Origin of the sequence: Nostoc sp. (genome assembly GCF_036916655.1) — a bacterium.
GTDB lineage: Bacteria > Cyanobacteriota > Cyanobacteriia > Cyanobacteriales > Nostocaceae > Nostoc.
Genome location: NZ_JBALFY010000061.1, coordinates 1 through 57,671, shown reverse-complemented (window position 1 = coordinate 57,671; position 57,671 = coordinate 1). Strand labels below are relative to the sequence as shown.

The window sequence follows — 57,671 nt, the reverse complement described above, 5'->3', positions numbered from 1 at the left end:
CCATTAGTATTACCTGTTAAAGCTTTATTGGGTTGTTTTGATTCTTCATAAATACCAGCATAGTAACCACCATCATCAGGACTGCGGAGATCCTTGACTGCATCAAAAACTTTTTGGGCATAAGCATTATCTGGAAACAGATAGCGCCAGCCAAAAGCAGCTTTTGTGCTAATGCTGCGAAACTGTGGATAAGGTTGATTGCCATCAGTAATAGTTGCCCAGTTGACACCGTTAGCGTAGACGGTGTTGTAGAGAAAATAAGGTGCTTGGTCGATATTATCTTCTGTGACGGCAGTTAACTGACCTGTGGTATCAAAACGCCGTTTTTGCACATCTAAAACCCTGGCAGCAAAATCGGCTAATTCACCTTGCAAGCCAAATTCAATCCCATCCAGGATATAAGACTCACTCACAACATAATTATTAGCATTGGTGCTTTGAAAGTCACGGCTATCAACAGGAATTTGGACACCATTAATTTCGACTAACTTAAACGGTTCTAAAGCAATGGCCTTGGATGCAGAAAAACCCCAAAGTTGATAACCCCTAGCGCCGTATTCTTCGTAACCGAGTCGTCCTTCCTGCACCAGTAACGTTTTCTTGTCAGGAAGAACAGTAGCGCCAAATAGTTCTCCATCTTTGAGCGATCGCGCCACCTGCCACTTTGCTACAATCCCTTTGAGCCACTCATTATATTGAGGGTGACAGGTACGGATGACATCAAAAGCCGCCAGTATTCGCCCAACATCCAAAGCCGACCAACCAATACCCCGCTCTATTGGATTGTTACCATAATCAACCATCTGTGCAGTGGCCGCGTTATAAACTTTATTTGGCAGCGCATCTTCAAATAACTTCAGGCTGTTGAGGGTCGTCAAAAACTTATTGAGGCGGGAATCAAAGTCTGCTTGGTCAGTCAGATTCAACCAGCGTGCAGCATTCAATGCCATCAGGTAGTTACCCATATCCCAGAGTGTACCCGAAGGATAACCCCCAGTAGAATTGGTAAATCCCGTCGCTGGCTGATAATTTTTGACAAAATATTGCCAAGCCGCACGAGCATAAGTTTGTTCTTCAGATGTGAGCGGGGCTGTAATATTGCTACAGCTATTGGGATTTTGGGATAAGACTGGTGTCGGAATGTAAAACAACAATTGCAGAAATGTTCCAATTAGGAACAATGCAATCCATCTCAACAGCTTTTGTTGAGGGAGTTTGTATATCATAATGTAAAGAAGGAATTAGGAGCGTCATAGCCCGTCTGTACAGTTATAATTCATAAATTGAGCTTTTATCAGGTCTATTCTTTTAGTAATGGCTTTATCGATTCAGTCGAGTAGCCTCAGCTGTTATATAGCAGTCCTAAATCATTCGTGAACAATAAGATCCCCGACTTCTTTGAGAAGTCGGGGATCTTAGTCTCTCGATTTTTACAACTCATTTAGGATTACTATATGCTGGGGGCGATCGCCTCTATGTGATCACAGGCAATACATGATCGCCAGACAAACTTAGACAGCTACCTCAATCTGCTTGGTTCCCAAAATCAACGCCTCAATTTCAGCTTCAATTTCTTGCCGCTTACGTTCTGCTGCTGCGCGTTCATAGAAAATAGCTTTTTTTCCTTGCTCTACTCGTTTTACTAGGTATTTCTGTATATCTAGAGATGGAATAGGAATTGGATAGTTTGCAATCATATCAGCATTAAGATTGGGCTGATTGTTACCGCTTGCTAGTTCACGGAGTCTATCATACTCACTTATTAAATAAATCCAAACAAAATCAGGATCTACGTCTTCAGAAAAGTTAGTTAGAACAGCACAAGCTTGATTCGTTGCAGCTTCTATTCCGAGTTTTCCCGTTCTTCCACGAGTTGCCCCTTGACCGTACATCGCAATAATGATGCTTCCCACAGGATAGACTTTTGCGCTACTGTTATCTAATCCTAATTTAGTAATTGATTCTTCTGTCCGAAAAATCATTTCATTGCGTACTTCAGTAGTTTTAACCCAGGGAATATCTCCACCAAAATAAGATGCATTTTTCCTAGAAGGGGTTCCACCGCTTCCAATCTGACATATTTCATTTATTTTTACGGTAGGATACTGCGACTCTTGAGGTTGATTTCTTTCTCTCCAGCACATATCAACACCCCATCTTTGTATCTCTGACCACCAAAGAGCAAAAGCTTTAGGCTTAATCAAAATATTTTTTCTTTCACGACCAAGTATTTGCTGAAGATTAAGCCAAGTTTCTTTTTCTTGATTCACTATCCGCTCAGTAATTGCTTTGATTTCTTCTTGTGTGGTTTGCCAGCGATCGACAATGGCTTGCTGAATACCGATCGGCGGTAATGGTATTTCAATTTGCTCTAATTGCTCAGGTTGAACTCGCTTTCGCCCACTTGTTCCACTGATCATGCTATTGATAAGTTGTAAAAATTGTTGACTTCTGAAGACAAGCTGAATGTAATCAGGGAGGGCGACATCAGGTAAAACTGCATAAACTGGAAATTCACTACTAACTGCTGCAAGCGGCATATCGTCAGGAATAACGCCAATTGCACCATTCCTAACATCTATTTTGGAGTAAATAACATCACCTGGAGAAGCAGAAAATAATTTTCCTTTAAATTCGCTTTTGCCTTTTAAGTTTCGTAGCTCAATTGAACCATCAAAGTGTAAAGTAATTAGCTGAAGCGTTTCAAGGGGAGATTCTTTTCTATTAATCTCTACTTGTTTTCTCTGTAAAGCAGTGTGCAGAGGTTGGATAAATTCTTTGAGCCATTGCCAGCCAACCTTAAAAAACGAATTGACACTCCAAGACTGTAAGTCCTTAAACCAAACTCCAAAAACTTTTGGCAATTCTTGATTTGCTGTTGTCATGCTGCGGATTCCTCCAGATTTAGCATGAATTTCTCAGGATTAGTGCGAAACTCACGATAGAAATCTAGACAACTGACATTAGAATTTGGTGGTTGGTTGTCGTTGGGGTAAAGTTCGTTTTGGTCTTCTTCTCCCGTTGCTGTAATACCTACCTTTTCGGCATTATAGAGAAAAATTGGATAAGGAACTCGTTCTTTTAACAAACCGCGAGTTTCTGCTTGCTTGATGGTTTCCATCTGTTTTAGATAGGCTTTTAATTCTTTTTGTAGGGCCTGTCTCAATTGAGTTTTTTTCTCAGCTTTTGCAGTAGCGATCGCTTCATTCAGGCTATGGGTTTGGGCTGCAATTTCTTCAGCATATTTTTCATCAATTTCTGCCTTTGCTTCAGCTTTATTAGCATCAAAATCTAGTTGCTCTGCCTCAGTAAATTTCTGCATGAATAACAGTGATGCTTTAACACTAGCTCCAGACGAATAAAACGTTTCTTGAGGTAAGCTTACTACGGCTCGAATAAAAGCCCGATCTTCGCAAAACTCACGCACATAAGCCAGTGAAGGATTATTAAAAATACCCTCTGGTAAAACAATTCCTAAACGTCCTCCTGGTTTGAGCAAAGATAGACACCGTTCAATGAACAAAATTTCAGTTTTAGTTTTACTACTTGCATTTTTAGGTAAATCAAAGAGAGAAGCGATAGAATTTCCTACTGCGGCTCGTACCCTTTTCATTGCTTCTTTGTAGAGATCGCCAAAATCCTTTGTATACTGCTCCTCTACTTTTTCGGGAACAGTGACGCTGGCTTCTTCAATTACATCAGTCTCTTCCACATTTGCCCCAAAAGGTGGATTGGTCAGCACAATGTCAAAGCGACCTTCAAAAATGCCATTGATGTTGATAAATCCATCATGATGATGTACTCCACCATGACCATCTCCGTGCATAATCATATTCATCTTGCTAGTACGTGCCATACGATCATTTGCATCAGTGCCATAAATACAACGATTTGCTAGCTTCCACAAACGAGAATTTTCTTTTTTTTGATCGATTGTTTCTTGAATTACAGCGTACTTTTCGCGGCGTAACCTAGCTTTTTCAATGTCATTTAGGTCAGTCCGTTCCGCGACTTCTGCTTTAAATTCCTCGTACTCTCTATCTGCATTCGCCAAAATTTGCTGCCGCACAATTTCAAAAAAACGAATCAGGAATCCACCCGAACCACTGGCGGGATCACAAATTACATCTCCTTCCTGTGGTTCCACCATTCGGATCATGAACTCTACAATGGTACGAGGTGTAAAAAACTGCCCAATTTCGCCCCGAAAGGTGCGCCCTAAAAACCGCTCAAAAGCAATGCCTTTAATGTCTTCGCTGGTATCTGAAAGATTATATTTCTCAAGCAGCTTTACAATTGCTTTAGCCGTATTGAATTTGAGATCAATTCGATCATCCTCATCAAAGATGCGATCAACTTCATAATCTCGCTTAGTTTGGGCAAATAACACGTTCATTGGATCATCATGAATCTGCTTCTGTTCATCTAGAAAATCAGCCGTGAACAGATTTTTTCGCGATCGCCCTTCTCGCAATCGGCGTTCAATTCCAGTTTTAACAAATAAAATCTTGGCAATCTCATCAAATGCCGCTGCGGGGTCTTTCTTCTCTCGATTGCGAATTACGTTATGGCACTGGTGCAGCAAATCAGCAAACTCATCTTCCTTAAAGACCTTCAGCTTTGAAACCAGTTCTTCAATATCTTTATCACTGGCATCAGCATGAGGAATATTTTCAATCTCAGCATAGTTGGGAGCTAACCGCTCTAAATCAACCTGCCAGTATGATGTTAGACACCTTCGACCATAAAAGATGTCTATGTTGCTACAAGAAGAAGGAGTAGGTCTTCAAGTTACCACCCAGCGTCACCGAACAGCCCGTCGTAGACATCGCCTGGCACTGGTGAGCGCCATTATTTATCCCCACAGTTGACCATATTTTTTGCAATTCTTCCGATTATGAGTTGATGCACATCTTGGACATTGCATAGTGATGTCTACAACGGGATACCCACGCATTAACTCATAAGTTTTTCGGTAGTATGGAGGTAGTTTCAGAGGGGCATTGAGATATGACTCTGGCATCAAATGGGCAAACAACTATTATTCGCACAGAACGCGGACTGACGATCGCAGGCACTCGTATCACTCTATATGATGTGATGGACTATGTAACAGAACAGTACCCACCGAAGTTTATCCGTGCCATGCTTAGTCTCACGGATGAGCAAGTCGATTCTGCGCTATCTTACATTGATGCACACCGTACAGAGGTTGAAGCAGAGTATCATCTTGTCCTCCAGGAAACCGAAGAACTACGGCAGTATTACGAAGAAGAAAATCGAGAGCGAACTGCCCGTATTGCTGCTAAACCTCCAAAGCCTGGTACAGAAGCTATTCGGGCAAAGCTTCAAGCAGAACGAGCCAAGCTTGAATCACAAGCATGAACTTTCTGGTCGATCATAATCTTCGAGGACATTCCGTTCTTCTAGCAGGTAGCCTTGCGGCAAGCGGCTGGCTTGACTTAATTTCGATTCGCTTTATCCTCTTTGAAGAAGTGGGGTTAGCAGTCACAAGCGACGATCGCGTTGTTTGGCGGTATGCTCAAGCTAATCAGATGATTCTGATCACTGCCAACCGAAGCATGAAGGGCAAAGATTCCTTGGAGCAAGTGATGCGTGAGGAAAATACTCTGACATCACTACCTGTTGTTACAATAGGCAATATTGATCGGCTACTTGCTGAACCAGATTATCGGGAACGTTGCGTTAATCGATTAGTTGATATCGTGCTTGATATTGAAGATTATCAAGGCGCAAGGCGAATTTTCATTCCATGATGCGCCTGACCTTAGAGTAATTGTATGTCTAGAATTTTATATTGAGCTTCTCAACCAAGAAGCCATAAAATTGAACTAGGTTTATCACAGGAATGTGAGCAGTTATGCTATGAAAACCCTGGCTAAATGGTCTGTAGACGACTATCATCGCATGGTTGAGGCGGGCATTCTGCGCGATCGCCATCTGGAATTGCTAGCAGGCGAAATTGTTGAGATGAGTCCAGAAACCCCAATTCACTACACCACCGCAAAACGAGGTGCAAAATATTTAGAAGAATTGCTCTCAGGTAAAGCTGATGTTCGTTTCAATGGGCCGATTACACTATCCGACTCGGAACCCGAACCTGATATTGCAATTGTTCGACTTCCTGAGTCATCTTACTGCGATCGCCATCCTGCTCCTCAAGATATATTCTGGATTATAGAAGTTGCCAAGACTAGCTTAAACAATAGCTTGGAGATCAAGGCTGCGATTTACGCGACGGCTGAGATTCAAGAATATTGGGTTTTAAATTTATCTGCTAAACAGATGATTGTGTTCAGAAACCCTCAAAGTGGTAAGTATGTTGAAGAATCTACTCTTACCCAAGGAACAATTACACCATTAGCATTTACAAATATTTCAGTGTCCATTCAGAGACTTTTGCCATAAAGTGGCGTTACTGAATAGACTTATGTGGGTAAAATATGGACATTGCACAGTAGATGACATCTATTATGCAACGCCAATTTTTTCATGGTCTGAGAATTTTAGCTGTAACTTGCCGTGTTCTGATAGCCCTTTTGGTTGACTTATAGCTTTTGACTCCTGCCCAAACGGTGAGCGGTTGCCCAACTTGTTTATACAGCAAACTCTCTAAAATTACGCCATTATTATTAGCGGTAAGAGTTTTATTCGGCTGACGCAGAGATTCATAAAAACCGTTGTACCAGCCATCTTTTGATTTGAGGTTGCTTTGAACGAAATTAAATAACTGCTGCGTGTATGCGGTGTTATAAAGTACATGCCAGCCGATCGCAGCTTTGGCACTGAGGAATCGCAAATCGTTGTGTTTTTCTCCGGTATCTGCAATGGTTGCCCAAGGTTCTCCGTTGACAAACAGGCTGCTGTAAACAAAGTATGGAGGGCGATCTAAGTTGTCTTCGGTGACGGCGGTTAATTGTTTTGTCGCTTCATAACGTGCTGCTTGAGCAGCTAAAATCCGATCGGCATAGACTTTCGGCAAAGCTTGAAACCCAGTTTCGATGCCATCTAAGATATAGGGTTCGCTCAGAACGTAATTATTGGCTCCAGAGTTTTTATAGTCGCGTTTATCGTAAGGAATTCCCTGTCCGTAAAGGTCAACAAAGGCTGTATGAGACTGATAATCTAAGGCTTGCTTAACATCCAAGCCCCATAATTTCAGACCATAGGCGGCATAATTCTCATAGCCCAAGCGACCTTCTTGGTTATACTGTTCTTTACCTTTGACGACAGCAGTACCGTACATTTGGCCATTTTTAGTTAGACGCTTAACTTGCCAATGTTTCCAAACTGCTGCTATTTGCGATCGCATTTCTGGATACTTGGCCTCGACAATCTTCAGCCAGATTGCCATTCTCCCCAAATCGATGGCTGACCAACCAATTTCTTCGCGTTTTTCTAGTTGACCATAATTAACGGGTACAAGAGTCTTAGCGTTGTAGACCTTGTTAGGTAGTTCTCCTTTATACAAGGGGATAGACGCTAATGTATTCAACATTTTGGTCATTTTGGCATCAAATTCAGCAGCAGGTACGATATTGAGTTCTCTAGCGCTGACTAAGGCTGCGATCGCTGCTGTCTGATCCCACATACTTATTGAGGCAAAACCATCCACAGAATTGATCAAGCCAGTTTCATCATTCCAATTGTGCTGGAAGTATGACCAAGCCTGACGCGCAGTTGTTATCTCCTCTGAGGTCAGTTTTCCAACTCCCGGAGCAGTATATGGGATTATAGCTACTGTTAATTGATTTTTAGGAATGGCTTGACCTGGCAAAACTACAGATTTCGCATCCAGGCTGGCAACTATTTCCGCTGCTTTAACATCAGAAACAGGGCTTTGGGTTTGGGGTTTCCTTGGTTGTAGCAATTGGCGGGAAGCAGTTTCGGATGTTGATATTTCCGGTTTTTCTATAGAAGTCTTGGAAAGTTGCTTAGACCAACCATTTAAAATTGCGATCGCGATTACAGCGGTAACTACTCCTCCTACAGAAGCTAGTATGGACAAGCTCTTAGGTGGTGGTTGAAAATCAGAACTCATATTGTAAGTTAGCGTTGCTTGCGTAGTTTCACTAAATACATTCTTCCCAACTTTAAAATCTAACTAACATAGAACTTACGCACTCATAACCAAAAACCTAAGCCTTTGCGATTACTTCTCTACGAGACGCTCCGCGATCGCTTTGCTCGTAATGACCTAAAATCGTAGTCCATGCGTAAGTCCTGATTATTAACTGTAAGTTTTGTGTAAATAATTACAGCATTACTTAAGTAGCGATCCAATGGTTAAATATTGGGGACTTGAGCTTATTTAGGCAAAGGTGTTAGCCCAGACAGATAAGCGAGCGCAATTATCCTATAATTGTTAGCTAATCTAATTGTTCGTAGACCATATTAAAATTCCTCCTAATGAAAATTTGGAATGGACAAGTAGGCGATCGCATAAGTAAAACCCTTTACCACCATTTACCCGCCTTTCGTTGGCGTAATTTTCGCCTGTTTTTTGGGGGACAGTTACTATCAATGTCTGGGACATTTATGACCCAGCAGTTGACTATTCCTTGGCTGGTATACGATTTGACTAAATCGGCTTGGTTATTGGGAGTTGCAGGGTTTGTACAATTTTTACCGACATTATTACTGATTCCCTTTTCGGGCGTATTATCCGATCGCTGGAGTCGGCGGGATTTGTTAATGGTGGTGCAGATATTGGGAATCAGCGTTTCCCTGACTTTAACGATTCTGACTTTTCAGAATTGGATTACATTTCCCATCCTACTGGTACTGAGTGTTCTCAATGGTTTGCTCAAGGGCTTAGATATGCCCGTGCGCCATACAATTGTCACCGAAACCGTAGGCGATCGCGCCGATTGGAGTAATGCGATCGCCTTGAATTCAGTGATGTTAAGTTCCTCGCTGGTATTGGGGCCAGCTATGGGCGGAATTTTGATTGCGACGCTAGGGGTGAAATATTGTTTTCTCTACGATACTCTCAGCTATATCCCCGCCATCTTTACCCTGCTAGCGATGCGGCTGAAAGCCAGACCCACGCTGAACCTGACGAACCTTAGCGATACTTTACAGAAATTGCGAGAGGGCTTTGAATATGTCTCCAGATTCCAGCCCATTAGAGCAATTTTATTAATGCTGGCATTACAAGGTTTAGTCGGAATGTCTCATGTTGCGCTCATGCCCATTTTCGCCGCTAAGATTTTAAATGGGGATGCAGCTACAATGGCTCATCTAAGTACCTCAGCGCCGATTGGATCGTTGTTTGCTTGTTTGTATCTGAGTATCAGGCGAGGGATTAAGGGTTTAGAGCGTTTGATTGTAGTTTCTCAAGCCTTTATTGGGATGAGTCTGATCTCCTTTTCACTATCGCGTCAAGTTTGGCTGTCGATCGTCATACTGGTGTTTACAGGTTGCTTTACCATCCTCATGATTACCAGTAGTAATATGATTATCCAAACCCTAGTGGCCGAAGATAAGCGCGGACGGGTGATGAGTTTTTATGCTTTAGCAATGGTGGGTATGATGCCCTTTGGGAACCTGTTAGCTGGAACTTTAGCGCATAATTTTGGTGCGACTAATGCCTTGATTGTCTGTGGCAGTTTGAGTATGTTAGGTGCGCTATGCTTCTCTACACAATTGCCAGCAGTGAGCCGTTGGATCGATCGGTGAAGAAGGTAGAAGGCAGAAGGCAGTCCTGAATGAAAGAATAACTGGGGACTGGGGACTGGGGACTGGTATTTTTACTCATTACTCATTACTCATTACTCATTACTCATTACTCATTACTCAGCATTCCTGAACACTCTCACTGCCTGAGTTGGTATCCATACAGTAAAAATTGAGCCAATACTGACAGTTGATTCTACTTCAATTCGACCCCGATGGAGTTGTACAAGTTGTTTCGTTAAAGCTAGTCCAACTCCGGTGCCTTCGTAGCGGCGGCGATAGGGTGTATCGAGTTGCTGAAATTTCTCAAACAGTAATGGTAATTGTTCTTCAGGAATACCAATTCCGGTGTCTTCCACTTGAAAAATAGCGGTGTCGTCTTCCACCCAAAGACGTAAGGTAACGCTGCCACTTTGAGGGGTAAATTTAATTGCATTAGTTAACAGATTCAAAAGAATTTGTTCTACTCGTTTTGCATCGGCGGTAAAGCGATCGCGCTTGGGATCGATTTGCAAATCCAGTATGAGATTAATTTGTTCGCTTGTTGCTTTTTTTCGCAGTGACTCTACAGCATTTTGAGCAACATTCACCAAAGAAAATTCCGAAATATTTAAAGCTGTCTTCCCAGCCTCGATTTGCGATAAATCGAGGATGTCATTAATCATTTCTAATAAATGTTCTCCACTATCATGGATTGTTTGCAGATAACCCCGTTGTCGTTGACTCAATTCACCCAAAGGCCAGCGTAATAAAGTCGAAGACATCCCAATCACATAAGTTAAAGGCGTGAGCAGTTCATGACTGATAGTAGCAAGAAACTCACTTCTGAGACGGTTAGCGGCTTCAGCTGCGAGGAGAGCATCACGGAGAGCCATTGTACGCTCAATCACTCGTTGTTCGAGATTTTGTTTTTCTTGGGTGAGGGTTTGCATTAACTCAGCTTGGTGAATAGCGATCGCGAATTGTTCGGCGATCGCAATTAGCAAGTTTTTTTCGCTATCATTCCACTGATGGGGTTCATCGCACTGATGAGCAATCAGCAATCCCCACAGTTTGTCTTCAAAGATAATCGGTGCAGCGAACTTAGCCTTAACTTGGCATTCCCTTAAAAAATTCAACAAACACTCTTCCAGAGCATAAGTTTTTTCGACATCATCCACAGCTAAGGTAAAGCCTTGGCAATACTTCTCCCAACATTGAGAGGTTCGGATAAAGCAATGTTTTTCTGTGTAATTCAATACCGAGCTAATCGCATCTGTAGCACGGGCTTCATAGACAATATAACCTCCATATTGTTGGTAGTCTTCTAAGAGGGTTTTATTATTAACTGATACAAAAGGCGAGTGTTCACCGTTGTTTTCATGTATAAAAAAATAGATTTCGCAAGGTTCTCTAACTGATAGTTCCATACCTGTTGCCAGTGCCGTTTCATTTAAGGGAATAGTGTCAGACTGGTATGGTTGAGTACTAACTTGGGAACCTGCAAATTTATAAATTACTAATCTGTCTAATTCTAGAAACTCACGCACCTGTGTAATCGCCGTTGCCATAATGACAGGCAAATCTAGGCTTTTGCGGATCTGTGTTGTTACCTGATTCAACAACCGCTCTTGGGAAATCTGTTTTTTTAAAGCATCTTCCACTAGCTGACAGATATAAACTGCTGGTCCAACGGGGCTTGGAGATGCTATTATTTCTTGGTTTGGCTGAGTTAGGAGATATTCTAATAGCAACAGCGTGAATTGACTTTGGAGTGTGGCATCATTGGGTCTAATAATTTGCTGATAGCGTTCGAGATTTTGGTGAGTATCAGAATCGCACTCAAATAAATCTCTCAATTCGGAGATAAATGTTGCGATCGCCTCCAAATTAAACGTCAACTGAGCATTGATTTCTGAGTAAGTTTCTTGCCCCTCTGTTTCTCTGCTTCCTTGCTCAAAGGTTCCTACCAAAAGGACGCTAAACTGCTCAGAAACCACTAATGTAAACCTTTGCTTTTGCCAGTCCACAGGTATGTAAATCCGCACCAACACAGCTTCCTTCAGTATCAAAACGGCACTTCCCACCGTTTGAGCCATCTGTTCTAACAACTCCCCAAGCTGATTAAATACAACAATAGGCAAGGTTCGAGAAAAGCTCAAATCAGGAGAACTAAGCATTTTCAATCATTTTGGTAAGAGAGGGCTGAATCCAGGGAGAAAAGTTTGTTTTGATTATGTACTAACCAATAACTTAAAACGGTAACACAGGATTATGCATCGTATAAGTAGCACATCGGGTGGATGGAATCAGTCAGAGGGTTTAATTTTTTTAGAACAAACTCCCGCGCCTTTCGTGTTAATTACGGCTGCTGATACTGACATTCAAACCTTAGCAGCTGCGGTGACAAAGTTACCCCCAAGCTTTCCGGCATTAAGAGTCGCCAACCTATTGCAGTTGCAGCAACAATTAAGCATAGATACTTATGGAGAGCAAGTTTTGGAACTTGCCCAAGTAATTATTTTGCGCCTATTAGGAGGACGTTCTTACTGGGGTTATGGCTTAGAAGTAGTGCAAGAAATTGTGCAACGAAATGGTAGAACCCTCATTGTAATGCCAGGGGATGACGCTTTTGATCCCGATTTAATTTCCCAGTCTACCGTGCCCTTGGCTATTGTTAACCAAATATGGCAGTATTTTAGCGAAGGGGGCGTGGAAAATTTCGTGAATGCTCTGCAATTTATCTCCGATAGTTGCTTATTAACTGCATATAATCCTGCACCACCTCAGCCAATTCCGCGTGTGGGATTGTATGAGTGGGGAGTGGGGGAGCAGGGGAGCAGGGGGGCAGGGGAGCAGAGGGGCAGGGGAGAGTTAGAACTCCGTTCATCCACCTTTGAACTGGATGAATCCACCTCAGATACTCGTTCATCCATCTCAGAACTCCGTTCATCCACCTCAGAATCTCAAATCTCTCAATCCCCAGTCCCCAGTCCCCAATCCCCAATCCCCAAAATCGGCATCCTTTTCTACCGCGCTCATTATTTAGCGGGAAATACTAAAGTAATTGATGCTTTATGCGAAGCTTTGGTACAGAAAAATTTACAACCAGTGCCAGTATTTGTTTCTTCATTACGTGAACTAGATGTACAAGTTGAGTTGAGTGAATTTTTCCAACCCAAAGAAGCCGAATCAATCGCTGTGCTGCTAAATACTACCAGTTTTTCTCTAGCACGCTTGGAAAGTGAAACACCCCAAACCGAACTGTGGCAAAAATTAGATGTGCCTGTGTTGCAGGTAATCCTCAGTGGCGGATCGATTGAACAGTGGGAGTCACAGTTTCAAGGGCTTTCTCCCCGCGATATTGGGATGAATGTGGCGCTACCAGAAGTAGATGGGCGGATTATTACTCGTGCTGTGTCTTTTAAAGCATTGCAAACTCGTAATCCCCATTTAGAAACAGATGTGGTAATTTATGAACCAGTGAGCGATCGCATCGAGTTCGTTGCTAAACTAGCAGCAAACTGGGCGCGTCTACGTTCCAAACCACCCCAAGAGCGGCGAATCGCCCTGATTCTCGCAAACTACCCCAACCGCAATGGCCGCCTCGCCAATGGTGTGGGACTCGACACCCCAGCTAGTTGTGTAGAAATCCTGCAAGCTTTACATCAGGCTGGATATGAAGTAGAAAATCCACCCACTCAAGGAGACGAGTTGATTCAACGGCTGACAGATGGTGTAACCAACGATCCAGAAGGTAGAGAATGGCTTCCAGTACACCAAAGCGTCTCTTGGGAAGAATATCAAGAATATTTCGCTTCATTACCACCAGCAGTTCAGCAAGGTATTACTGAAAGGTGGGGAAATTTAGAGCAGGGAAGCAATCAAGAATTATTCCCCCCTGCCCCCCTGCCCCTCTGCCCCTCTGCCTCCATCCCCGTTCCCGGAATCCAACTCGGCAACATCTTTGTGGGAATTCAGCCAGCAAGGGGTTATGATAATGACCCCAGTTTGAATTATCATGCGCCGGATTTAGAACCAACCCATGATTATTTAGCTTTCTACTATTGGGTTAGAGAAACTTTTGGTGCTGATGCTGTAGTTCATGTGGGAAAACACGGAAATCTAGAATGGCTACCGGGTAAAAGTGTGGCTTTATCGAGTAATTGTTATCCAGAAGTAGCTTTCGGCGCACTTCCCCACCTGTACCCGTTTATTGTCAACGATCCTGGTGAAGGTTCGCAAGCCAAACGTCGCGCTCAAGCGGTGATTATAGATCACCTCACGCCACCGATGACTCGTGCGGAACTCTACGGTTCTTTGCAGCAGTTAGAAAATTTAATTGATGAGTATTATGAAGCCGACAGTTTAGATCCTTCACGTTTGCCAGTGATTCGCGATCGCATCCACGAACTGGTAATCAAAGAAAATCTCCATCTAGATTTAGGAATCCAAAATGAAACAGAAATTTTTAAGTCTGAATCCTTAATTTTGAATTCCATCGGTGGCTACCTTTGTGAATTGAAAGAAGCCCAAATCCGTGATGGCTTGCACATTTTTGGGCAATGTCCCCAAGGAAGGCAGCTACGGGATTTAATAGTAGCGATCGCTCGCATCCCCAATCGCCATTCTCCAGGTATTACTCGTGCGATCGCTCAAGATTGGGGACTAGATTTCGATCCCCTCACAGCCGATTTGTCAATGAGTAGTGGTGAATACTCAATAGTCAATGGCACACAATGCCGTACCCTCGGCGATATCGTCGAAGTCCTAGAAGAACACGCCGCCCTTCTAGTAGAAAAACTAATAAATCAGGACTCAGAATTCAGAATTCAGAATTCAGAATTCAGAACTCCTAACTCCTCACTCCTAACTCCTAACTCCCCACTCCCCATTGTCCTTAACTGGATACACGATCGCCTCCTCCCAGCCTTACAAAAAACCCCCGAAGAAATCACCCATTTATTACACGGACTCGATGGCGGATATGTCCCCAGCGCTCCATCTGGCGCACCCACACGCGGCCGCCCGGAAGTTCTACCAACAGGGAGAAACTTTTATTCTGTCGATATTCGTGCCATTCCCACAGAAACAGCTTGGGATATCGGCAGAAAAGCCGCCGAAACTCTCGTTGAATATTACACTCAAGAACATGGTGAGTATCCCAAAACACTAGGCTTATCATTGTGGGGAACAGCCACCATGCGAACAGGCGGTGATGATATAGCCGAAGCCTTGGCTTTACTCGGAGTCCAACCAGTATGGGATGGTGCAGCACGGCGAGTAGTAGATTTTGAAATTTTGCCCCTAGCGATTTTGGGGCGTCCGCGTGTAGATGTCACCTTGCGAATTTCGGGATTCTTCCGCGATGCTTTTCCCAACTTAATTGACTTATTCGATCAAGCAGTATCAGCAGTAGCAGATTTAGATGAACCGCCAGAACAAAATCCTCTAGCGGATGCAGTTCGCCAAGAAACTGATTTGTGGACAAGCCAAGGATTAACTATACAAGAAGCTGTGGTGCGATCGCGCTATCGCATCTTTGGTTCTCGTCCAGGTGCTTACGGCGCCGGACTCCAAGGTTTAATCGAATCGCAAAACTGGACAGATGACGAAGATTTAGCCCGCGCCTACATTAACTGGAGTTCTTACGCCTATTCTTCGGGAGCAGGGGAGCAGGGGAGCAGGGGAGCAGAGGAGCAGGGGAGCAGAGGAGCAGGGGAGCAGAGGAGCAGGGGAGTAGGGGAGCAGAGGAGCAAAGGGGGAGAAATTCTTCCTAATTCCCAATCCCCAATGCCCACTCCTAACTCCTCACTCCTAACTCCTAACTCCCCACTTCCCTCTCCCGAAGCCTTCAAACAACGGTTGGCACAAATGCAAGTCGTCCTGCACAATCAAGATAATCGTGAACACGACCTACTCGATTCTGATGATTATTACCAATTTCAGGGTGGCTTAACAGCAGCGGTGCGTTCTCTACAGGGAAAAAATCCTCAAACTTATTTTGGAGATAATTCTATACCCGCCCAACCACGCGTTCGCCAACTGAAAGAAGAAATTGCGCGGGTGTATCGTTCTCGCGTAGTTAATCCCAAATGGATTGCAGGAGTAATGCGTCACGGATACAAGGGAGCCTTTGAAATGGCGGCGACAGTAGATTATCTCTTCGCCTACGATGCAACAGCTAAATGTGTTGAAGATTACATGTATCAAGGTATAGTGGACGCTTATTTACTCGATCCAGTTGTTGTAGAATTTATTCAGCAAAAGAACCCTTATGCTCTGCGTGATATTGCTGAAAAATTATTAGAAGCACATCAGCGCAATTTGTGGGAGGATGTAAATATAGGAACATTAGAAGCTTTGAGGAACCTAGTACATCAAGCTGAAGCAGTTATCGAAGAAAAATCAATGGTGTAGGAAACAAATATGGAAAATCTTGCGTATTTGCACCTAGCTTTCGCCTACGAAGACAGCACACCCAGTGAATTGGTATCCCTCAGTTCTTTGTTTAACAAAGCAGCTGCGCCAGACTGGAAAAGGCTTTCTGGTAGGGCTTGGAAGTATATGTTGCCCCTTGCTCTGTCTTTATCTATTCTTGGTGCTGTGAGCAGCGTCATGGCACTAGAAAAAGGCGATCAAGGCCCTTCTGTCAGAAATCTACAACAAAAGTTAAAAACAGCAGGTTTTTACCAAGCTTCTGTTAGCCAAGTATATGACGTATCCACACAAGAAGCTGTGCGGCGCTTCCAAAAGGCCGCTGGTTTACCAGTGGATGGCATTGTTGGAGCCAGCACCCTGCAAAAATTAGAAAGTTGGCAAGCCAAAAAGTCCACAGTTGTAGCAACTACACAAACTAAAAAAACTACTGCTGTAAGTGAACAGGCTAAAAAGCCTAGTACTACTAGTTCAGCTAGTTCAGCTAGTTCAGCCACCAGCAAACGCCGCAATCCCAACTACCTTGCTAAGGGGGATGAAGGTGAAGATGTCAGAGCTTTGCAAGAACGGTTAAGAGTTGCCGGCTTTTATTACGGAAACGCCACAGGAATATTTGGCCCAATTACCGAAGAATCTGTTAAACGATTCCAAGATTCTTACAAATTAAGCGTTGATGGCATTGCAGGCCCAGCAACATTACGTAAACTGCCAGGAGTTGGCATTGGTGATGGAGAAGAGGCTCCTAAAAAGGTAGTCAATCGAGACAAGCTTCGTGTAGGCGATCGCGGTGAGCCTGTTAGAATCCTTCAAGAACAATTGATCCAAGCAGGATATTTAGAGGGAGAGCCAAATGGCTACTATGGCCCCTTTACTGCTGATGCTGTAAAGAGATTTCAGGCAGCTAATTTCTTAACAGCAAGTGGTGTTGCTGGCCCAACTACGCGAGCTAAGTTATATAGCTCAGTTAATACTACTAGCAAAAGCGAATTTAATACCCTAGAAATCCAAACGCGACTACGGGAGCGGGGTTTTTATAAAGGCAAACTGAATGGTGTGATGGCAGATGACACCAAAAAAGCGATTAAACAAGCCCAGGAATTCTATGGCATCAGTCTCAAGGATCTTAAGAGCGGACGCTTTTAACATCCGCTTTGGTGTCGTTAGTATCAGTTCCCAACTGGTTGCTTTCCTCCAGTAACAGCAAATTACGAACTGCTCAGATTCCAATTCTTTGGTAAATTTGAGTAGTTTCGTCTTATTTATCCACCCAAGTGCTAAAGCGGCATCAGCGCTCGTTGGCACTTGGGACACACTGCATGAATAGTCATTTGACAGTCTAAAAGGTGAAAACCTTCTTTTTGAGCGGTTTTTGACCCAATTTTTAAAATCGAATCATTTTTAAACTCAATAGTAGAGTTGCATCGAACACAAATTAAGTGATGGTGATGATGAGGATAGGGCTGGTTGATCTCATAATGCTTATGTCCCTCGCCCAATTCTAATTCCCGTAAAATTCCCATCCTGGCCATCAACTTCAAAGTCCGATAAATAGTTGACAGACTGATCCCTTCACCATCAGTTTCGAGCCGATGATAAAGATCCTCCGCACTCAGATGTTCTCCTTGCGGAAGTTCTTGAAAAATGTGTAAAATTGTTTCGCGCTGGGGAGTTAAACGCCAGCCTCGTTCGTTCAGTTCTGCCTTGAGTGAAGTAGTTGTGTAGACCGTCATACTAATAGTTCTCAACAAAGCTTGTTAGTTGAGAATATAACAAATCTTGGGAGCAATTTGCAACAATCATTGCCTATTGAGAATTTTTACTAAATATTTAATAACAATTCATCAAATCTTGAGCAAAATTCAAGTAAGAAGCTGTAGTGCATTTAATTTGCATACAGCTAATAGTTAGGATACTTGTAACGATTGCATCCCTTGACTTTGAATTTTGCATAAGTTAAATTTGAATTCTTAGTTGCTCCCCACCTTTAAGATATCTGAGCAAAGTTCTGGGGCAACTTTTGTACAATTTAATGCTAATTATTTGCTGTAAGCCTATAAATAGCTTTTAAACTGGGAATTAAATCACCCTTTTGTCCCTAGTCATTTGTCAAGTGTAATTTTCTAATGACAAATGACTAATGACAAATGACTAACTTAGAGATTCCAAATAGTCGCGGATCAGGTTGCGGCGCTTGGGTTGACGTAGCTTTTGCAAAGCCTTGGATTCAATTTGGCGGACTCGTTCGCGCGATAAGTCAAGAGCGCGGCCAATTTCCGCTAAAGAATAAGGATGACCATCTGCCAAACCAAACCGCATTAGAATTACATCGCGCTCCCGGCTAGTCAAATCTGACAGAAGATGATGCAAATCTCTTTGTAAAGATTCTCGCATTAACATCTCTTCTGGAGTTACACTATCAGTCTCGAGTAATTCGCCTAACTCAGTGTCTTTATCTTTTCCTACTTTGGTTTCCAAAGAAACGGAGCGAGGAACCCGCAACAAAACTTCTCGGACTTGGGTCGGTGTCATCTCTAACTCAGTTGCTAAATCTTCTAGAGTTGGGGTGCGACCTTTTTCTTGAGCAATTTTGCGTTGAGCCTTTTTGATTTTGTTTAACTTTTCGGTAATGTGAACCGGAAGGCGGATGGTGCGACTAGAAGTTGCGATCGCCCGTGTAATTCCTTGACGAATCCACCAGTAAGCATAGGTACTAAAGCGATAACCCTTAGTTGGGTCAAATTTTTCTACAGCCCGCTCCAAACCTAATGTACCTTCTTGAACTAAATCCAACAATTCCAAACCACGATTTTGATACTTCTTAGCAACAGACACAACTAAGCGAAGATTCGCCTTAATCATGTGTTCTTTTGCTTGGAGTCCTTGGGACTGAACTTGCTCCAACTCTTCTACAGTCAACTTGGCGATTTCAGCCCAGCGACGTTTGCCATTTGCCAAAGTTGGCCTAAGATCGGATAAAACTATATCAGCAGTAGCAGCCCACCTTTCCAAAGACGGCCGATGTCCTAGTTCCGAGGTTAGACGTTCTTGAACTTCAACTAACCGAAGATAAGGCGTAATCACTTCATCCCCTTCCTTGGCAGCCTTAGCAAGTACTATCCGCATCCGCAAGTAACGTTGGACTTTTTGAGCTTCTGAAACCTCTTCATCACGCCCTAACAAGCGAACCCGACCAATTTCTTGAAGATATAGACGTACTAGGTCTGTACTCCGACGGTTAGTGCTAGCAGCAAAGTTAGCATTGTCAACAGAAGCCAGTTCTAGCTCCTGTAGGTCATCTACCGATAACTCACTGTCATCAACCGTGAGATCCGAGTCCAAAGCCTGGCGGGACTTTTTGGTGTTGTAGGGGGCGTCTGCATAAAAAGATGTTGCTGGCATAAAGATCGTCTCAATGGCTCCAGGTAACAATAGATTTCGGTCAGCTTAGATTACGGTCAGCTATTCAACTGTTGCTATTGTTCCCGTGATTAACGATGAACTAACATAGTTGAAGGTTCCATTACAATTTTTTTAGAAATTAACTGTAATGGTTTTATTGGATACAGTATTACTGAACTTAATCGGCTGCTAAATTTTTGATTCAACCAATAGCTATTTCAATCCACAGCTAGGCTTTCAATATTTCAACTACTTAGTTAATATTTCAACTTCGATGGTTTTGGCTGTAACTTTTGTAACACAGTATAAACATCCTTCAGTGAATGTCATCTTTATAATTGGCATAGTCACATTTACATGACCACAAAAGTAATATCCTGACGATTTACCAATTTTTTCTCAGGATTATTCAGGTATAAGTATAACTAATAGATATCGAGGAAGTGATTAGCATTAACGGCAAAAATTTTCTCGATACGGAGATATAAGACGTGGGGAAGTTATTAAATACTCTTTCAATGCCGTACTAACCTGTCAGTTTCAACAAAAATCGGCCGAAATCTCATCTCAACTGTATTTAATAGTGTGTAGGTTCAGAAGATTTGTAGCGACTGTCTTAAAAGTCGATCCTCAACAAAAAACTAGGGCTAGGAGAATTGGCGCAACTGGGGAACGCTAGGCTAGATTCGGTAGTGGCAGCTAAGGGCACAAAGGTTTATCGTTAACTTTTTGAAGAATTCAGAATTCAGTAGTGGAGCCGGAGATGCTCCGTCTCCGGTCAGAATCAAGACGCGACTTGAATGAAAATACTCGCTATCACAGACTCGCTCATAGCCGTCGCCATGCTGTTGGCGTTCGCGCAGCGTCTCCGACACGAGAAGGAGAAGAGAAGGCTTTACACTGCGCTATCCGCTAGTTATACAGAATACCCAACTGAGTTCTGACTCCTGAATTCTGTTTGATAAATCAACTCTTAATAGTCATTGTCAGCCACACAAATACCTTTACATTTAATACCGTTCGTAGCGGTGCGCTGACAATGAGAACATAGAACTTTTTCGTTTTCTGTTTCTTGATTTATCTTTCTACTAGTGTTTGCCGTGAGAAGGTCTTTTTCGGCATGGAGTTTTATAGTCATAACAATAAAATAATTTTTTGCAGTTTACATCTTAATAAGTGATTTACAAGCGATTGTACAGTATACACCTCATGCTACTGTTTGTTTCGAGTTGGGCAGTCTACCTCCGTCCTCTAATCGATCAAAAAATCGTAGTGTCCCTTGACACATTAATCCTACATATATTACAAATAGGTATTAATACAAAAACTTTCATCAAAAGCAAAATTAAAAGTTTTGATAAAAAAGAAAAACATCTTTTACCTAGATGCTAATTTAGAGCGATGTCCGGCGGCATTGTTATTGGATGTCGATCCTGTGAAGTTGTTGCGGGGAAGCGGTGCGAGGCTAGAACAATATGTAAGCGATCGATCATGGAAGCAATTATTTTTGTAGGAATCCAGGGAGCAGGTAAAACTACCTTTTATCGCGATCGCTTCTTTAATACTCACATCCGCATTAACCTTGATATGCTCAAAACCCGTCATCGAGAGCAAATTTTTCTTCAAGCTTGTTTAGAAGCTAAACAGCGGTTCGTTGTGGACAATACTAACCCGACTGTGGAAGAAAGAAAACGCTATATTACTCCAGCAAAAGCGAAAGGTTTCCGGGTTGTGGGTTACTACTTTCAGTCTCCACTGGAAGACTGCAAGCAACGAAATAGCCAGAGACCTCCTGAAGAAATCGTGCCTTTGGTTGGGCTATTAGCAACGTATAAAAAGCTGAATTTACCGAGTTGGAGCGAAGAGTTTGATGCACTTTATTCGGTGAAAAATGACTTAAATAATTCATTCGTTGTTGAGGAATTGAACCGTGAAATTTGATGAACTTGATAGTAAAATGCGGGTGTTTGAGACAGCACACGATCATTGTGTGCTACCTGGACTTTACATAGTTGCAAGATTAGATGGACGCAGCTTTACTCGCCTGACAAAAGAAGTGCATCAATTTGAGGCTCCCTACGATATTCGTTTTCGAGATTTGATGCTTGTAACTGTCGAACATTTGTTCAACTGCGGGTTAGATATCACTTATGGTTATACCCAAAGTGATGAAATTTCTCTACTGTTTGCTCAACAAGAAAACACTTTTAACCGAAAAGTAAGAAAACTAAATTCCGTTTTAGCAGGTGAAGCCAGCGCCAAATTTTCTTTACTATTAGGTGCAATTGGCTGCTTTGACTGCCGCATTTCGCAGCTTCCTAATATAGAAGAAGTAGTAAATTATTTTCGTTGGCGCAGTCAGGATGCCCACAGAAATGCTCTCAATGCTCATTGTTACTGGTGTCTGCGTCGAGATGGCAAAAGTGCAACTGAAGCAACCAGCATGATGAAAGGGTTATCTGTTACCGATAAAAACGAACTATTATTCCAGTATGGGATTAATTTTAATCATCTGCCCAATTGGCAAAAACGAGGTGTGGGACTGTATTGGGAAGAATACGAAAAGCAGGGATTCAACCCCATTAGCGGTGAAACTATCCCAACGCTACGGCGACGTATCAGGCAAGATTTAGACTTGCCAATGAAGGATGAGTACAGCAAGTTTATTGCCAAACTTTTGAATAATCCAGGCGACTTCTAAGATACTGTTGGCGAATGAATGGGGGGCAAAAGCTATCAGCCCATGAAACAAGGAGTTCCACTCGCTATGTCTAGGTATACCTTTACAAAACTGAAATATTTTTTACTACACTATTCCCGACAGTCTTAGAACCTCACCCGAATGGGTGAGAAACAATTCAACCAATTGGGTGAACTAAATGCAGGAGGTTAAAGCTTATAACAAAAGAGACACTGTTAATAGAAGAAAAAATTAATTCAATCGCACCTACCTAATTAAGTTAAGTAAGGATAAAGCTATGAAACTTGCAACTTTGATCAATTCTGGAATTCTGGTTGCTTCAGTTGCCCTCACATCTGGAATTGCTAACGCTCAACCAGCCACAAATAACAACTACGGTAGTGCTAGTGTTACCAGTGATGCAAAGAAGGAGCCAATAAAAGCTGCAATTAATTCTAACACTTTACACAGTAATTCCACGAGTGATCGTTATCTCGAACCCTTCAATCTTGTTTCTCTTGCTTACCAAGGTGGTTTAGAGCAGCAGGGCATTCCCAGTGCAGGAACTCTAATATTTGAACGCCAGAACCGAAAGATTCTTGCGGAAGATTTAGTTAAGGCTGCTGTCAGTGCTAATAAATTACCACCGCAATTTTTGAACGATCAAAATTACCTGAGTGCTGTCAGGTCACAGTTAACCTCCTTATCTAGAGATTCCTCTAACTAAGTACATATCAGTATAAAAGGTGTTCGGAAATATCGAGGGTTGATAATTGGATTTTACGACATTCCAGCCAATCCTTTGCCTATCAGGTAAAACAACCCCATTCCCCATAAAGGAATGGGGTTTTAATTGATGTATATGCGTCGGTGTAGTTCGCCGTAGGTATCGAACATTTTAATCAGACATTTCCAATGGAGGTTAGCGGACTCGAACCGCTGACATCCTGCTTGCAAAGCAGGCGCTCTACCAACTGAGCTAAACCCCCATAAAATTAAAATAGTAGATAACTTTTATTGTCGTTGCTATTGTAACTTAATATTGTGCAATTACCAAAGGGATGAAGCCAGAAAAGCTCCAAGTTGTCGCAACACTGTATAAATTTGTCAAACTGCCAGATTTTGCCGAGAAACGAGAGCCTCTACTATCTTACTGCCAAGAGCAAGGTGTCAAGGGGACAATTTTGCTGGCACTAGAGGGGATTAACGGTACAATTGCTGGTTCGCGGCAGGCCATTGACTCTGTTCTCTGGTTTCTGCGTTCTGACCCTCGTCTAGCAGATATAGAATCCAAAGAGTCCTATACTGAAACCCCGCCCTTTGAGCGGATGAAGGTGCGGTTAAAGCAAGAAATTGTGACTTTGGGGTTGCCGGAAATTGATCCAAACGAGCAAGTTGGGATTTATGTCAATCCCCAAGAATGGAATAATTTAATTTCCGACCCAGAAGTAACCGTGATTGACACCCGCAATGATTATGAGGTGAATATTGGTACTTTCCAAGGGGCGGAAAATCCCCAAACTGAATCATTCCGAGAATTTCCTGATTATGTGCTAAATAATCTCGACCCAGCTAAACACAAAAAGGTTGCTCTGTTTTGTACAGGGGGCATTCGCTGTGAAAAAGCCTCATCTTTCATGCTTGCCCACGGCTTTGCAGAAGTTTATCATCTCAAAGGTGGCATTCTGAAGTATTTGGAGGAAGTTCCAGCACAAGAAAGTTTGTGGGAAGGGGAATGTTTTGTTTTTGATGAGCGGGTAGCTGTGAGTCATGGGTTAGAGGAAGGGAGTTGTGAGCGGTGTTTCTGTTGTGGGCGTCCGATTTCTGAGGAAGATAAAGCGTCTCCCAAATATGAGCAAGGTGTTTCTTGTCCCTATTGTTTTGATAGCCTCACCGAAGAGAAAAGAGCGCGTCAGCAGCAAAAATGGCGGCACTACCAAACCCAAGTTGGTAACAAAAATCAGGATTTGAGTTGAAGAATAATTCATAATTCAGAAGTTTCCGTCAAGGATAATTCGGAATTTAAGGGCAAAATTACTGTAAATATAGTACCGACTTCAACTTGGCTGGTGACACTGATTTGACCTCTATGGGCATCAACGCACCTTTTAACGATTACTAATCCCAATCCAGTACCCTTAATTGATTTGACATTTGAGCCTCGGTAGAATGATTCAAATAGTCGAGGTTGGTCTGCTTCGGGAATGCCCATACCTTGATCTTGAATATGGAAAATTGCTACTTTCTCAATCGGATCGCATATTAAATCAAACTGAATCTTGCCACCTCTGGGAGAATATTTAAGCGCGTTTGAGAGAATATTTGCAAACAGATAATGTAAAAGTACTTCATCCATAACAGCGGACGTATTCTCACTATGACAGGTAAAAATAATTTCATATACGTTGCTTTCAATAATTGAAAAATCTTCGATTAAGTCTAGACAGAATTGCTCTAAATTAAGGGGAGTAGGGTTGTATATGAGTTTTTCTGCTTCCGCTCGACCCATAAACAGCACTTCTTCCATGAGCTTTTCCATAGATTGCACAGCACCTTGAATTCGCTTTAAATAAATGTCTCTTTTTGCATCAGTCAAATTTGCTCCTTGCATTTCTATGAGTTCTACTGCCGTTTGAACAACAGTCAGAGGATTACGAAACTCATGAGATACGGTGGAGATAAATAATGACTTGAGACGGTTAAGTTCTTGCTCCTTCTCCAATGCTTGCTCTAGCAATTTGGTTTGCCGTCGTTCGCTAAGATCCCAGAAAACAACGACTACACCATTTATCTGGTCAGGTCGTCCCTTCAGTGGTGAAGCACTATCACCAATTGGAACTCTTTTGCCGTTTTTTGTAATTAGAGATGTGAATTCCCCTAAATAAACAACCTGCTGTTCGCGCAATACTTTTGTCACAGGGTTTTCTAATGTTGTCTCTGTAACTTCATCGACAATATGAAAAATTTTTGCTGCCTCATTTCCTAAAGCATCTTTTTGCTGCCAGCCAGTCAGGGCCTCCGCCGCAGGATTCATAAATGTCACTTTTCCCTGCTCATTTGCAGCAATTACAGCATCACTCATTGAGTTTAAAAGGGTTGCTAACTGATCTCGATTCTCCCGTAATTCGCGTTCTAGCTGGTGTTTTAAAAGACCGATTTCGATCGCTATTCTTAAATCTTTTGTAGTAAATGGTTTAACTATATATCCGAAAGGTTGGGTAATTTTCGCTCTTTCTAAAGTATGCTCATCGCCATAAGCGGTTAAATAAATTACAGGTACATCTAACTGCTCGCGAATCTGAATGGCAGTTGCAATTCCATCCATATCACCTTTAAGAATAATATCCATTAATACTAGTTCTGGTTGAGTTTCCGATGCTTTAGCAATGGCAACTTTTCCAGATGAGGCGGTACCTGTAACAATGTATCCTAGTTGACTCAGTTGGCTGGCAATAGTTCTAGCCACAATCACTTCATCTTCAACGACTAAAATCCTAGCTTGACCCATTTGATATTTACTAATGCAAAGTTAACTGCGTGAATTTGATTTTAAATACTGTTCCATGATTGCGTTCTAGAGTGATATCGCCTTCTAGTTGTTCTGTAACCAAGTCATGTACTAACGATAGACCCAAAGAATCAGTATTTCTCCAATCTAAATTATCTGGTAAACCAATTCCATTGTCTCGGATAGTCATTTCGATATTATTGCCAGCATTACGTAAAGCAATACTGATTGTGCCTACTTGTTGGTTGGGAAAAGCGTGCTTGAGAGCATTGGAGATTAATTCGTTGATCACCAATCCACAGGCAATGGCTTGGTCAACATTTAAACTTAATGGATCTATATCAGTTTCTAAAGCGATTTTATTAGGCCATATTTGATAGGAAATTAGTAAGCTTGCAGCCAAATTGTGGATATAATCAGCAACATCAATTCGTCCAATATTCGCTGAAGTATACAAATTTTTATGAATTAGAGATATTGACTCAATTCGATTTTGACTTTCTCTCAGAACTTTGATGACTTCTGGATCTTTGAGTGTTTGTGACTGAAGTTGTAATAAACTGGAGACAATTTGCAAATTATTTTTAACTCGATGATGAACTTCTTTTAAGAGAACTTCTTTTTCAGCTAAGGCAGCTTTTAATTTGACTTGAGCTTTTTGTCTTTGAACAAGTTCAGTTTGAGCTTGCTCTAAGATGCTAGATTGTTGAATTGCGATCGCTAATTGGACTGTGAGATGATCGAGCAAATCTAATTGATTTTCTTCCCACTCACGAAAACCAGAGCATTGGTGAGCAACCAGTAAACCCCAAAGGTGAGAGCCAGGGTTTTGAGAGCCTGCTTCTAGTAAAATGGGCACAACTAAATTTGCTTTCACCTCAAACCGTTCTAGCAGGCGAATATGGCAATCAGTTAGTCCAGCTTCATAAATATTTGCGATCGCTCGCTTGCGTCCCTGATAATACTCTATTCCTGTAGCTGTTTGAAAACACGTGTCATGAATCTCTACGCCTAAAGAAACTGTCCATCCATCTTCTACCGATTCCGCCATAATTGTGCCGATCATCTCTGAGTCAAACTGATAAACTACTACTCGATCGACACCAAGTAAATCTCGTACTTCTTGAACTGTTGCATTCAGAATATCTTGAAGATTCAAAGATTGACGAATTCGTTGAGCCACAGTTCGCATTAATTGCTCCCGCTCGGCTTGAGCTTTTAGAGCTAGTTCAGTTTGCTTACGTTCTGTGATGTCTTGCCCAATACCGATAATTTGACCATTTGAAAGGTAAACATTAGTCCAAGATGTATCTAGTAAACGACCATCGCGCACCTGAGTTTTAAAGTCACCCCAATTACGTTGTGCAGACTGAATAAAATTAATTACATACTGTCGATATTCAGGATTAGGATATAACACTTCCAAGACATCACGAGTTTGGAAATCTTGAAATCGCCAACCAAGAATATTTTCCCATTCTTGGTTCACCCACTGAAGTTTACCATTAGCATCGATGAGGGCAATCATTAAAGGTATACTCTCAAAAATTATCCGCGAAAATTCATTTTGCTCTTGAAGTTTTGTTTCAACATTTTTGCGATCATTAATATCATTAAATACTGTTAAAATTGCTGACTCATTATTAAATGTTAAATATTGCAATGAAGCGATCGCCCAGAAATGAGTTCCATCTGCCCTTTTTAATTGGAGTTCATAATTATGAATAAAGCCCTGTTGATTAAGAATCTTTAAAAGTGCTTCTAAATCTGCCAAATCATGATACAAATCTAAAAAAAATTTACGATTAACTAAATACTCTGGAGAAATCCGAAATGTTTGAAACAATTGTGTATTAGCATATAATATCAATCCATCAGACACACGCGAAATAGTGAATGGAACAGGAATAGCTTCAGAAATAACTCGAAACCTAGCTTCACTTTCTTGAAGAGTTTTTTCTATTTGTTTGTGTTCTGTGATGTCTCGTATATTAACTAAACGAGCATTAGAAGTACTATAGTCTATTGTCTGTGTGAAAATTTCAACATCAATAATCTGTCCGTCTTTTCGCTGATGTCGCCATTGTTTCGCAAAATGTAAGTTAGAGTGATTTTGTTCTAAATATTCCAGCAATAGAGAGACATCTTCTGAAGGGCGAATGTCAGTTATTCGCATTTGCAAAAACTCTTCTCGTGAGTAACCGTAATGGAGAACAGCAGCTTCATTTACATCTAAAAATTGCAGATTATTCTGGTCATATACCCACATTGGGTGAGGATTTTTAGAGAAGAGGAGATTAAAACTCTTTTGACTTTCATTCTCAGGAAACAGCATTGGTGATTTTGTGACAAAATTTTTGTTAAATGCCAGATTTAATTTGTGGAAATTTAAAAAGTTGAGTTTTTGTAAAATCTGCAAAATAAAAATCGTATTTTTCTTAACGTTTGTAATACCACATTAGATTAGCTAGTACCGATTACCTGTGAGGTTCTATAGAACAGGTTGCTTAAGTAACTTGCCTCATCAAACCTGATATTGTAAAGTTTCACAAAGAATTGATCTAAAGCATAGACTGAAATTAACCAATGTTTTTACTCTATGAGATTGTTAAGATATTTATTTTTTCGCAGTAAAAATTTACTCCATTTGAATGAGTACTTGGGGTTGCTTAAGGGTGGGTTTTAAAGAAAAATTATATTCATCATCAGTATTCTTAGCAAACTATGGTCAGTTTTTGCAACCTCATCGATTGAAAAAATGCAAATAGCGCATACTCTTACGGAGAAGCTACGCACAGCTTCTCGCAAAGAATCTTTGTGGACTTTGTATTATTTACGGTAGCTTGGGCTATCTTTTATCTAGGGCGTCCCAGTGTAGTTATATATAAAACAGCTTCATCAGCAGGAATACCTAAAACTTCATTTACCTGATCGTCAAAGAATCCACCGATACCACTGACGCCTACATTCAGGTGCATTGCTGCTAAATTCAGGCGTTGCCCCAAATGACCGGCATCCATGTGTAAGTAACGGTAAACGCGATCGCCATATTGTGCGATCGCAGATTTCAAATCGGCTGTATGAAACAATACTGCTGCTGCATCCCGCCCTAATTCTTGTCCTAAACAAAGAAAATGCAACTCTCGGCGAAAGTTTTTAAACCGAATTTGGCGTAATTCTTGGGCTTTCGGTGCATAATAATAACAACCCGCCTCCAATCCTTTAACTCCGCAAACAGCAATAAATGTTTCGATTAAATTTAGATCGAAGTAGTCTGGAGAAATATCTAAACTTTGGTCGATGTAGTTTTGTGGCTGGTAAGTGAAATCGAGTAAGCTTTTCAATTCATCAAAGCTTAAATCCTCACCATTGTAAGCGCGGGTAGAGCGTCGCTTGTACATGGTGATTTCTAGTTCTGACAGCTTTTGTCCCCAATCTATAGGTGCAGTGTTGGTGGGAATTTTTAAACAGAAAGGAAAATTGTATTTATCCTCCAAAGATTTTTCTTGTTTAATAGCTGGTAGATTGAGATTGCCAGTTACACCAGATTGGATATGAGTGTGTCGATGAAAATATGTTAGTAATTCGCCATCGGGGATTTGGGGATAACTAGTTTCGGTAGCGGAAGGTAAAGCAGTACATCCCAATGGCAAATTTTGATTAATATCTAACAAGTCTGCCAGAGGTAAGACAGCGATCGCACCTTCTTGTTGCGGATCTACATAAAGCAGATCGTTAACCGATTCATCCACAAAGCCACCAATTAGATGGGGGCGATAGTCAGTAATCGCACCAGCCAATTCGATATTACCCAACAGGTGCCCTGTATCCAGAAAAATTCGACGGTAAGCCCGATCTTCATAGCGCCACGCAGAACGATAGAAAACCGCAGTCACAATAATTGCTAATTGGGTATTTTCTAAAGAAGGATGCCAGAAACAAGCTGCTTGGAGATTTTGCCAAACATCATTTTCCCAATAATGCATGAGAGAATGAGTCCGACACTGGTAGTTATACAGACCAGGTGGTAATAACGACGTACCACGAGAAACCACATACACCTCAGCAGGGTATAATCCGCCTGCACTGGGAGCAGCACGTAAATACACCGCACTACCCATAGAAGGCATTTTTGCCGTTAATCCATAGCTGCGAAACAACAGCCGCGAAAGTCTTTGCCACCATTGAGCATCCGGGTTATTAGCATAAGCCTCTGGTTTTTCTTGGATATAGGGTTTGAGATCAAAAGTAGAGCCAATTTTGTACTCTTTAAAAGGCACTGGCTGTTTAGTCCAGTCTAAGCGCTGACTTTTAGAGGCGAGAGTCTCAGGATTGTATTTAGTCCGTTCGTGATAATGCTGGGCAATTGATTGGTGTAATTCTGGCATATTACTTTTAATATCCTTGGGGCATCCTTTTCTTGATCTTGGCATTCATTAGCCTCATTATTTCGTGTTAATTGATACAATCCTCAGAGTCATAAAGTGGTATTTGGTAACAATTGGATTGGGGATTGGGGATTGGGGATTGGGGATTGGGATTTGGGATTTAGGATTAGTTATTCTCCCTTGTCTCTCAGTCCCCAGTCCCATCTTCCGCGATACCATATAAGCGCAAAACTATCTACGGCTGAATGTGCAATGATGCCTGTACGTCAAACTTTATCAAAGCCTGATATCCAACTTTCTTATTTGGAGTGGAATCAAGGTCAAGAACCTTTATTGCTGTTGCATGGCTTAGGCGACCATGCTCTGGTATGGTCTAGTTTAGGAGATTATTTGACGGCAGACTACCATATCGTTGCGCCAGATATGCGCGGACATGGCCAAAGTAGTAAACCAGAAATAGATTATAGCTTTGAGAGTGCGATCGCAGACCTTGAAGCACTCATGGATCATCTTGGATGGGATTTTGCCCACATTGTAAGTCACTCGTGGACAGGCAAATTAGCCACCATCTGGGCAAGACAAAACCCAAAGCGTTTACGGAGTATAATTCTAGTCGATCCGATTTTCATCTGGAAAATGCCCAGCCTTTTCAGGCTAACTTTTCCAATGTTGTATCGCTTCTTGCCTTTTCTCAAAAGTATGGGCCCCTTCCCCAGTCGTGAAGAAGCTGAACAACAAGCACAGCAATTAAAGCAATATGAAGGATGGAGTTCCTTACAACAGCAAGTCTTCCAAGCAGGAATAGAAAAAAAACCCGATGGGAGTTGGGGCAGCAAATTTACCATAGCCGCCCGCGACGGGATTTTTGAGGCAGTAATGCAAGTGCCCGGTTTTACAATTCCCCTTGACACCCCTGCCCTATTTGTCCAGCCAAAACAAGGACTGAACCGCCAAAATTGGCAAATCCAACCCTATAAAACCTATCTTCAAAACTTACGTATTTGCCAAGTTCTCGGTAATCATTGGCCATTTTTGACACAACCAGAGGCATTTAACCAAACAGTAGCAGCTTTTCTAGTAGAACACAGATAAAAAATCTCATCATTATTGGACGGGATTATCATACACCAACAGAAGAATTAATAGGGGCATTGGGCATTGGGCATCGCTTATTCTCCCTCATTTCCCCCATCTCCTCCACTCTCCATTCCCCATTCCCGACTCATGAGCTTTTGTATCAATCCCGTTTGCCCCAAACCAAATCACCCGAATAATCATCAAAACCGTTTCTGTCAAAGTTGTGGTTCCCATCTGGAATTGCTAGGGCGTTATCGGGTGAAGTCTCTGTTGAGTGACAAAACAGGTTTTAGTAAAGTTTATGAGGCATACGAAAAAGATACCCCCAAGATTCTCAAGATACTCAAAGAGGATTTATCAGGCGACGCTAAAGCAGTAGAACTATTTCAGCAAGAAGTAACCGTGTTGGGACAATTCAAACATCCTGGCATTCCCAAAGAAGATAGTTACTTCCAGTATCAAACCCGAAATGGTTTAGTGCTGCATTGCATCGCAATGGAAAAAATCGATGGTTACAATTTAGAACAGTGGCTACAGCAGCAAAATAGCCTCATATCCCAAGAACAAGCCATAGACTGGTTAAGACAGTTAATAGAAATTTTGAATGTAGTACATAGCAAACAGTACCTACATCGAGATATTAAGCCATCTAACATCATGATTAGATCCTCCCATGATAAAAGTTGGGGAAATCTAGTACTGATTGATTTTGGCACTGCCAGTGAAATTACTAAAACCTACCAAGACCAACTTAGCAACGGCGACAAGATGACAGCACTGATGTCATCTGGCTATAGCGCCCCAGAACAAATGAATGGTCAAGCAGTACCGCAATCAGATTTCTTTGCTTTAGGACGCACCTTTGTATTTTTGCTGACGGGATACCATCCTTTAGAAATGTATGATGTCCAGCACAATTTATTGCACTGGCAGAATAATGCTATCCATATTTCACCTTTACTATTGAATTTAATTGATTGGCTAACTGCAACTGATATAGAAAAACGCCCTGTTAATGCCCAGGAAATTTTGCTTTACCTAGAAGAAATAGAAAGTCAACTAATAAAAGCTAATCCTATAAATATTAATATGCGAGAATTTTCTGAGATCGAAAGTTCCCCTGTACCAATTGATGACAAATTATTATCTCCAAATAAACAATTAGAAAAAGGGACTCTGTTAGCATTTTTTGCAGTACTACTCTTAGTGTTAGGATTACTGAGTATAGTCGCTTTAGCGATGCAAAATTCAGAGGTTTTTGAAGTCTCAAATTATAAACAATATCCAGAAAAAAAAGGTAATATAGATTATTTTTCTTACAAAGAAGGTAGAGATAGTCAGGGAAGAATAGCTGAGTTTAATATAGCAGTCTTATCACCAGAATATAAATGGCTTTTAGATAGTAACTTTCAAATAAAATATAATGATGAAATTATTAGTCTTGACCTTTTAAAATTGAACCTAGAGCAAGAAGGTATAGAAAAAATAATGGAATCTCCTAGTGAAATAATCTCTGTAGGCACAGCTTCTTGCAAAAGTGATAGAGCAGTTCAAGAACGTGTAGCTTTAGAACGTTCCAAGCAAATACAACTTTTAGTGAGAAAAATATTTACTAATACACCAAATATCAAACAATATCGCTTATTGAATTTGGGTCAATTTCAGCGAAGTAATTGTCAAAAAAATCAAGATTTAACTGCATATCAGAGAAGTGTTGTAATCATTGGCGTCAAAAAAAAATCAGCAGGTGTGATTCTTGACGAGGCGCTAAGAAATAGGTTAGAAAAGAAGCCTTTTGCTGATTTTAAATTAGAAGATTATTCTTTAGGTTCGGCACAGAAGTTTAAGACAATACCGAGCAATTTATAAAATCTCTAGCAAAGTACAATCAGTATATAGGCATAGCCCATCGTAAACAATTACCACTTTAGCCATAAACTACAACTATAGTCATCTACATTCTCTTATGGCTAAAGCAGCAGATATTAGCACCAAGCGATTAATCAGCCTCGCACCCGAAAATTGGGTAAAATGGGTAACACAGATTCCCGATATTGTATCTGGTGAAATACTCAACTCTGAATTCCAGTGGATTAGTCGTGAGAGTGATGTATTAGTCCGCGCCACAAGTCCCCAATATGGCGAATTTATCGTACTTAACGAGTTACAATTACGCTACAAACCTGAAATGCCCAAACGGATGCGGGCTTATACAGCACTGGCAGAAGAAAAATACAATTTGCCCACCTATCCGGTACTAGTTAACATCCTCAAAGAAAGTGATGTTGAAATACCCACCAGCTACGAATCGCAATTTGCAGGTTTGCAGGCGCGTCAAGACTACCATGTTATTAACCTCTGGGAAGTCGATGTGGAAATTGCTTTTACTCAACCTGTTCCCTGCTTGCTTCCCTTTGTTCCAATTCTCAAGGGAGGTGCAGAAGAATCGACTGTGCAACGGGCATTGCAGATTCTCCGCGCCGATGAGCAATTGAGCCAGTTAGAAACTGTTATGGCTTTTTTTGCTACCTTCGTATTAGACAGCGCTTTAGTTCAGCAAATCATGAGGTGGGATATGGCAATATTACGCGAATCTCCCTGGTATCAACAAATTTTGAGAGAAGGGGAAGAACGAGGACGGCGAGAAGAGATACTGTCAGGTATCGAACTCGCTTTGGAGATAAAATTCGGCACTGAGGGCTTGCAAGTGATGCCAGAAATATCTCAAATTTACGATTTAGATAGATTAAGAGCAATTCACCAGGGAATTAAGAGCGTTAATACTCTAGATGAATTACGGCAATTCATTTGAAGAAGAATTCAGGAGTCAGAATCAACTGGTGGGGTGTCTTGAACCCATTGATTCATTCGCTAGTCGTACAAAATTAATTCTGACTCCTGACTCCTGGCTTCTATTTCGATAAGTTGTTCATGCTCCCATCCCAGAATACCGCTTCAAACCCATACGCCAAAGCAAGCGATTCGCACCCAAAAATACTAATATCCAACCCACCATTGACCAAAATCCCCGCCCTATATCTACAGGTAGCCCTATCAAAAGACTCGCAGGAAAATCAATTAAATAGGGAAAAGGCGTAAACATAACTATTTTTCGCACTGCTTCTGGAAAGACCTCTAACGGTGCTATCAAACCAGATAAAAATAGATAAAATAACAACCAAAAATTTTCTAAAGCGCTAGCCCGTTCTGTCCAAAAGGCGAACATAGCAAAGGTATACTGAATCAAAAACCGCAAAGCAAAAGCTAGCACTGCTGCTAATATAAAGAGCAAAAATCTATGTAAACTTGGTATCCAAAAAGCCTGGGGATAGAGAATAAAAAATAATCCCACTAATAGAAAAGCAAAGCTTAAACGAGCAAATCTTTCAGAAATATGCCCAGCAACGTGATGCCATACTGGATCGAGTGGTTGTAGTAACTTGGGCGAAAGCTTGCCTTCCACAACCTCTTTTTCAAATTCCCAAATTACCCAAACAACAGTTAGTTGTCTGACAATAAAAACTGTAATGAAATAACGTGCAAAATCCACAGGTGATAGCCCAAACTGTCCTCCTTGTGCTGCCTGTATCCAGACACCCATAAGGATAATTGGTAAAGATCCAGCTAAAACCCATAAGATTAGTTCTGCCCGATACTCAACCATATAGGCGTAGTATACTGATAGGAAAGTTAGGGCTTTTCTGATTATCTGCTTCATTTATTCACTTCCCACTACAAAAATTACCCAGAATTCTCCACTCTTATAAAGGTATAAAGACGCGATAAATCGCCTCTCTACTCCACAACACCTGCCTGAAAAACTCGTCCAATTACTTCTTCCACAGGCGGTTCGGTGACAGTTAAATCAATTACCTCCAAATCCGCTAAAATCTGAGATACTGTGCGGGTGAGTGCCTCTCGCGATACCATAAAACGCACTGCTCGTCCTTCTAAAAGTTTCACATCACCATAAGTCATAAGTTTTTCTATTGGTAGAGGTTGGGCTAACTCTATATAGACTTCTCGGTAAGGAGCAAAACGTTCCAGCAGTCCATCTAAGCTGCCGTCATACATCAACCTTCCTTGGTGAATCAATAGCACCCGTTGACACAAAGCTGTGATGTCAGCCATGTAGTGACTTGTTAATAGCACTGTCGCCTGATAACGCTGATTGTATTCGCGCAAGAACTCGCGTACCGCTGCCTGAGCATTTACATCTAATCCTAGCGTCGGTTCATCTAGGAATAATACGTGGGGATGATGCAAAAGTGCTGCTAACAATTCTGCCTTCATCCGCTCACCCAAAGACAGCTTCCGTACTGGTTGGGTAAGCTTACCTTCTAAGGAAAGCATTTCTGTTAATTCTCCCACCCGCCGCTGGAATTCTTTATCAGAGATGTTGTATACAGCGGCATTAATTTTCAAAGAATCGAGTGCTGGTAAGTCCCAAATTAGCTGCTGTTTTTGCCCCATTACCAAGGTAATTTTTTGCAAAAATGCTTCTTTACGCTGAAACGGAATTTGTCCAGCGACTCTGACTGTACCGCCAGAGGGATGAATCAGCCCTGTAAGCATTTTTAGTGTGGTGGTTTTACCAGCACCATTTGGGCCTAAAAATCCCACTATTTCACCAGGGGCAATTTCAAAGGAAACATCTTGAACTGCTTTAATTGAGCGGTAGGTACGACGAAATAAGTGTGTAATCGTACCTTTAATTCCGGGATTTTTAACTGCGACTGGATAAGATTTACTCAGATTTTCTGCAATGATGATTGACATATTTTTGATATTAGAATCGCAGATGTAAGACTGATTAGCTATGAGGATGCATTTAATTAAGCTGTTCTATATTTAAATTGCATATATTGGGCGGGCAAGATGCCCACCCCACAAGATTTAATGTGTTTAATTTGATTATGCAAATTAGATTTTTTTAGCTTATTAAATGAACCGCAAATTACGCCGATATTAAGTGCAAGCTTAGGGTAATTAGTACAAATAAATCGTCAAGAATAAATCAAACGATGTTACGTAATACAGTATTAATTAAATGAGTTTGTAGTAAACGGCTCTAAACCTATTTTAAGAGGTAGGACAGCTTACTACAGACCTTTAATTATTTTGAGATTTTAGATTTTTCTTCAATCCGAAATCCAAAATTTAGAATGGTTTTACCGTAAACGTCCCGATCGCAGTGTACTGATAATTAACCACAAACCCAATAAACTAGCGACTGCAAACAGGATGGTGCTTAAAAAAGATAGCTGGGTTGTCTGCGCTCTGGTGGAAATAATTGCCGCACCCATAATCAGCGAACCCACTAAAATACTAAAAGATAGGCGGTTAGCGGCATCGTCCATAGTACGCCGCACGCCATCTAAACCCCGTAGTGATAGATTCCACTGTAAGGTTTCTGAGGTAACACGGTCTAATAACAGTTCGATTTGACGAGGAGATTGGAGAGACAGACTTTTTAGATCCAAGGCTGTCCGTAGGAGCGATCGCACTGGATTATCCCCTATTAACTGGCGACGAAACAAGTCTGTAATTAATGGTTTGATTTCATCAATCAAATTAATCTCTGGGTTGAATGTCCGCGCCACACCCTCTAGGTTGGCTATGGTTTTGGCATACAAACCCATGTTGCTCGGTAGGCGAATTTTATTATTGCGGGCAACTTGCAAAATTTCATAGATTATCTGACTGAAATTCATCTCAGTCAAACTGACGTTGTAATACTTTCGTAGCATCCGGTCATAATCATTTTCCAGCCGCGACAAAATAACTGGTTGAGCCGAATCTGCTAGCTGCAAAGTTAACTGAGCGCACCTCTGAGCATCTAAATCAACGATCGCTAACAACATCTCTGTTAATATCTGCTGTGTGCGGGGATCAAGTCTTCCCACCATGCCACAGTCTAAAAGAGCAACACGGCCATCTTTGAGATAAAACAAGTTTCCCGGATGGGGATCGGCATGAAAAAAGCCATCAATATATAGTTGCTGGAAAAATACCCGAAATAACAAAGTAGTTATTTCTTTACGCTGTACAGTCGGGTCTTTACCATTGGTGTCATTATCCAAATCCGCCGACAGGAACGGCACTCCATCTAGCCATTCCATCACCAGTAATTTTTCTGTGGTCAATTCCCAGTTAATTTCTGCAACTACTATTTGTGTGGGATCAAACCAACGACTTTTAGATAAGTTACGTCGCAGTTGGTCTGTAAAACCCGCTTCCCGTGTAAAATCCAACTCAGCTTCTAAGGCTTTGGTAAATTCTTCAGCGATGGATTTGATTTCGTAGGTTTGCCCAAAATCAGTCCGCGCCACTAAATCGGCAATACCTTGAATTAAAGCAATATCTTGGGCAATAGTAGTATCAATTCCGGGACGCTGGACTTTCAGAGCGACTTCTCGACCGTCCGCTAGTGTCGCGCGATGGGTCTGGGCAATTGATCCGGCTGCTACGGGGATAGGGTTAACTGTGCTGAAAGTTTCTGCTAATGGACGTTTTAATTCTTTGCGGAGGATTATTTCGATTTCTGACCAAGGAACTGGTGGTACTTCATCTTGAAGAGTTGATAGTTCCTCAATATAGGCGGCACTCAGTAAATCTGGACGGGTAGAGAGTAACTGTCCAAGTTTGACGTAAACTGGCCCCAAATCTACCAGAATATTTTTTAAAACCGCTGGTGTCGGTAGCTGCGGTTCATCAGCTTTACCACCAGTAAGTAACCTTCGCATATAGTCCCAACCATTGCGAAGGAAGACTTCCAGGATTTCTCGTTGACGGGGAACAGTTTGGGTGAGGAACATTTTTGTAAGTTAAAAAGGTAAGCAGCAGGGGATAACAATACAACGGAAGTCGGCTCTAGCTTTAGTTCTTGTTAAAGTTTTGCTAGCTGCGGCACAGTCTTGGAATCTTTTTATGGATGATTGTACGGCTTCTTGGAGCTTCTGTTCGTTCAGCATCCTTTTGACGTAATTAGAGCAGGAATCCCCGCCGTGTAATAAGCGATGAGAACAAGAAAATCCTTTGGAGGGAGAAATATATTTTTGATACGCAGTAATAGAATCGATGGCCATTGTCTTGGCAAGAGGCTCAAAGCTAATAATGTCCATAACTGTCAGATTGAATCACAGACAGTCAAGTTATAATAGAAAAATAGACTTTTTCGCCTCTGCCAGGGGTTCTAACTTTTATAGCAGGTCGGTAAATCGGGAATCGCTTTGGAGAATTTTGAGGATCTGCTTGATTTCCTGGGTACGTTCTTTTTTAACAACAAGGGTGACATTGCGATCGCGCACAATCACCACGTCCTCTAAACCAATAGTAACAACTACATCCTCTGGATTTGAAGCATAAATAATTGCCCCCTGGGTATCCAGCCCTATGTGGGTAGCTAGTTCCACATTCGGAGTATCCTCTGTCTTCAGTAAGCGTTCGATCGCATTCCAATCTCCTAAATCATCCCAACCAAAATCAACTGGCAAAACGTATGCTAGAGTTGTCTTTTCCATTAACGCATAGTCTATACTCTTCTTAGGCAACTGGGGATAGATATCAGGGCCATGTTGTTCTAAAGGTTCGATAATTTCTGGAGCATGGGTATGTAGTTCTTTGAGAACAACCCCTGCCCGAAAAACGAACATTCCACTATTCCAGCTAAAACGTCCCGTAGATAAAAAAGTCTCTGCCGTTTCCCGGTCGGGCTTTTCAGTAAAGCGGTTCACGTGATAAGCTGGCAACTCATTAAAGCTACCTATTTTTTCACCTTGCTCAATGTAGCCGTAACCGGTTGATGGAAAAGTAGGCTTGATCCCCAGTGTAACAATCGCTGCTGTGCTTGCTGCCAGTTGCGTAGCCGCGCTTAATGTGTGTGCAAACGCCTTTTGGTCAGCAATCCAGTGGTCAGCAGGGAAAAAGCCAATCACAGCGTCTTCTCCATAGCGCTGTTTGATTTCTAAACTTGTCCAAGCAACGGCTGCGGCAGTGTCTCTTCCTTCGGACTCGATCAATAAGTTTTCAACTGGTAAATCAGGTAATTGTTGTCTTACCCCTTCAGCTATCTGACTAGAAGTTATGACCCACAAGGTATCCCAACTTCCTCCGAGTGCTAACAAGCGATCGGCGGTTGCTTGTAATAAGCTTCTAGAGCTACCATCAAGACTTAAAAATTGCTTGGGTCGTTCTTTGCGACTCAGGGGCCAAAAACGTTCACCTTTACCACCAGCAAGGATCACGGGGAACAATAAAGTATTCATGTTGTCATACACGCCTACCGAAGAACATTACAAGTTTACAGTGAGCTTTTCCACTGGCAATATTTGTAGCTTGGATTAACATACTTTTAGGGAGTGGTTGAGTGGGGAGATAATTGTGATAAAACAAGTCGAATGGTCGGAAAATTCGGTTACATCTCAACAAGTAGTAGAGTTTGAAAGTGAAGTGCGATCGTCGCAACTTCAACGGACGGAAAGTCAACTAGCGCCTGCACCAATACCCGACTCAGAGGAGGAGGATGTAGAACTAAACCAGCCGGCGAATCCGAACCGTAGCGTTGTCGAATCAGTGGGCGCGATTCCCAATCAGCTTTCTGAGAGACTGGGCTTAACCATACCTCGATGGCTGTTGTTGATTACGACGGTTGTCATTGGCATCATCTTATCTGGATTGCTAGTGTCAACGTTAGCGCTGTGGACTCCTTTATGGAGCAATCTCGATCGAACAGATGAAGATTTAGGAACTGCTGGTAAAGACGAGCAAAAAATTCCCCTACCAGGGGAGTTATGGAGCAAACTCTCCCAGTATCAGCTTTCACGACCCATGAATATTTTAATTATGGGGATTGAACCACTCAGCGGTACTGTTGATGGTTCACCAGAAAGCTTTGCCGGGAAAAGCGATTCCATGCTGTTGGTACGCCTTAACCCTAGTGAAAAATCCGCAAGGGTGCTTTCGATTCCCAAAGATACAATGATCGCTATCCCCGAAAAGGGAGAAAAGGGATTAACTAAGGTATCTGATGCCAATGCCAAAGGCGGCCCAGTCTTGGCAGCACGGGTAGTTAGCCGTACCTTAAATAACGCCCCAATCGATCGCTACATCCGTATTTCTACTAGCGGATTACGGCAGTTAGTCGATCAGTTAGGCGGAGTAGAGGTTTTTGTTCCGAAATCAATGGAATATAAAGACTCTAGCAGTCGGCTGTCGATTAATTTAGTCAGTGGTTGGCAAACCCTCAACGGCGAACAAGCAGAACAGTTTGTCCGATTCCGCGAACCAGGTTTGGGAGATTTGCCAAGAGTGCAGCGTCAGCAAGCACTAACAGCAGCCCTGCTGCAACGCCTCAAGAGTCCCACCATCTTACCCAGGTTGCCTCAATTAACTCGCTTAATGCGAAAATACTTTGATACCAATCTGAAGATGGAAGAAATGATGGCGTTGGTAAATTTCGGTCTCAACTTAGATCGAGATAATTTTGAAATGACCGTGTTGCCTGGTACATTTAGCCGTTTTAGCCAAGATCCTAATAGCTATTGGCTAAATATGACTGGACAACAGAGCCTACTGAATGATTATGTTGGGGTAAATGTACCTGGTCTGAAACCAGATATGCGTCAGGTTCCTAACCTCAAAATTGCTATTCAAAATGCTTCCAATCAACCTCAGCTAACTGAAAAAGTTATTGCTTATCTCAAACAGAAAGGCTTTACTAATATTTACAAAGTTCCTGATTGGCCAGATACCCAACGCCAAACTCAGATTGTTGTCCAAAAAGGCAATCGACGAGTTGGAGTTGATTTGAAAAAAGTCTTAGGCTTGGGTCAAATAGAAGTGTCAGCAATTGGTGATTTAGAATCCGATCTGACAATCCGCATTGGTAAAGATTGGAAATAAGTAGGAGTCATTAGTCATTAGTCATTGGTCATTGGTTAAATGACAAAGCCAAAAGTCTGAGCGGAGGAAACCTCCGCTCAGAACTTTGTAAGAGAGGACTAATCACAAAAGACTGCTGAAAAATAATAAAGTTATGAAAAAGATTTTACTGCGCTTTTTAGGTTTGATTGTGATTTTGCTACTAGCATTTGGGTGGATAATACTTAATCCCAAACCAGCTTTTGCTCAAGAAAACACAATCAATTACAACAATATAAATTTAGAAAATCGTGACTTTTCTCATACTGATTTAGCAGGTGTAACATTTGTAGCAGCAGAAATGCGGGGGACAAATTTTCAAGGAGCGAATTTAACTAACGCAATTCTGACTAAAGGGGTTTTGTTAAAGGCAAATTTAGAAGGTGCGAACTTGAGTGGCGCTTTAGTCGATCGCGTGACTATGGATGGTGCTAACCTAAAAAATGCCATCTTTACGGAAGCAACTTTAACTCGTAGCCGCTTTTACGAAGCTGATGTCACTGGCGCTGATTTTACCGATGCTTTAATTGATCGTTATCAAGTGTCGCTGCTGTGTGAAAGAGCCGATGGCGTAAATCCGGTTACGGGTGTGTCAACGCGAGATAGTTTAGGCTGTCGATAGTAGTGGCGTAGTAAGTTTAAAATAGTGGATTAGACGTAGGTTGGGTGGAGCGGAACGCAACCTACAATTTTTGTAAAGACGCGATTCATCGCATCTCAACAAATGGTCTATTTGTCGCATTCTTTTTTCAAATTGGTATAATTATCGAAAATTCGCCTCTAATTCCCGTTGGGAATTTCAATTAAAAACTCTGTTCCTTCTCCTGATTTAGAGGAACATTTAATTTGACCATGATGTTTTTCAACTATTATTTGATAGCTGATAGATAATCCTAACCCTGTACCTTTACCTGGTGCTTTGGTAGTGAAGAAGGGGTCAAATATGTGCGATCGCACCTCTTCGGGAATCCCAAGACCATTATCAGCTATTCTAATTACAATCTGGTTATTAACGGCTTGCGTACTAATCCAGATAGTCAAGGGTATTCTCGGACACGTTTGGGATAATTTCAAATATCTTTGCTGGATAGTTTTAAACTTCTCTTCTAAAGCATCAATACTGTTACTCAAAAGATTCATAAACACTTGATTTAATTGTGCGGGATAGCATTCGAGCAAATGTAAATTAGCATATTCTTTGACAATCTCAATAGCTGGGCGTTCATTATTGTTTTTGAGTCGATGCCCTAAAATCAGCAAAGTACTATCCAAACCTTCATGAATATCTACAGGCTTCAATTCAGCCTCATCTGTACGAGAGAAGTTTCGCAGTGATAGCACAATCTCACAAATGCGCTCTGTTCCTACTTTCATTGACTCAAGGGTTTTCGGTAAATCTTCGATGAGAAAGTCCAAATCAGTCTTGTCAATTTTCTCTTTGACAGTTGGCAATAGAGAGGAGTTTTCCCGATAAAGTTTTACCACCTTTAACAGTTCTTGAGTATATTCATCTAAATGAATCAGATTACCAAAAATAAAACTGATCGGATTGTTAATTTCATGAGCGACTCCAGCAAGTAGTTGTCCTAAACCTGCCATTTTTTCACCCTGAATTAACCTAGTTTGAGTTTGCTTTAGTTCTTGCAGAGTTTGAGTAAGTTCTAAGGTTTGACGTTTAGTTTGTTCGAGTAATTCCGCTTGCTGAATCGCAATTCCCAATTGCACCCCGACTTGAGCCAGTAAATTAATTTCTTCCTCTTTCCAATAACGCGGCTGCGAATTTTGATAAGCAACTAATAATCCCCATAATTTTTCACCTTCTCGAATCGGCACAAAGGTTTCGTTACGCGGAAGTTCGTTATCGTCGTCTGTATCTTCAAAAGTTTCTATAATAATTGGTTGGACTTGTGTAACAGGCTTCCAACCATCTTTAAAAGAATCTGCCACAAATTTACCACTCCAATCTGGGTTGAAGCGGTAGATTGCAATTCGCTCGACTTCAAGCAACTCGCGCACAGCTTGTGTAGTGGTTCTAAAAATAGTTTTAATATCAAGTGATTGGCGGATTTTATCAATGGTTGCAGCTAAAAGTTCTTGTCGTTCCATTGCTTTCTCCCGTTCAGTGGCTTCTGCTAACTGAACAACCTGCATTTGAACTTGCTTTAAATAAGAATCCTGTTTTAATGCGACTCCCAATTGCTCGGCTATTTGACTGGCAAATTCAATTTCAGAGGGTTGCCAGTAACGAGGAGCAGTGCATTGGTGAATACACAACAATCCCCAAAGTTCACCTTTTTTTAATAGAGGTGCAACCATATTTGCCCGCACTTGAAATTTTGCTAAAATTTGGACATAACAACCGGGAAACTTTCCTTGATAAATGTCAGCGATCGCATTGACTCGACCTTGGGCGTAAAGATGTGCAAAGTTTTCCCCAAAGCAGTAATCATAAACTTTTTCTGCCATTACCGAGTTACACTCAGGCACAAAATCCTCAGAAATAAATTCTCCTTCCCAATCTTTTTGCGGGTCAAAACGAAAGACTGCCACTCGGTCTGCTTGTAGCATTTGTCGTGCCTCAGTGACAGTAGTCTGGAAGATTGTATCTAAATCTAAAGACTCCCGAATTCGAGTAATTACGCTAGTTAACGTCTTTTGTTGCTCTGCTTGGTACTGAGCGTATGCCAGTAACTTATGGTGTCGAACTGCTACACCAATTTGTGTACCGATTTTGCTCAGTGATTCGACTTCATAAGATTGCCACTCTCTGGGTGAGGAATTTTGGTAGGCAGCGATGATTCCCCACAGTTGATCTCCCTGGAGAATAGGCGCAGTTGCAAAGGCCTTTGCCTGAAATTGCTCCAATAAGGTGATATGGCAGTCTGTTAGTCCGGCTTGATAAATGTCATTAACTATAAATGTCTCGTTGTTAACGTAACGTCCACCTTGCGTCTGTTGTAAATAAGTATCGGCGATCGCAGGCTCAAGGCCAACTAAAGCAGTCCAGCCTTGAGTAAATGATTCGGCAACAAAGTTACCACTCCAATCGGGATTGAAGCTAAAAATGGCAACTCTATCGGCTTGCAGCAGCTTACGTATTTCTTGAGTTGTGGTTTTAAAAATGGTTTCAATATCAAGGGGTGAGCGAATTTCATCAACAATTTTAGCTATTACATGGTCGCGCTGAACTGCTTGAGCTAATTTTGCAGCTTGCAATTGGACTTCATGGAGATGCTTCGCTTGTTGAATCGCAACGGCAAGATGGTCGGCAATTTGACTAATAAACTCAATTTCTGATTCTTTCCAATTACGAGTCTCACTGCACTGATGAATGCAAAGCAATCCCCACAGTTCCTTCTTCCGCGATAGAGGGACAACAAGATTAGCCTGTACCTGAAATTTACTCAAAATTGCCAGATGACAATCACTCAGTCCCGCCTTGTAAATATCTGCTACTGCTTCGACTTGACCTTCTTGATAACTGGAAGCAAATTGTTCTCCCAAGCAGTAGTTGTAGACCTTCACTCCCATTACTGAGTCCCAGCCAGGTGCAACATCCTCAGAAATGAATTCTCCTTCCCAATCTTTTCCTAGTTCAAACTGCAAGACTGCAACTCGATCGGCATTTAGCAATTGACGCACTTGTGTAACGGTCGTTTGAAAAATTGTTTCTAAGTCAAGAGACTCCCGAATTCGCACAATTACACTCGCCAGAGCCTTTTGTTGCTCTAGTTGCTCTTGAAGTTGAGCGCTAGACAAAAGAAGTTGATTTTCTGTGAAATTTGAATTGGGTTCCATTGCTCTGGATTATTTGGTTTTTATACAAGGGTTCCTCACACCAAACTTCACGGAGTTAAAGGGTGTTAAAAATATGACAACCTGCAAATTTTTACAGAGTTTAACTATTTCCCAGAAGATGGTTATTCTTATAGTTCCCCTTTCTCGATCTATCCTCGTAATAAGTTAAAAAATAATTTTGGCTTGTACACATTGAAGGAGAATTCAGAATTCAGGAGTCAGAATTCAGAAGTTAGAATGGGACGGCTGCGCTAACAGGAGCAAAGCCGGAGACGCTCCGCCTCCGGTCAGCAATCTTGATGCGACTCGACTAACTAGCAATTCGCTGTATCATAGCAATCTCAGGAATTTAATTTTGAGTGTTCGCTTTGCTAATACCAAGGGTGAAAGCATTTAAAATAACTAATTTGTGGAAATTTACCTGACAGACTGCGGAATTTCAGGTTAAATGTTTTAAAGTATGCACTCTGTAAGAGTTGTCGGGTATTATTCGTGACACAACAAGACCAAAAACCCTCTCGTTCTTTCGCTGGAATTGCTGGCATTGTTGCCGCAGCCACATTAATTAGTAAAGTCTTCGGTTTAGTGCGGCAGCAAGCAATCGCTGCCGCATTTGGTGTTGGCGCTGCTGCCACCGCCTATAGTTATGCCTATATTATTCCTGGCTTTCTATTGATCTTACTTGGTGGCGTTAATGGGCCATTACACAGCGCGCTTGTCAGCGTTTTAGCCAAGCGGCGGCGAGAAGAAGCGGCTCCTCTGGTGGAAACCGTGACAACGTTGGTGGCTGGAGTGCTGTTGGTGGTGACAGTTGCTCAAATTTTCTTTGCGGATGCGATCATTGATTTAGTCGGTCATGGTTTGCAAGAAACAACCAGAGCGATCGCTATTCAACAACTCCGCATTATGGCACCGATGGCTTTATTTGCCGGTTTAATTGGCATTGGCTTCGGGACTCTCAATGCGGCCAATCAATATTGGTTACTCTCCATTAGCCCTCTATTATCTAGTATTACCGTTGTTGCTGGTCTTGGGATCTTGGCTATGCAACTAGGTAAAGACATTATTAAGCCGGAGTACGCTTTAATCGGTGGAATGGTGTTAGCTTGGGGAACTTTAGCAGGAGCAGTTCTCCAGTGGTTAGTGCAGCTAATTGTCCAGTGGCGGTTAGGATTGGGTACATTACGCCTGCGGTTTGAGTTTAAATCCCCAGGTGTTCAAGAAGTAATCAAAATCATGACTCCGGCGACAGTTTCCTCTGGAATGATGCCAATTAATGTTGCCACTGACCTTTATTTTGCTAGTCCTATCCCTGGTGCGGCGGCAGGATTTAACTATGCAAACCTATTAGTCCAAACTCCTTTAGGGATTATTTCTAATATCATTTTACTGCCTCTATTACCAATATTTGCCAAACTTTCCGGCCCCGAAAATTGGCCAGATTTAAAATTACGCATTCGCCAAGGACTGCTACTCACTGCCTTCACCATGCTACCGCTAGGGGCGCTGATGGTGTCGCTATCAGTACCCATTGTACAGGTTGTATATGAACGCGGTGCTTTCAAACCAGAAGCCACAGAGCTAGTTTCATCATTGCTAGTCGCTTACGGAATTGGGATGTTTGTCTATTTGGGACGTGATGTTTTGGTGCGGGTATTCTACGCCTTAGGTGATGGACAAACACCTTTTCGCATCAGTGTTTTTAACATCTTGCTCAACATTCTATTAGATTGGTTTTTTGTGAAACCTTTTGGCGCTCCCGGTTTGGTGTTAGCAACGGTGGGTGTAAATTGTAGCTCAATGTTAATGCTGTTGTGGTTACTCGATCGCAAACTCAACGGTTTACCTTGGCGCGAGTGGAGTTTGCCGATTTTGGGTTTGGCTGCTGGAAGCGTGGTAGCTGGGGTAGCAAGCTATGGGACATTGCTTGGTTCTCAGCACTTGTTAGGTAATACGGGTTTACTGATTCTGGTGTTGCAATTGTGTATATCTGGCTTCGTAGGGATTGCGGTGTTTGCGGCGATCACTTCATGGCTGAAAATACCAGAGGTGAATATATTTATATCTCGTCTACGTCAGCGCTTTTTGAAGAAATAACTGACTGATATATGGCATCAAAAAATTCTTGCTGTGGGGATGATAGATTGATTTGGTGCTAGATTTATCTGATATGGTGAGTTGAGAAACTTGGTATCCACAAGTTCTGTGTAAGCCTCTAAGTCTGTCCGCCAGTTGCTAATGATTTGTGATATAACAGCTAGGCGCTGACTTTGTTCTTCTTGAACAATCGCATGATTAAAACTAGCGGTGAACAGCACAATAGGCCGCACTGTATTATCTGGCAATTGTAACCCTCCTTCATTGATATCCAAGCTCAGTTGCGCTCCTTCTAGGGTGTAACCGAACCGCATTGCCGCTTGCATCGGTGCTGTACCAAACTCATGCCAGGGGCCAGGATTCAGTAGTGTGGCCAAGATATAGTTGCGTGCTGTATTGTTTGGCTGCTCGAAGAAAACATGTCCCCGAAAGTTAATGGAAACCCCAAGATAGTCTACTTGCGCCAATGTCTCTAGATATTTGCGAGCTAGAGCCGGAATTTCCACATCTGTAGCTTCTTTAGTGGCAATCACCTCAGTAAAAATAATCCGATTGACTTGTGCAGTTATATTAATGCTGTTTTGAAAGACTACCTGAGCAGCCGAATCTGTGAAAATCGGAGGTTGAGCAAGTTCCCAATCACTAGGAACAATGCCACTATATTTAAGAAAGTCTGGAGTTAAAATTGTCGGATTGTGCTGTTTCGCTGCGATCGCAATGGCAATTTCCTGAATATTTAGACTTTGGCTCATTTGCTTTTTTCTCTGTGGAAATTTAATTTTTAATCGGGAAGAGCTAATTAAAAAAATTAATCTAGTACCGCGAGGCGTAATTCGTAATGACGCTCTTTACGTACCCCTCCGGGGAAGCAAGCTACGCGCAGCGTGTCGCAGACAGACGCTAAAAGCGTAGCTTACTTCTCTGAAAGAGTACGCGGACTTGCTACCGCTACGCTAACGTAATTCGTAATTAATTGTTTACAAGGGTTTCAGACATTTAAAATGGGTGTTTTATTTACGCCGTGTGGTACTAGTCTACTTGTGGCTAAGGCTGTATGGAACACAAAGCTGGCAACAAGGGGGCTTTACTCGACTTCAATACTTCGTTAAGGCCTATCAATCATCAAATAATTCTCAATAGATACTGGTATTATTCTTTAAGATATTCATCTATGTTATATAGCATAATTGCTTAATTATTTTCTAACGAATCGGGGAATATTTCAGTTGCTATACCCAAGTGGGTGAGAAATAGTTCAGCCACTTGGGTGAGCCAGGTGTACGAGGTTACATTTTGTAAAAAAAGAGATTCTAGTACTAGAGAACATTGATTTTACTTAACTCTAGTGAGAAGGATTCTATGAAACTTACAAAATTAGCTGCCTCTGCACTTGCTGTTGCTTCCATTGTCCTTTCTGCTGGTATTGCATCTGCTCAAACCGCAGGTACTAACGGTAACTACATCGGTGCTGGTATTGCGGCTGGCGCAACCAACGGCGGACAAGGAAACGATGAAGCACAACTTGGTGGTAATATTCAAGGACGCTACGCCGTTCCCAATGCCCCTGTTTCATTGCGGGGTTCTATACTGTATGGTGGTGATGCTGCTGCAATTATGCCCATAGTGACTTACGATGCACCCATCGCCAAAAATACTAACGTTTACTTCGGTGGTGGTTATTCTTTTGTAACTGACGAAGGTCAAAGAACCCCATTGGGTAATCAGAATTCACCTGTAGTCACCCTGGGGATTGAATCAGAAGTTAGCAACAATGTCATTGCCTACGGCGATACTAAATGGGGTATTGATGCTTACAGAAATAGTGATGCTGATGCCGTCAGCTTCCAAGCTGGATTAGGCTATCGCTTCTAGTAATTAAGAGCTAGAAAACGGCTTATTCGGAAGCTAAAGTAATGATGTTTACCAGCCGTAATAGTAATACATTCTTTCATGTCTGAGTATTTCTACTCGGACATGAATCATTTTTATTGATGATTTTGATAAGAAATGATATTGGCTAGTATTGATACTTTCTTTTACAGTGAAGTAAATACACGTATAAGATATTACTCATGAAAAAGATTAATCCCATTTCAGAGATAGTTGGTGAAACAACTGATGTGGAATCTTGGCTGATTCGAGCAGGGCTAAGATTTTCAGATTTAGGCGAAGATGCTGAAAGCATTGCAATCCGTAAGCAATGGCGAGAGTACCAAGCCGCAGTTCATAGATGCTGTGTAACCTTACACCAACTACCATCACATGTTCAACTAGGCGGTGACTATGCCAACCTGAGAATACCTGGTGGTGGATCAAGGAATTGTGCGATAGATTGTCAAGTCGTCCCAAATCCTTAAACTGAGCAGAAAATCGAAAATCTATCAAGTATTAGAAAATTTGAAGCAAAATCTATTCAGATAAGGGACTTCCAAATAAAAAATATCCAATTAACTCCTGTGGGGCGGGCATCTTGCCCGCCCCACAATATTGGATAATTTATTTCTTGGAGTTCCCTAAGTAGTTCGGCAGAATAAAACCAAACTATGTTAACAAAAATGAACGAGGCCTCCTGCTATAGCCTCGTTCCCAGTCTCAGACTGGGAATGCTCGTCGTTGAGGCTTTGCCTCAACGAGTTTCTGAGGATGATTCTGAGCAATATTTTGTGGTAGCGTTTACTTGGTCTAAGGTCTTCGTTAGTGATTCATTCCGTAGCATGGGGTGTCTGCCTTGGGAATTTACAATATCATCAAAAACTTCCAAATCCTCAAGAACCTCTGATGCAGACTGATATCGCTGTTTGAAATCATCCAGCACCATTTTACTGAGAATCTTAGCTAGGGAGTGGCTTACCTGAGTGCTATAGCTCCATTTAATCTCTCCATTCGTATCTCTACCTAATTCACGAGGGGCTACACCTGTCAAGGCTTTAATTCCAACCATACCGACTGCATAGATGTCACTACTGTAGTGTGGACGCCCAAAACATTGTTCGTTTGGTGCGTAACCTTGAGTACCAATGCCTATGGTAAAAGGCGTTGACTCTTGATCGTCAAGCGGTTTGATGGTTACTTCTTTGACAGCACCAAAGTCAATTAATACCAATTTACCGTCTGAATGTCGCCGGATAATATTGCTGGGTTTGATATCCCGATGAATCACGTTGTTTTCATGGACAAATGTTAATGTTTGCAATAAATCCCTGACAATTTTGATCGCTGCAATTTCTCCAATTACTCTACCTGCCAGCAATTCCTGATTTAAAGGATGACCAATTATCTGTTCTTGGACTAAATAAAATTCTTCGTCTTCTTCAAAATACGCCAAAAGTTGAGGGATTTGTGGGTGCGTTCCCAATTTTTCTAGTGTTTGGGCTTCTGAGTTAAATAAACGTCTCGCAAGTTGCAACCCTTCTGGTTTAGTGCTGGCTGGTTTTAGTTGTTTGACAACACATTGCGGATTCCCAGGACGTTGAGTATCTTCTGCAATGTAGGTTTCGCTAAATCCACCGGAACCAAGAACTTTGACAATTTTGTAGCGTTGAGCCAAGATTTTGCCGGATAAGGCTAAATCTCGTTGCTGGATTAGGTCTTGAAAGTCATCTTGTTGGCTGATAATCTCTTGGACAACGGGGGAAGTTTTATACTTCTGAAAAATATCTACTAGTTGGCGTTTTCTGATGCTTTCCCTCGCCGCAGAGGTTCCCAAGTAGCAAAATCCAGTCATGGCGATCGCAATCATTGGTACAGTGGTAGGAAAAATTAACTGACCATAGACAAATAACCCATAGCTAATTCCTCCCCAAATGCCAGATAAGGCAAGGCTATAGAGAAATCTATTGATACTACGCTTGCGTCTGCTAATCATTAAGGCTGTGCTGCCAACTAGCATTAGCACAAACAAACCCTGCAATGGTAAATTGTTAATTCCTGGGGCGATCGCTTTACCTGTCATCAAAGTTGCGATCGCATTGGCATGAATTTCCACGCCGGACATGGGTTCAGTACTTTTGCTCGCAGCGATGGGATAATAATCATTGTTTAACTTATCTGTCGCACCAATCAGCACGATCTTATTTTTGAAGAACTTTCCCTGTTGTAAATAGGTGTTCCAGTTTTCTGGGTCGAGTACGTGCCAAAAGGGTATTTGCTCAAATGTACCCGCACTCCCCCAAAAATAAATGCGATCGCCCTTTGGTCGGGGATAATTTACTTGTGCTGCTTTCAGGGCTGCTTCATCAAAGGAAAGTTGCTTCTGAGTAAATAAATTATCTTCACCTAATAACTTGGGAAACTCACTCGCTAATCGATGAACTTTTCCATCTACTTCTAAGGGAAAATTAACTGAGCCAATGGATACTGACCCGGTGCGAAACATTTGGTGTGGGTCTGTTAGCTGCATAAAAGACCCTTGGTGCGTCTGGGAATTTTCGTAAACGGCTGCTAAGGTAACTTTACTGCCATATTTTTGCAATACGGCTTGGAATTGGCGATCGTCCGTAGCTCCATAGCTGCTAGTTGTATCAAAAACAATATCTAAGGCTACAGAGCGGGCACCTGCTTGGATTAATTTTGTGATTACCTGGGAGTATGCAGCACGTTGATAAGGATAAGATTTCAGTGTTTCTAGGTAGGCATACTGTTTCGGATCTGTTTTATAGTACTGTTCGGGAACTGATATTGACTGATCGTCTATTGCTAAAATTACAATGTCTTCTGGAGGCACAATCGGCCCACGCAGTTGAAAAAAGCCAGAAAGTACCTGATTATCCATCAATTGAACCAATTCCCACCCAGAAGCACTCAGCAGCGCTGCCCCGATTGCCCAACTTCCAGCCAGGAGATGACCTAAGCGAACCATCCACCTGGATTGGCGAGCCGATGCTGTCGAAGTTACTTTTGTCGGTTTACTTGACAGTCTATTGGCAGCAGAGACATAGTTTTTAGTTAAGGTAGATGTAGGTTCTTCTGCCATGTCGTGTTACTGATTGATTTAAGTCCAACACTTTTATTTATTCAGACCACGTTTTAGTGTAAGCACATTGAAATAAGACTTAAATGATAATTTTATACATTTGTAAAGTATCTTCTATCGTTCAACAAACTTTTATTGGCAGAGCTAGCCCCCAAGAGATTTCTACTCAAGCACTACCTAATTTATTCTTTTTGGATTAAGTGAGTTACAAGTAGTGATTGTCTCACAGATCGGAGCCGGATATACTCTGCCTCTGTATTTAGTTGTGGCAAGATTTTACCATAACCTAACCAACAGCTACGCTCTCAACTGGGCGCTCTACCCAAAGCTCTCCCAAGTCTGTCTTCTGTCTCTAGCGCAATGTTGTTAATCTCCACAAAGCCTATCCTGATACTGACAGCTTTATCTCCAGATAAGCATTAATTTATATCCTACCCTAAGCTTATGCTATACCTCTTTAGGAGTAAACTTTAATGTTATGCAGCGATGAATGCTGTTACTTAGTCAGTTTTATTGGTAGATTTCGATCGCAGGGTAGCTATTGTAGTGCTGGAGGTGAATAAGGTTAGCACCCAGGATCTCAACTCCAATGTTGCAGGCGTTTTTATGCCTTGAAAGAGGTAGGATAAAAGCTATAGATAAAGAGCTACTTTATAGATATTAGCAAACAAGGCATTTGAAAATTGCTATAATCTATTGTTCCATCTAAATTCATTTATATTATTAGGTGTAAATTTGTATGGGTTCTCCAATGAATCGTCTGTCTATTTTTGTAGACGGAAACAATATGTTCTATGCTCAACAAAAAAATGGCTGGTTTTTTGACCCGCGGCGCGTCTTAGAATACTTTAAACATGAGCAATCAGAAACAACATTAATTAATGCATTCTGGTACACTGGCTTAAAAGACCCACAAGATCAACGAGGTTTTCGAGATGCTCTCATTAGTCTAGGATATACGGTCAGGACTAAAATTCTGAAAGAATATTATGATGATACGTCTGGTCGCTACTCGCAAAAAGCGAATTTAGATATTGAAATTGTTGTAGATATGTTTAATACAGTAGACCAGTATGACCGAGTAGTATTATTCAGTGGCGATGGAGATTTTGAACGAGCAATCGAACTATTACGCTCAAAAAATACACATATTACGGTAGTATCAACTGAAGGAATGATTGCTAGAGAGTTGCGGAATGCTACTGATAGATATATAGATTTAAATGATATCAGAGATCAAATAGAAAAAACCGAAGGTTAGTATCCTTAGCAATTATTTACAAAAGTAAGAGTAAAAGAAAAACTAAGGTTGAAGATATATTAAGCCACAAGTAAACACTAAACAACAAACGGCAAATGACCAACCAAACAGATCGAATCATCATTTTTGATACGACATTGCGAGATGGAGAGCAGTGTCCGGGAGCGACTTTGAATATAGACGAAAAGCTAGTTATTGCCAAACAATTAGCGCGTCTGGGTGTAGATGTGATTGAGGCAGGGTTTGCCTTTGCTAGTCCTGGAGATTTTGAAGCAGTCAAGAAAATTGCTCAAATTGTCGGGACAGAAAATGGCCCAGTAATTTGTAGTTTGGCAAGAGCAATTAAAGCAGACATTGAAGCGGCTGCCGAAGCATTAAAGCCAGCAGTTAATGCCAGAATTCACACATTTATTTCGACTTCTGATATTCATTTAGAGTATCAGTTGCGGAAGTCACGGGCAGAAGTGCTAGCGATCGCCGAAGAAATGGTAGCTTATGCCAAGTCCTTCATGACAGATGTCGAATTTTCACCGATGGATGCGGCCCGTACCGATCCAGAATTTCTGTACCAAGTTTTAGAGCGGGCGATCGCAGCTGGTGCAACAACAGTTAATATTCCCGATACGGTCGGTTACACCACCCCTAGCGAATTTGGAGCCATCATTAAGGGCATTATCGACAATGTTCCCAACATCGATCAAGCGATTATTTCCGTTCATGGTCATAATGATTTAGGCTTGGCAGTTGCTAACTTCTTAGAAGCCGTGAAAAATGGCGCACGGCAACTAGAATGTACCATCAATGGCATTGGCGAACGTGCCGGAAATGCCTCACTAGAAGAATTAGTAATGGCACTGCACGTCCGACGACAATATTTTAACCCCTTCTTGGGAAGACCAGCAGATTCTCAAGAATCTCTGACAAATATCGACACTCGACAAATTTATAAAACTTCCCGCTTAGTTTCCAATTTGACGGGAATGTTAGTACAACCAAATAAAGCGATCGTCGGGGCGAATGCCTTTGCCCATGAGTCTGGAATTCACCAAGATGGCGTGTTAAAAAACAAGCTAACCTACGAAATTATGGATGCCCAATTGATTGGCTTGTCAGACAATCAAATTGTTTTGGGCAAACATTCCGGTAGAAATGCTTTCCGCACTCGGTTGAAAGAATTGGGTTTTGAACTGTCGGATACTGAATTAAATAAAGCCTTCGTCAGATTCAAAGAAGTAGCAGATAAAAAGAAAGAAATTTCTGATTGGGATTTGGAAGCGATCGTTAACGATGAAATCCAACAAGCACCAGATTTGTTCCGAGTAGAGTTGGTGCAAGTTTCCTGCGGTAGTAGCGCCTGTCCCACCGCTACAGTTACTCTGCGTACTCCAGAAGGCGAAGAATTAACCGATGCTGCGATCGGTACTGGGCCAGTGGATGCAGTTTATAAAGCCATCAACCGTGTGGTGAATGTGCCCAACCAGTTGATTGAGTTTTCTGTGCAGTCAGTCACAGCCGGTATTGATGCTATTGGCGAAGTGACGATTCGTTTACGTTATGAATCTAAAGTGTTTTCTGGTCATGCAGCGAATACAGATATCATTGTGGCATCCGCGCAAGCTTATGTAAATGCGTTGAATAGGTTGTATGCATCTTTGCAAACTCAACAAAAGCCAGAGGAAGTAACTGCACAGAAAGTGTAAAAAGACTTCTGTTTTTATTCATCTCCCGGCTTGAAGCCGGGGGGAAATCGAAGTCATTAGTCATTGGTGCTAATGACTAATGATAAAACTCCTAAGAGTACTCCAAGTAAAAAAATGCCCAGTTGTCATTGCGAGCGAAGCGAAGCAATCGCAGGGGTTGGGATTGCTTCGCTTCGCTCGCAATGACAGGTTTTGGATCATTTATTTTGTGGAGTTCTCTAATACCAATTTTGTATGAAGATGCACAGAATATTAAACGAACCGCCAAGTACGCCATCGCGTAGCGTCTCGTTAGAGAAGAGTGCCAAGAATAGAGAGTTACTCATTTAGTGTAGCTTCACATTAAATTGGTATAAGAAATAGTTAGCTAGATGATTTTGTGGTGAAAATGCATTATTTCACAGTTCATTTTTGGGAATTTCCTCACGAAATTCTATGAGCAATTGCATAGTTTCCACCACTAAATCGCGTAAATCCTTATTGAGTGCTACAGCGCCTTGAGATCCAAACCAACGGTCAAAAATAGTGACATATCGCTGATTACCATTGACGAATCCTTGCATGAACTTGACTAGAGAATAGTTGACTGTATCCAAGAATTTCGAGTTATTTTCTGGCACCATGCAAGCGATACCTTCTCGTGAATAAGGGCGATCGGGTACGATCGCAAAATCATCTGGATTTTTTTGCTGTTGTAGCCATGCCTCTAAAATAATGCTATCGGATGAGAAAGCATCAATTGTACCTTTTTGCAAAGCTGTGTATCCCTCTGCCCTAGTTTTAAAATATACCAGTTTAGCTTGGGGTTGTACACGAGCGATCGCCTGCTCATTTGTGGTTCCCGCCAGCACGCCAATTTGCTTACCAATGAGCGATTCAGCAGAACCTAGATTACTTCCTTTCTTAACTAATAATTGGGTTCCAGTCACACCGTAGCTGATAGAAAAGTCTACTTTTTTATCTCGTTTCCATGTAAAACTACTAGCATCACACACAATATCAACTTGTTGATTAACTATTTTAGGAATCCGTTCAGAGGGGCTAAGACCAACTAATTGCAGTTTAATTTTTTTTCCTAAGTCTTTTTCTAATTGCTCTTTAATCAGAGTTAGCATATCTACAGAATAGCCATTTAACTTTCCTTGACTATCCAGATAGGCAAAAGGTAGCGCATCTCTACTAGTACCAGCGGTTAATACCCCTGTTCTCGCTACTTTTTGCATCACAGTCTCAGCAGCGACCACATTAGGCATGAGCGTTGCAAACATGAGACTTAAAATAGGAATAGCAATTTTTTTATACATAAGCTTTAAGAGTAGGTAGTTTTTTCAAAAATTAAATCTGATTTACAACAGAATTCAGGAATAAAACACGCTTTATATCTGGGTAACAGACTTAGCTTGTGTACTTCACCTTCCTTGAAATCTGCTGTATATATCAAGGTCAAGAAATTATCACTATCAAGTACATAGTCAGATTATCTAGTAATTATTCTTTACATCAGCTACTTTCAGAAAATAAAATATACACTTGGGAATGATATCATGTCCGCATAATTAGTGATGATTCCCACAGTCATTGCACCCCATAAGGCTACGGTGTACACACAAGTCGGAAATAGTCGTCTGTCAAGGGATAATTGACGAGTACATTCTCTGTAGAGACGGCGATTTATTGCGTCTCTCTGCGGATATGAGATGACTCACTTATAACAATATCGTGAATTTGTACAGAGCTAAATCCTATATTTATGGTATTAATGTTTGCACAGTAATAGCTGGAGGTGTAAACCCAGCCAATTTAGCCAACCTCTGGGATACAAAGTCCGTTTCTTTGCTATTTTGAACCTCAGATAAGTAGCAATCTCGCACCGCCAATAACAAGCCTTTGATAGCATCTGGTGTGCCTGTTTTGACTAAATCATCTGCCTTTTTGAAAAAATGCGATCGCCATTTGCCATCGTTATTGCCATACAATTCGATTAAATACCAACCTGCAAGATATTCAGCTAAAGGGTCAAGACAAAAACGAATTCTATCTTTAGCAGAACCGATAGTTTGAATTAGGTGCAGGCGCTTTTCCAAATAATTGAGATGGGCTTCGGGGTCATCAATACCTAAATATGCTAATGCAACAACCGCATCGGCACGCTTGGCGGTTCCTGGTTGATAACTTTGCTGCAAACATTCCCAGGCGATGGTTTTGGCAATTTGATGAACAGTACGGTCATCAAATTGATTGTCTGTAACATCACGATTGAGTTCATTGATATAACCCAGCATCAAATTGGGAATATTTTCTGGCAACGCAGAAATATTCGATGCAACCTCTTTACTGGCGATTAACTGTTCAGCATAGAGTTTAGCTAGCAAGACAGTGATATTATTTTGACCGACCATCAGAGAAAGACGGTTACAAGCGTCAAAAAATTCTTGGTCAGTAAAGCGATCGCGTTTATCTCGCTGCATGAGATAAGCTTCCATAAAGGACGATAGTTTATTAGCCTCAATCCGCAAGGGTTTAATTATCGTCTTATTAACCCGCCCCAGCTTTTCCTCAATTCGGGAAGTAATCACCAATGCATTCACCGGAAACTCTGGTGACTCCGGCTCAATTGCTTCTCGTGTCGTGACATTCATTTCTGAGAAACGGTCTACAATTACTATAGCGGTTCTCGCTTGAGTGAAATACACAATGTGGGAAGATGATGAATGTTGTAGCAAAGTGTATCTGGAATGAAAGCATACTCCACTG

42 protein-coding genes and 1 tRNA gene (1 of these 43 running past the window's edge) are annotated in these 57,671 nt (G+C 41.7%); 22 read left to right on the top strand and 21 right to left on the bottom strand.

What is annotated here, in order from left to right; all coding sequences use genetic code 11:
* The 3 genes from V7L31_RS14820 to V7L31_RS14810 all read right to left on the bottom strand — a co-directional run.
* Positions 1–1,226 carry the 5' end (the start) of a DUF3131 domain-containing protein gene (locus tag V7L31_RS14820; protein ID WP_334696929.1) on the bottom strand. Its footprint begins 1,624 nt before the window's first position, so 1,226 of the gene's 2,850 nt are visible here — the first part of the coding sequence; it begins with the start codon at positions 1,224–1,226; its stop codon lies beyond the left edge, outside the window.
* A gap of 285 nt (positions 1,227–1,511) precedes the next feature.
* Complete coding sequence (locus tag V7L31_RS14815) at positions 1,512–2,885, bottom strand: restriction endonuclease subunit S (RefSeq protein WP_334696928.1); 1,374 nt, start codon at positions 2,883–2,885, stop codon at positions 1,512–1,514.
* A complete protein-coding gene (locus V7L31_RS14810) occupies positions 2,882–4,585 on the bottom strand; it encodes an HsdM family class I SAM-dependent methyltransferase (protein ID WP_334696927.1) in 1,704 nt (567 codons plus the stop codon). The genes V7L31_RS14815 and V7L31_RS14810 overlap by 4 nt, the downstream gene beginning before the upstream one ends.
* A gap of 425 nt (positions 4,586–5,010) precedes the next feature.
* On the opposite strand from V7L31_RS14810, the gene V7L31_RS14805 reads away from it, so the two are divergent.
* The 3 genes from V7L31_RS14805 (at position 5,011) to V7L31_RS14795 (ending at position 6,429) form a co-directional block, all read left to right on the top strand.
* Positions 5,011–5,385, top strand: a complete 375-nt coding sequence (locus tag V7L31_RS14805; RefSeq protein WP_334696926.1) for a DUF433 domain-containing protein — start codon at positions 5,011–5,013, stop codon at positions 5,383–5,385.
* Entirely contained in the window at positions 5,382–5,777 is a 396-nt protein-coding gene (locus tag V7L31_RS14800; RefSeq protein WP_334696925.1) for a DUF5615 family PIN-like protein, read from the top strand. Before V7L31_RS14805 ends, V7L31_RS14800 begins: the two co-directional genes overlap by 4 nt.
* A 109-nt stretch (positions 5,778–5,886) precedes the next feature.
* Positions 5,887–6,429, top strand: a complete 543-nt coding sequence (locus tag V7L31_RS14795; protein WP_334696924.1) for a Uma2 family endonuclease — start codon at positions 5,887–5,889, stop codon at positions 6,427–6,429.
* Positions 6,430–6,511: 82 nt separating this feature from the next.
* Here the strand turns inward: V7L31_RS14795 and V7L31_RS14790 are convergent, their stop codons facing one another.
* Positions 6,512–8,062 (bottom strand): DUF3131 domain-containing protein, encoded by a 1,551-nt coding sequence (locus tag V7L31_RS14790; protein WP_334696923.1) that lies wholly within the window; start codon positions 8,060–8,062, stop codon positions 6,512–6,514.
* A gap of 368 nt (positions 8,063–8,430) precedes the next feature.
* On the opposite strand from V7L31_RS14790, the gene V7L31_RS14785 reads away from it, so the two are divergent.
* Entirely contained in the window at positions 8,431–9,702 is a 1,272-nt protein-coding gene (locus tag V7L31_RS14785) for an MFS transporter (RefSeq protein WP_334696922.1), read from the top strand.
* A gap of 113 nt (positions 9,703–9,815) precedes the next feature.
* Here V7L31_RS14785 and V7L31_RS14780 read toward each other — a convergent pair whose 3' ends face one another.
* Positions 9,816–11,858, bottom strand: coding sequence for a GAF domain-containing sensor histidine kinase (locus V7L31_RS14780; RefSeq protein WP_334696921.1), 2,043 nt, complete (start codon positions 11,856–11,858; stop codon positions 9,816–9,818).
* A gap of 94 nt (positions 11,859–11,952) precedes the next feature.
* Between V7L31_RS14780 and cobN the strand changes: the two genes are divergently transcribed.
* A complete protein-coding gene (gene cobN, locus V7L31_RS14775; protein ID WP_334696920.1) occupies positions 11,953–16,098 on the top strand; it encodes a cobaltochelatase subunit CobN in 4,146 nt (1,381 codons plus the stop codon).
* Positions 16,099–16,107: 9 nt separating this feature from the next.
* Complete coding sequence (locus V7L31_RS14770) at positions 16,108–17,259, top strand: peptidoglycan-binding domain-containing protein (RefSeq protein WP_334696919.1); 1,152 nt, start codon at positions 16,108–16,110, stop codon at positions 17,257–17,259.
* 131 nt (positions 17,260–17,390) lie between these two features.
* Here the strand turns inward: V7L31_RS14770 and V7L31_RS14765 are convergent, their stop codons facing one another.
* Both V7L31_RS14765 and sigC read right to left on the bottom strand, forming a co-directional pair.
* Positions 17,391–17,846: a Fur family transcriptional regulator gene (locus V7L31_RS14765; RefSeq protein WP_012407750.1), complete on the bottom strand. Its 456-nt coding sequence runs from the start codon at positions 17,844–17,846 to the stop codon at positions 17,391–17,393.
* Between the two features lie 418 nt (positions 17,847–18,264).
* The gene (sigC, locus tag V7L31_RS14760; RefSeq protein WP_179066298.1) at positions 18,265–19,515 is read right to left on the bottom strand and encodes an RNA polymerase sigma factor SigC; all 1,251 of its coding nucleotides are present in this window, start codon (positions 19,513–19,515) and stop codon (positions 18,265–18,267) included.
* Between the two features lie 763 nt (positions 19,516–20,278).
* Between sigC and V7L31_RS14755 the strand changes: the two genes are divergently transcribed.
* The 5 genes from V7L31_RS14755 to V7L31_RS14735 all read left to right on the top strand — a co-directional run bounded on the left by V7L31_RS14755 (position 20,279) and on the right by V7L31_RS14735 (position 22,922).
* Positions 20,279–20,431 (top strand): hypothetical protein, encoded by a 153-nt coding sequence (locus V7L31_RS14755; protein ID WP_334696918.1) that lies wholly within the window; start codon positions 20,279–20,281, stop codon positions 20,429–20,431.
* A 438-nt stretch (positions 20,432–20,869) separates the two neighbouring features.
* Positions 20,870–21,028, top strand: a complete 159-nt coding sequence (locus V7L31_RS14750) for a hypothetical protein (RefSeq protein WP_334696917.1) — start codon at positions 20,870–20,872, stop codon at positions 21,026–21,028.
* A complete protein-coding gene (locus tag V7L31_RS14745) occupies positions 21,007–21,456 on the top strand; it encodes an ATP-binding protein (protein ID WP_334696916.1) in 450 nt (149 codons plus the stop codon). Before V7L31_RS14750 ends, V7L31_RS14745 begins: the two co-directional genes overlap by 22 nt.
* Positions 21,446–22,216 carry a tRNA(His) guanylyltransferase Thg1 family protein gene (locus V7L31_RS14740; protein ID WP_334696915.1) on the top strand — a complete coding sequence of 257 codons (771 nt, stop codon included), beginning with the start codon at positions 21,446–21,448 and terminating at the stop codon, positions 22,214–22,216. The genes V7L31_RS14745 and V7L31_RS14740 overlap by 11 nt, the downstream gene beginning before the upstream one ends.
* 277 nt (positions 22,217–22,493) lie before the next feature.
* Entirely contained in the window at positions 22,494–22,922 is a 429-nt protein-coding gene (locus V7L31_RS14735) for a hypothetical protein (RefSeq protein ID WP_334696914.1), read from the top strand.
* Between the two features lie 189 nt (positions 22,923–23,111).
* Here V7L31_RS14735 and V7L31_RS14730 read toward each other — a convergent pair.
* Positions 23,112–23,184, bottom strand: a tRNA-Ala gene (locus V7L31_RS14730).
* A 72-nt stretch (positions 23,185–23,256) separates the two neighbouring features.
* Between V7L31_RS14730 and trhO the strand changes: the two genes are divergently transcribed.
* The gene (trhO, locus tag V7L31_RS14725) at positions 23,257–24,171 is read left to right on the top strand and encodes an oxygen-dependent tRNA uridine(34) hydroxylase TrhO (protein WP_334696913.1); all 915 of its coding nucleotides are present in this window, start codon (positions 23,257–23,259) and stop codon (positions 24,169–24,171) included.
* A gap of 8 nt (positions 24,172–24,179) precedes the next feature.
* On the opposite strand, the gene V7L31_RS14720 is transcribed toward trhO, so the two are convergent.
* The 3 genes from V7L31_RS14720 to V7L31_RS14710 all read right to left on the bottom strand — a co-directional run bounded on the left by V7L31_RS14720 (position 24,180) and on the right by V7L31_RS14710 (position 30,091).
* Positions 24,180–25,703, bottom strand: a complete 1,524-nt coding sequence (locus tag V7L31_RS14720) for a hybrid sensor histidine kinase/response regulator (RefSeq protein ID WP_334696912.1) — start codon at positions 25,701–25,703, stop codon at positions 24,180–24,182.
* Between the two features lie 10 nt (positions 25,704–25,713).
* Positions 25,714–28,038, bottom strand: a complete 2,325-nt coding sequence (locus V7L31_RS14715; RefSeq protein ID WP_334696911.1) for a PAS domain S-box protein — start codon at positions 28,036–28,038, stop codon at positions 25,714–25,716.
* Positions 28,039–28,558: 520 nt separating this feature from the next.
* Complete coding sequence (locus V7L31_RS14710; RefSeq protein ID WP_334696946.1) at positions 28,559–30,091, bottom strand: SagB/ThcOx family dehydrogenase; 1,533 nt, start codon at positions 30,089–30,091, stop codon at positions 28,559–28,561.
* Between the two features lie 255 nt (positions 30,092–30,346).
* Between V7L31_RS14710 and V7L31_RS14705 the strand changes: the two genes are divergently transcribed.
* The 3 genes from V7L31_RS14705 to V7L31_RS14695 all read left to right on the top strand — a co-directional run bounded on the left by V7L31_RS14705 (position 30,347) and on the right by V7L31_RS14695 (position 33,980).
* Positions 30,347–31,183, top strand: coding sequence for an alpha/beta fold hydrolase (locus tag V7L31_RS14705; RefSeq protein WP_334696945.1), 837 nt, complete (start codon positions 30,347–30,349; stop codon positions 31,181–31,183).
* A 132-nt stretch (positions 31,184–31,315) separates the two neighbouring features.
* On the top strand, positions 31,316–33,037 hold the full coding sequence (locus V7L31_RS14700; protein WP_334696910.1) for a serine/threonine-protein kinase: 1,722 nt from the start codon (positions 31,316–31,318) through the stop codon (positions 33,035–33,037).
* A 97-nt stretch (positions 33,038–33,134) separates the two neighbouring features.
* On the top strand, positions 33,135–33,980 hold the full coding sequence (locus tag V7L31_RS14695) for an Rpn family recombination-promoting nuclease/putative transposase (protein WP_334696909.1): 846 nt from the start codon (positions 33,135–33,137) through the stop codon (positions 33,978–33,980).
* Between the two features lie 117 nt (positions 33,981–34,097).
* Here V7L31_RS14695 and V7L31_RS14690 read toward each other — a convergent pair whose 3' ends face one another.
* The 5 genes from V7L31_RS14690 to V7L31_RS14670 all read right to left on the bottom strand — a co-directional run bounded on the left by V7L31_RS14690 (position 34,098) and on the right by V7L31_RS14670 (position 39,435).
* Positions 34,098–34,886: an ABC transporter permease gene (locus V7L31_RS14690; RefSeq protein WP_334696908.1), complete on the bottom strand. Its 789-nt coding sequence runs from the start codon at positions 34,884–34,886 to the stop codon at positions 34,098–34,100.
* 77 nt (positions 34,887–34,963) lie between these two features.
* Positions 34,964–35,947: an ABC transporter ATP-binding protein gene (locus V7L31_RS14685; RefSeq protein ID WP_334696907.1), complete on the bottom strand. Its 984-nt coding sequence runs from the start codon at positions 35,945–35,947 to the stop codon at positions 34,964–34,966.
* 392 nt (positions 35,948–36,339) lie between these two features.
* Positions 36,340–37,986 carry an ABC1 kinase family protein gene (locus V7L31_RS14680; RefSeq protein ID WP_334696906.1) on the bottom strand — a complete coding sequence of 549 codons (1,647 nt, stop codon included), beginning with the start codon at positions 37,984–37,986 and terminating at the stop codon, positions 36,340–36,342.
* Between the two features lie 9 nt (positions 37,987–37,995).
* Positions 37,996–38,292: a membrane protein insertion efficiency factor YidD gene (gene yidD / locus V7L31_RS14675; RefSeq protein WP_334696905.1), complete on the bottom strand. Its 297-nt coding sequence runs from the start codon at positions 38,290–38,292 to the stop codon at positions 37,996–37,998.
* A gap of 78 nt (positions 38,293–38,370) precedes the next feature.
* The gene (locus V7L31_RS14670; protein WP_334696904.1) at positions 38,371–39,435 is read right to left on the bottom strand and encodes a mannose-1-phosphate guanylyltransferase; all 1,065 of its coding nucleotides are present in this window, start codon (positions 39,433–39,435) and stop codon (positions 38,371–38,373) included.
* A 115-nt stretch (positions 39,436–39,550) separates the two neighbouring features.
* On the opposite strand from V7L31_RS14670, the gene V7L31_RS14665 reads away from it, so the two are divergent.
* Positions 39,551–41,071 carry an LCP family protein gene (locus V7L31_RS14665; RefSeq protein ID WP_334696903.1) on the top strand — a complete coding sequence of 507 codons (1,521 nt, stop codon included), beginning with the start codon at positions 39,551–39,553 and terminating at the stop codon, positions 41,069–41,071.
* Positions 41,072–41,204: 133 nt separating this feature from the next.
* Entirely contained in the window at positions 41,205–41,711 is a 507-nt protein-coding gene (locus V7L31_RS14660) for a pentapeptide repeat-containing protein (protein ID WP_334696902.1), read from the top strand.
* 158 nt (positions 41,712–41,869) lie between these two features.
* Here the strand turns inward: V7L31_RS14660 and V7L31_RS14655 are convergent, their stop codons facing one another.
* Entirely contained in the window at positions 41,870–44,887 is a 3,018-nt protein-coding gene (locus V7L31_RS14655; protein WP_334696901.1) for a GAF domain-containing protein, read from the bottom strand.
* A gap of 492 nt (positions 44,888–45,379) precedes the next feature.
* Between V7L31_RS14655 and murJ the strand changes: the two genes are divergently transcribed.
* A complete protein-coding gene (gene murJ, locus V7L31_RS14650; protein WP_334696900.1) occupies positions 45,380–46,984 on the top strand; it encodes a murein biosynthesis integral membrane protein MurJ in 1,605 nt (534 codons plus the stop codon).
* A gap of 17 nt (positions 46,985–47,001) precedes the next feature.
* Here the strand turns inward: murJ and V7L31_RS14645 are convergent, their stop codons facing one another.
* Positions 47,002–47,736: a hypothetical protein gene (locus tag V7L31_RS14645; protein ID WP_334696899.1), complete on the bottom strand. Its 735-nt coding sequence runs from the start codon at positions 47,734–47,736 to the stop codon at positions 47,002–47,004.
* A 607-nt stretch (positions 47,737–48,343) separates the two neighbouring features.
* Between V7L31_RS14645 and V7L31_RS14640 the strand changes: the two genes are divergently transcribed.
* Together V7L31_RS14640 and V7L31_RS14635 are read left to right on the top strand one after the other, a co-directional pair.
* On the top strand, positions 48,344–48,856 hold the full coding sequence (locus tag V7L31_RS14640; protein ID WP_292844174.1) for an outer membrane beta-barrel protein: 513 nt from the start codon (positions 48,344–48,346) through the stop codon (positions 48,854–48,856).
* Positions 48,857–49,056: 200 nt separating this feature from the next.
* Entirely contained in the window at positions 49,057–49,341 is a 285-nt protein-coding gene (locus V7L31_RS14635) for a hypothetical protein (RefSeq protein WP_334696898.1), read from the top strand.
* Positions 49,342–49,610: 269 nt separating this feature from the next.
* Here the strand turns inward: V7L31_RS14635 and V7L31_RS14630 are convergent, their stop codons facing one another.
* Positions 49,611–51,956 (bottom strand): CHASE2 domain-containing serine/threonine-protein kinase, encoded by a 2,346-nt coding sequence (locus V7L31_RS14630; RefSeq protein ID WP_334696897.1) that lies wholly within the window; start codon positions 51,954–51,956, stop codon positions 49,611–49,613.
* 739 nt (positions 51,957–52,695) lie between these two features.
* Between V7L31_RS14630 and V7L31_RS14625 the strand changes: the two genes are divergently transcribed.
* Both V7L31_RS14625 and V7L31_RS14620 read left to right on the top strand, forming a co-directional pair.
* Complete coding sequence (locus tag V7L31_RS14625; protein ID WP_041565194.1) at positions 52,696–53,217, top strand: LabA-like NYN domain-containing protein; 522 nt, start codon at positions 52,696–52,698, stop codon at positions 53,215–53,217.
* A gap of 95 nt (positions 53,218–53,312) precedes the next feature.
* On the top strand, positions 53,313–54,917 hold the full coding sequence (locus tag V7L31_RS14620) for a 2-isopropylmalate synthase (protein ID WP_334696896.1): 1,605 nt from the start codon (positions 53,313–53,315) through the stop codon (positions 54,915–54,917).
* Positions 54,918–55,315: 398 nt separating this feature from the next.
* On the opposite strand, the gene V7L31_RS14615 is transcribed toward V7L31_RS14620, so the two are convergent.
* Together V7L31_RS14615 and V7L31_RS14610 are read right to left on the bottom strand one after the other, a co-directional pair.
* The gene (locus V7L31_RS14615) at positions 55,316–56,221 is read right to left on the bottom strand and encodes an amino acid ABC transporter substrate-binding protein (RefSeq protein ID WP_334696895.1); all 906 of its coding nucleotides are present in this window, start codon (positions 56,219–56,221) and stop codon (positions 55,316–55,318) included.
* Positions 56,222–56,665: 444 nt separating this feature from the next.
* A complete protein-coding gene (locus V7L31_RS14610; RefSeq protein ID WP_334696894.1) occupies positions 56,666–57,556 on the bottom strand; it encodes a hypothetical protein in 891 nt (296 codons plus the stop codon).
* Between the last annotated feature and the right edge of the window lie 115 nt (positions 57,557–57,671).

Bases quoted from the DNA above. Each gene is read 5' to 3' on its own strand.
- V7L31_RS14815 (WP_334696928.1), bottom strand. From the start codon at position 2,885: ATGACAACAGCAAATCAAGAATTGCCAAAAGTTTTTGGAGTTTGGTTT.
- V7L31_RS14805 (WP_334696926.1), top strand. From the start codon at position 5,011: ATGACTCTGGCATCAAATGGGCAAACAACTATTATTCGCACAGAACGC.
- V7L31_RS14800 (WP_334696925.1), top strand. From the start codon at position 5,382: ATGAACTTTCTGGTCGATCATAATCTTCGAGGACATTCCGTTCTTCTA.
- V7L31_RS14795 (WP_334696924.1), top strand. From the start codon at position 5,887: ATGAAAACCCTGGCTAAATGGTCTGTAGACGACTATCATCGCATGGTT.
- V7L31_RS14790 (WP_334696923.1), bottom strand. From the start codon at position 8,062: ATGAGTTCTGATTTTCAACCACCACCTAAGAGCTTGTCCATACTAGCT.
- V7L31_RS14785 (WP_334696922.1), top strand. From the start codon at position 8,431: ATGAAAATTTGGAATGGACAAGTAGGCGATCGCATAAGTAAAACCCTT.
- V7L31_RS14780 (WP_334696921.1), bottom strand. From the start codon at position 11,858: ATGCTTAGTTCTCCTGATTTGAGCTTTTCTCGAACCTTGCCTATTGTT.
- cobN (WP_334696920.1), top strand. From the start codon at position 11,953: ATGCATCGTATAAGTAGCACATCGGGTGGATGGAATCAGTCAGAGGGT.
- V7L31_RS14770 (WP_334696919.1), top strand. From the start codon at position 16,108: ATGGAAAATCTTGCGTATTTGCACCTAGCTTTCGCCTACGAAGACAGC.
- V7L31_RS14765 (WP_012407750.1), bottom strand. From the start codon at position 17,846: ATGACGGTCTACACAACTACTTCACTCAAGGCAGAACTGAACGAACGA.
- sigC (WP_179066298.1), bottom strand. From the start codon at position 19,515: ATGCCAGCAACATCTTTTTATGCAGACGCCCCCTACAACACCAAAAAG.
- V7L31_RS14755 (WP_334696918.1), top strand. From the start codon at position 20,279: ATGCTCCGTCTCCGGTCAGAATCAAGACGCGACTTGAATGAAAATACT.
- V7L31_RS14745 (WP_334696916.1), top strand. From the start codon at position 21,007: ATGGAAGCAATTATTTTTGTAGGAATCCAGGGAGCAGGTAAAACTACC.
- V7L31_RS14735 (WP_334696914.1), top strand. From the start codon at position 22,494: ATGAAACTTGCAACTTTGATCAATTCTGGAATTCTGGTTGCTTCAGTT.
- trhO (WP_334696913.1), top strand. From the start codon at position 23,257: ATGAAGCCAGAAAAGCTCCAAGTTGTCGCAACACTGTATAAATTTGTC.
- V7L31_RS14720 (WP_334696912.1), bottom strand. From the start codon at position 25,703: ATGGGTCAAGCTAGGATTTTAGTCGTTGAAGATGAAGTGATTGTGGCT.
- V7L31_RS14715 (WP_334696911.1), bottom strand. From the start codon at position 28,038: ATGCTGTTTCCTGAGAATGAAAGTCAAAAGAGTTTTAATCTCCTCTTC.
- V7L31_RS14710 (WP_334696946.1), bottom strand. From the start codon at position 30,091: ATGCCAGAATTACACCAATCAATTGCCCAGCATTATCACGAACGGACT.
- V7L31_RS14705 (WP_334696945.1), top strand. From the start codon at position 30,347: ATGCCTGTACGTCAAACTTTATCAAAGCCTGATATCCAACTTTCTTAT.
- V7L31_RS14700 (WP_334696910.1), top strand. From the start codon at position 31,316: ATGAGCTTTTGTATCAATCCCGTTTGCCCCAAACCAAATCACCCGAAT.
- V7L31_RS14695 (WP_334696909.1), top strand. From the start codon at position 33,135: ATGGCTAAAGCAGCAGATATTAGCACCAAGCGATTAATCAGCCTCGCA.
- V7L31_RS14690 (WP_334696908.1), bottom strand. From the start codon at position 34,886: ATGAAGCAGATAATCAGAAAAGCCCTAACTTTCCTATCAGTATACTAC.
- V7L31_RS14685 (WP_334696907.1), bottom strand. From the start codon at position 35,947: ATGTCAATCATCATTGCAGAAAATCTGAGTAAATCTTATCCAGTCGCA.
- V7L31_RS14680 (WP_334696906.1), bottom strand. From the start codon at position 37,986: ATGTTCCTCACCCAAACTGTTCCCCGTCAACGAGAAATCCTGGAAGTC.
- yidD (WP_334696905.1), bottom strand. From the start codon at position 38,292: ATGGACATTATTAGCTTTGAGCCTCTTGCCAAGACAATGGCCATCGAT.
- V7L31_RS14670 (WP_334696904.1), bottom strand. From the start codon at position 39,435: ATGAATACTTTATTGTTCCCCGTGATCCTTGCTGGTGGTAAAGGTGAA.
- V7L31_RS14660 (WP_334696902.1), top strand. From the start codon at position 41,205: ATGAAAAAGATTTTACTGCGCTTTTTAGGTTTGATTGTGATTTTGCTA.
- V7L31_RS14655 (WP_334696901.1), bottom strand. From the start codon at position 44,887: ATGGAACCCAATTCAAATTTCACAGAAAATCAACTTCTTTTGTCTAGC.
- V7L31_RS14645 (WP_334696899.1), bottom strand. From the start codon at position 47,736: ATGAGCCAAAGTCTAAATATTCAGGAAATTGCCATTGCGATCGCAGCG.
- V7L31_RS14640 (WP_292844174.1), top strand. From the start codon at position 48,344: ATGAAACTTACAAAATTAGCTGCCTCTGCACTTGCTGTTGCTTCCATT.
- V7L31_RS14635 (WP_334696898.1), top strand. From the start codon at position 49,057: ATGAAAAAGATTAATCCCATTTCAGAGATAGTTGGTGAAACAACTGAT.
- V7L31_RS14630 (WP_334696897.1), bottom strand. From the start codon at position 51,956: ATGGCAGAAGAACCTACATCTACCTTAACTAAAAACTATGTCTCTGCT.
- V7L31_RS14625 (WP_041565194.1), top strand. From the start codon at position 52,696: ATGGGTTCTCCAATGAATCGTCTGTCTATTTTTGTAGACGGAAACAAT.
- V7L31_RS14620 (WP_334696896.1), top strand. From the start codon at position 53,313: ATGACCAACCAAACAGATCGAATCATCATTTTTGATACGACATTGCGA.
- V7L31_RS14615 (WP_334696895.1), bottom strand. From the start codon at position 56,221: ATGTATAAAAAAATTGCTATTCCTATTTTAAGTCTCATGTTTGCAACG.
- V7L31_RS14610 (WP_334696894.1), bottom strand. From the start codon at position 57,556: ATGAATGTCACGACACGAGAAGCAATTGAGCCGGAGTCACCAGAGTTT.